Annotated in this window: 54 protein-coding genes (2 of these 54 cut by a window edge); 28 read left to right on the top strand and 26 right to left on the bottom strand. The window is 62.8% G+C overall.

The window, feature by feature from the left end; all coding sequences use genetic code 11:
- From RBB32_RS04320 to RBB32_RS04295, 6 genes are all read right to left on the bottom strand, one after another.
- Nucleotides 1–563, bottom strand: partial view of a lytic murein transglycosylase gene (locus RBB32_RS04320; protein ID WP_306151448.1) — the 5' portion only. 607 nt of this gene lie to the left of the window's left edge; the window shows 563 of its 1,170 coding nt (coding positions 1–563); it begins with the start codon at nt 561–563; the stop codon falls past the left edge of the window.
- Nucleotides 564–640: 77 nt separating this feature from the next.
- Nucleotides 641–1,552, bottom strand: coding sequence for an adenosylcobinamide-phosphate synthase CbiB (gene cbiB, locus RBB32_RS04315; RefSeq protein ID WP_306151447.1), 912 nt, complete (start codon nt 1,550–1,552; stop codon nt 641–643).
- Nucleotides 1,549–2,484 carry a threonine-phosphate decarboxylase CobD gene (gene cobD, locus RBB32_RS04310; RefSeq protein WP_306151446.1) on the bottom strand — a complete coding sequence of 312 codons (936 nt, stop codon included), beginning with the start codon at nt 2,482–2,484 and terminating at the stop codon, nt 1,549–1,551. Before cobD ends, cbiB begins: the two co-directional genes overlap by 4 nt.
- A 4-nt stretch (nt 2,485–2,488) precedes the next feature.
- Entirely contained in the window at nt 2,489–2,863 is a 375-nt protein-coding gene (locus RBB32_RS04305) for a DUF1636 domain-containing protein (RefSeq protein ID WP_306151445.1), read from the bottom strand.
- A gap of 78 nt (nt 2,864–2,941) precedes the next feature.
- Nucleotides 2,942–3,259 carry an ACT domain-containing protein gene (locus RBB32_RS04300; RefSeq protein ID WP_306151444.1) on the bottom strand — a complete coding sequence of 106 codons (318 nt, stop codon included), beginning with the start codon at nt 3,257–3,259 and terminating at the stop codon, nt 2,942–2,944.
- 3 nt (nt 3,260–3,262) lie between these two features.
- Nucleotides 3,263–3,724, bottom strand: coding sequence for a GNAT family N-acetyltransferase (locus RBB32_RS04295; protein ID WP_306151443.1), 462 nt, complete (start codon nt 3,722–3,724; stop codon nt 3,263–3,265).
- A gap of 111 nt (nt 3,725–3,835) precedes the next feature.
- Here RBB32_RS04295 and RBB32_RS04290 point away from each other — a divergent pair, with 111 nt between their 5' ends.
- On the top strand, nt 3,836–4,726 hold the full coding sequence (locus RBB32_RS04290) for a LysR family transcriptional regulator ArgP (RefSeq protein WP_306151442.1): 891 nt from the start codon (nt 3,836–3,838) through the stop codon (nt 4,724–4,726).
- 49 nt (nt 4,727–4,775) lie between these two features.
- Here the strand turns inward: RBB32_RS04290 and RBB32_RS04285 are convergent, their stop codons facing one another.
- The 6 genes from RBB32_RS04285 to rpiA form a co-directional block, all read right to left on the bottom strand.
- The gene (locus RBB32_RS04285) at nt 4,776–6,140 is read right to left on the bottom strand and encodes a DegQ family serine endoprotease (protein ID WP_306151601.1); all 1,365 of its coding nucleotides are present in this window, start codon (nt 6,138–6,140) and stop codon (nt 4,776–4,778) included.
- A 243-nt stretch (nt 6,141–6,383) separates the two neighbouring features.
- Nucleotides 6,384–6,581 (bottom strand): DUF2065 domain-containing protein, encoded by a 198-nt coding sequence (locus tag RBB32_RS04280; RefSeq protein ID WP_306151441.1) that lies wholly within the window; start codon nt 6,579–6,581, stop codon nt 6,384–6,386.
- The gene (gene hflC, locus RBB32_RS04275) at nt 6,578–7,627 is read right to left on the bottom strand and encodes a protease modulator HflC (RefSeq protein ID WP_306151440.1); all 1,050 of its coding nucleotides are present in this window, start codon (nt 7,625–7,627) and stop codon (nt 6,578–6,580) included. Before hflC ends, RBB32_RS04280 begins: the two co-directional genes overlap by 4 nt.
- Nucleotides 7,627–8,805: an FtsH protease activity modulator HflK gene (gene hflK, locus RBB32_RS04270; RefSeq protein ID WP_306151439.1), complete on the bottom strand. Its 1,179-nt coding sequence runs from the start codon at nt 8,803–8,805 to the stop codon at nt 7,627–7,629. The genes hflC and hflK overlap by 1 nt, the downstream gene beginning before the upstream one ends.
- A 69-nt stretch (nt 8,806–8,874) precedes the next feature.
- The gene (gene gor / locus RBB32_RS04265; RefSeq protein ID WP_306151438.1) at nt 8,875–10,230 is read right to left on the bottom strand and encodes a glutathione-disulfide reductase; all 1,356 of its coding nucleotides are present in this window, start codon (nt 10,228–10,230) and stop codon (nt 8,875–8,877) included.
- 21 nt (nt 10,231–10,251) lie between these two features.
- Entirely contained in the window at nt 10,252–11,040 is a 789-nt protein-coding gene (gene rpiA / locus RBB32_RS04260; RefSeq protein WP_306151437.1) for a ribose-5-phosphate isomerase RpiA, read from the bottom strand.
- Nucleotides 11,041–11,187: 147 nt separating this feature from the next.
- Between rpiA and RBB32_RS04255 the strand changes: the two genes are divergently transcribed.
- The 3 genes from RBB32_RS04255 (at nt 11,188) to RBB32_RS04245 (ending at nt 14,321) form a co-directional block, all read left to right on the top strand.
- On the top strand, nt 11,188–11,898 hold the full coding sequence (locus RBB32_RS04255; protein ID WP_306151436.1) for a glutathione S-transferase family protein: 711 nt from the start codon (nt 11,188–11,190) through the stop codon (nt 11,896–11,898).
- Complete coding sequence (locus tag RBB32_RS04250; RefSeq protein WP_306151435.1) at nt 11,898–13,271, top strand: L-serine ammonia-lyase; 1,374 nt, start codon at nt 11,898–11,900, stop codon at nt 13,269–13,271. Before RBB32_RS04255 ends, RBB32_RS04250 begins: the two co-directional genes overlap by 1 nt.
- A 117-nt stretch (nt 13,272–13,388) precedes the next feature.
- Complete coding sequence (locus tag RBB32_RS04245; RefSeq protein ID WP_306151434.1) at nt 13,389–14,321, top strand: DMT family transporter; 933 nt, start codon at nt 13,389–13,391, stop codon at nt 14,319–14,321.
- A gap of 100 nt (nt 14,322–14,421) precedes the next feature.
- Here RBB32_RS04245 and RBB32_RS04240 read toward each other — a convergent pair whose 3' ends face one another.
- The 5 genes from RBB32_RS04240 to RBB32_RS04220 form a co-directional block, all read right to left on the bottom strand.
- Entirely contained in the window at nt 14,422–15,420 is a 999-nt protein-coding gene (locus tag RBB32_RS04240) for a helix-turn-helix domain-containing protein (protein WP_306151433.1), read from the bottom strand.
- A gap of 42 nt (nt 15,421–15,462) precedes the next feature.
- Nucleotides 15,463–16,026, bottom strand: coding sequence for a sarcosine oxidase subunit gamma (locus tag RBB32_RS04235; protein ID WP_306151432.1), 564 nt, complete (start codon nt 16,024–16,026; stop codon nt 15,463–15,465).
- Complete coding sequence (locus tag RBB32_RS04230) at nt 16,019–18,967, bottom strand: sarcosine oxidase subunit alpha family protein (RefSeq protein ID WP_306151431.1); 2,949 nt, start codon at nt 18,965–18,967, stop codon at nt 16,019–16,021. Before RBB32_RS04230 ends, RBB32_RS04235 begins: the two co-directional genes overlap by 8 nt.
- Nucleotides 18,964–19,251, bottom strand: a complete 288-nt coding sequence (locus tag RBB32_RS04225; protein ID WP_306151430.1) for a sarcosine oxidase subunit delta — start codon at nt 19,249–19,251, stop codon at nt 18,964–18,966. Before RBB32_RS04225 ends, RBB32_RS04230 begins: the two co-directional genes overlap by 4 nt.
- Nucleotides 19,252–19,375: 124 nt before the next feature.
- The gene (locus RBB32_RS04220; protein WP_306151429.1) at nt 19,376–20,626 is read right to left on the bottom strand and encodes a sarcosine oxidase subunit beta family protein; all 1,251 of its coding nucleotides are present in this window, start codon (nt 20,624–20,626) and stop codon (nt 19,376–19,378) included.
- Between the two features lie 85 nt (nt 20,627–20,711).
- On the opposite strand from RBB32_RS04220, the gene RBB32_RS04215 reads away from it, so the two are divergent.
- The 6 genes from RBB32_RS04215 (at nt 20,712) to RBB32_RS04190 (ending at nt 29,416) form a co-directional block, all read left to right on the top strand.
- Nucleotides 20,712–21,662, top strand: coding sequence for a GlxA family transcriptional regulator (locus tag RBB32_RS04215; RefSeq protein WP_306151428.1), 951 nt, complete (start codon nt 20,712–20,714; stop codon nt 21,660–21,662).
- Between the two features lie 372 nt (nt 21,663–22,034).
- Nucleotides 22,035–23,189: a phosphoserine transaminase gene (locus tag RBB32_RS04210; protein ID WP_306151427.1), complete on the top strand. Its 1,155-nt coding sequence runs from the start codon at nt 22,035–22,037 to the stop codon at nt 23,187–23,189.
- Nucleotides 23,190–23,287: 98 nt separating this feature from the next.
- The gene (serA, locus tag RBB32_RS04205) at nt 23,288–24,883 is read left to right on the top strand and encodes a phosphoglycerate dehydrogenase (protein WP_306151426.1); all 1,596 of its coding nucleotides are present in this window, start codon (nt 23,288–23,290) and stop codon (nt 24,881–24,883) included.
- Nucleotides 24,884–24,988: 105 nt separating this feature from the next.
- On the top strand, nt 24,989–25,717 hold the full coding sequence (locus RBB32_RS04200) for a metallophosphoesterase family protein (RefSeq protein ID WP_306151425.1): 729 nt from the start codon (nt 24,989–24,991) through the stop codon (nt 25,715–25,717).
- Between the two features lie 178 nt (nt 25,718–25,895).
- Nucleotides 25,896–27,071, top strand: a complete 1,176-nt coding sequence (locus RBB32_RS04195) for an acetyl-CoA C-acyltransferase family protein (RefSeq protein ID WP_306151424.1) — start codon at nt 25,896–25,898, stop codon at nt 27,069–27,071.
- 158 nt (nt 27,072–27,229) lie between these two features.
- On the top strand, nt 27,230–29,416 hold the full coding sequence (locus RBB32_RS04190; RefSeq protein ID WP_306151423.1) for a response regulator: 2,187 nt from the start codon (nt 27,230–27,232) through the stop codon (nt 29,414–29,416).
- On the opposite strand, the gene yaaA is transcribed toward RBB32_RS04190, so the two are convergent.
- The 3 genes from yaaA to RBB32_RS04175 form a co-directional block, all read right to left on the bottom strand.
- Nucleotides 29,417–30,178, bottom strand: coding sequence for a peroxide stress protein YaaA (gene yaaA / locus RBB32_RS04185; RefSeq protein WP_306151422.1), 762 nt, complete (start codon nt 30,176–30,178; stop codon nt 29,417–29,419).
- Between the two features lie 33 nt (nt 30,179–30,211).
- A complete protein-coding gene (gene recQ / locus RBB32_RS04180; RefSeq protein WP_306151421.1) occupies nt 30,212–32,251 on the bottom strand; it encodes a DNA helicase RecQ in 2,040 nt (679 codons plus the stop codon).
- A gap of 78 nt (nt 32,252–32,329) precedes the next feature.
- Nucleotides 32,330–32,617, bottom strand: a complete 288-nt coding sequence (locus RBB32_RS04175) for a YggT family protein (RefSeq protein WP_306151420.1) — start codon at nt 32,615–32,617, stop codon at nt 32,330–32,332.
- 130 nt (nt 32,618–32,747) lie between these two features.
- Here RBB32_RS04175 and RBB32_RS04170 point away from each other — a divergent pair, with 130 nt between their 5' ends.
- The 6 genes from RBB32_RS04170 to RBB32_RS04145 all read left to right on the top strand — a co-directional run bounded on the left by RBB32_RS04170 (nt 32,748) and on the right by RBB32_RS04145 (nt 37,171).
- On the top strand, nt 32,748–33,284 hold the full coding sequence (locus tag RBB32_RS04170; protein WP_306151419.1) for an acyl-CoA thioesterase: 537 nt from the start codon (nt 32,748–32,750) through the stop codon (nt 33,282–33,284).
- Between the two features lie 57 nt (nt 33,285–33,341).
- Nucleotides 33,342–34,736 (top strand): MFS transporter, encoded by a 1,395-nt coding sequence (locus RBB32_RS04165; protein ID WP_306151418.1) that lies wholly within the window; start codon nt 33,342–33,344, stop codon nt 34,734–34,736.
- 89 nt (nt 34,737–34,825) lie between these two features.
- Nucleotides 34,826–35,632, top strand: coding sequence for a penicillin-insensitive murein endopeptidase (gene mepA / locus RBB32_RS04160; RefSeq protein ID WP_371931017.1), 807 nt, complete (start codon nt 34,826–34,828; stop codon nt 35,630–35,632).
- Nucleotides 35,633–36,000: 368 nt separating this feature from the next.
- The gene (arfB, locus tag RBB32_RS04155; protein ID WP_306151416.1) at nt 36,001–36,420 is read left to right on the top strand and encodes an alternative ribosome rescue aminoacyl-tRNA hydrolase ArfB; all 420 of its coding nucleotides are present in this window, start codon (nt 36,001–36,003) and stop codon (nt 36,418–36,420) included.
- A 218-nt stretch (nt 36,421–36,638) separates the two neighbouring features.
- A complete protein-coding gene (locus RBB32_RS04150) occupies nt 36,639–36,884 on the top strand; it encodes a type II toxin-antitoxin system ParD family antitoxin (protein WP_306151415.1) in 246 nt (81 codons plus the stop codon).
- Complete coding sequence (locus RBB32_RS04145; protein WP_306151414.1) at nt 36,881–37,171, top strand: type II toxin-antitoxin system RelE/ParE family toxin; 291 nt, start codon at nt 36,881–36,883, stop codon at nt 37,169–37,171. Before RBB32_RS04150 ends, RBB32_RS04145 begins: the two co-directional genes overlap by 4 nt.
- Nucleotides 37,172–37,214: 43 nt before the next feature.
- On the opposite strand, the gene RBB32_RS04140 is transcribed toward RBB32_RS04145, so the two are convergent.
- The 3 genes from RBB32_RS04140 to deoC are packed head-to-tail and all read right to left on the bottom strand — an operon-like array spanning nt 37,215 to nt 40,237.
- Nucleotides 37,215–37,913, bottom strand: coding sequence for a hypothetical protein (locus RBB32_RS04140; RefSeq protein WP_306151413.1), 699 nt, complete (start codon nt 37,911–37,913; stop codon nt 37,215–37,217).
- Between the two features lie 23 nt (nt 37,914–37,936).
- Entirely contained in the window at nt 37,937–39,229 is a 1,293-nt protein-coding gene (gene pncB / locus RBB32_RS04135; RefSeq protein WP_306151412.1) for a nicotinate phosphoribosyltransferase, read from the bottom strand.
- Nucleotides 39,230–39,289: 60 nt separating this feature from the next.
- Nucleotides 39,290–40,237 (bottom strand): deoxyribose-phosphate aldolase, encoded by a 948-nt coding sequence (gene deoC / locus RBB32_RS04130; RefSeq protein WP_306151411.1) that lies wholly within the window; start codon nt 40,235–40,237, stop codon nt 39,290–39,292.
- Between the two features lie 166 nt (nt 40,238–40,403).
- Here deoC and RBB32_RS04125 point away from each other — a divergent pair, with 166 nt between their 5' ends.
- From RBB32_RS04125 to RBB32_RS04095, 7 genes are all read left to right on the top strand, one after another.
- On the top strand, nt 40,404–41,897 hold the full coding sequence (locus RBB32_RS04125) for a DUF4153 domain-containing protein (protein ID WP_306151410.1): 1,494 nt from the start codon (nt 40,404–40,406) through the stop codon (nt 41,895–41,897).
- A 1-nt stretch (nt 41,898) separates the two neighbouring features.
- Nucleotides 41,899–42,582, top strand: coding sequence for a response regulator transcription factor (locus tag RBB32_RS04120; RefSeq protein ID WP_306151409.1), 684 nt, complete (start codon nt 41,899–41,901; stop codon nt 42,580–42,582).
- Nucleotides 42,567–43,520: a HAMP domain-containing sensor histidine kinase gene (locus tag RBB32_RS04115; RefSeq protein ID WP_306151407.1), complete on the top strand. Its 954-nt coding sequence runs from the start codon at nt 42,567–42,569 to the stop codon at nt 43,518–43,520. Before RBB32_RS04120 ends, RBB32_RS04115 begins: the two co-directional genes overlap by 16 nt.
- A 94-nt stretch (nt 43,521–43,614) precedes the next feature.
- Nucleotides 43,615–44,571 carry a metal ABC transporter solute-binding protein, Zn/Mn family gene (locus tag RBB32_RS04110; protein ID WP_306151406.1) on the top strand — a complete coding sequence of 319 codons (957 nt, stop codon included), beginning with the start codon at nt 43,615–43,617 and terminating at the stop codon, nt 44,569–44,571.
- Nucleotides 44,572–44,574: 3 nt separating this feature from the next.
- Complete coding sequence (locus RBB32_RS04105; RefSeq protein WP_306151405.1) at nt 44,575–45,369, top strand: metal ABC transporter ATP-binding protein; 795 nt, start codon at nt 44,575–44,577, stop codon at nt 45,367–45,369.
- 3 nt (nt 45,370–45,372) lie between these two features.
- Entirely contained in the window at nt 45,373–46,572 is a 1,200-nt protein-coding gene (locus RBB32_RS04100; RefSeq protein ID WP_306151404.1) for a metal ABC transporter permease, read from the top strand.
- Nucleotides 46,569–47,495, top strand: coding sequence for a metal ABC transporter permease (locus RBB32_RS04095; RefSeq protein WP_306151403.1), 927 nt, complete (start codon nt 46,569–46,571; stop codon nt 47,493–47,495). Before RBB32_RS04100 ends, RBB32_RS04095 begins: the two co-directional genes overlap by 4 nt.
- 30 nt (nt 47,496–47,525) lie before the next feature.
- On the opposite strand, the gene RBB32_RS04090 is transcribed toward RBB32_RS04095, so the two are convergent.
- Entirely contained in the window at nt 47,526–48,317 is a 792-nt protein-coding gene (locus RBB32_RS04090) for an alpha/beta hydrolase (RefSeq protein WP_306151600.1), read from the bottom strand.
- 102 nt (nt 48,318–48,419) lie between these two features.
- Here RBB32_RS04090 and RBB32_RS04085 point away from each other — a divergent pair, with 102 nt between their 5' ends.
- Both RBB32_RS04085 and RBB32_RS04080 read left to right on the top strand, forming a co-directional pair.
- Complete coding sequence (locus RBB32_RS04085) at nt 48,420–49,892, top strand: NAD-dependent succinate-semialdehyde dehydrogenase (RefSeq protein WP_306151402.1); 1,473 nt, start codon at nt 48,420–48,422, stop codon at nt 49,890–49,892.
- Between the two features lie 150 nt (nt 49,893–50,042).
- Complete coding sequence (locus RBB32_RS04080; protein WP_306151401.1) at nt 50,043–51,272, top strand: META domain-containing protein; 1,230 nt, start codon at nt 50,043–50,045, stop codon at nt 51,270–51,272.
- A gap of 60 nt (nt 51,273–51,332) precedes the next feature.
- Here the strand turns inward: RBB32_RS04080 and RBB32_RS04075 are convergent, their stop codons facing one another.
- Together RBB32_RS04075 and RBB32_RS04070 are read right to left on the bottom strand one after the other, a co-directional pair.
- Complete coding sequence (locus tag RBB32_RS04075; protein ID WP_306151400.1) at nt 51,333–52,076, bottom strand: hydroxypyruvate isomerase family protein; 744 nt, start codon at nt 52,074–52,076, stop codon at nt 51,333–51,335.
- Nucleotides 52,077–52,082: 6 nt separating this feature from the next.
- Nucleotides 52,083–52,661: a DUF1285 domain-containing protein gene (locus RBB32_RS04070; RefSeq protein ID WP_306151399.1), complete on the bottom strand. Its 579-nt coding sequence runs from the start codon at nt 52,659–52,661 to the stop codon at nt 52,083–52,085.
- 69 nt (nt 52,662–52,730) lie between these two features.
- Between RBB32_RS04070 and RBB32_RS04065 the strand changes: the two genes are divergently transcribed.
- The 3 genes in view from RBB32_RS04065 to RBB32_RS04055 are tightly spaced (each overlapping or abutting the next) and all read left to right on the top strand, a layout consistent with a single transcriptional unit that may run on beyond the window.
- Nucleotides 52,731–53,738 carry a MoxR family ATPase gene (locus RBB32_RS04065; RefSeq protein WP_306151398.1) on the top strand — a complete coding sequence of 336 codons (1,008 nt, stop codon included), beginning with the start codon at nt 52,731–52,733 and terminating at the stop codon, nt 53,736–53,738.
- A complete protein-coding gene (locus RBB32_RS04060) occupies nt 53,735–54,619 on the top strand; it encodes a DUF58 domain-containing protein (protein WP_306151397.1) in 885 nt (294 codons plus the stop codon). The genes RBB32_RS04065 and RBB32_RS04060 overlap by 4 nt, the downstream gene beginning before the upstream one ends.
- Nucleotides 54,616–56,028, top strand: partial view of a DUF4159 domain-containing protein gene (locus RBB32_RS04055; RefSeq protein WP_306151396.1) — the 5' portion only. The gene runs 1,338 nt beyond the window's last position; the window shows 1,413 of its 2,751 coding nt (coding positions 1–1,413); the start codon lies at nt 54,616–54,618; the stop codon falls past the right edge of the window. The genes RBB32_RS04060 and RBB32_RS04055 overlap by 4 nt, the downstream gene beginning before the upstream one ends.

Here is a 56,028-nt window from a genome sequence, read left to right as displayed (position 1 = left end):
TCGGGCAACATTTGCACCATCCCGATCTCCCCGGCCCAGGCACCGGTGGTGCGGGCGGGGTCGAAATCGCCGTGGGTATAAAGCTCAAGCGCGGCAAACACCTGTGGCCGGAACAATTCGGGGCGGCGGCAATCATGCGACAGTGTCACCAACGCGTTTAGCGTGTTGAAATCCCCCTGAAACGCGCCATAGTCGGTTTCAAAAGCCCAAAAAGCCAAAAGAACACCACGGTCAATTCCGTATGTCGCCTCGATCCGGTCAAAGACCGCATCGTACCGCTTGGCCATCTGGCGACCCTTGTTCAGGCGGCCCGAACTGATCAAGCGGCGGGCGAAATCGACGAAGGGCAGTTGGAACACCCCCTGCCGGCGGTCGGCCTTGATCACCGATGCATCGCGGCGCACAGGGGCAAAAAACCGATCCACCGTGCCCCGGTCAAAGCCGCGCGAGACGGCCTCGCCCTTCAGGTCATTCACGAAGCCCTGGAAACTGCCGCCGCAGGTTTGCGCCATGGCCCCGCCTGCCAGCATGATCAGGCCCGCCGTCATCGAAAGAAGTCGCATGGATATCCTCACTTGATCCGTATCGCCCCACCCTAGGGCAGCAGCCCCCCAAGGGAAAGGCAGGGGTTTCCTTGCCCTTACCCCAGAAGCGTCAACAGCAGGACAAGCGCCAACCCCAAACCCCAAGACCGCCAAAGCGTAGTGCAACTGGCCTCAACCTCATGCGGGCCGATATCGCGCTTGCCCATGGCGTTGACGAAGGGAAAATCGCGCATCTGGCCCTCATAGGCGCGCGGGCCGGACAAGGCCACGCCCAGAACCCGCGCCATCGCCGCCTCGGGCCAGCCCGCATTGGGCGAGCGATGCAATCGGGCATCGGCGCGCACCGCCGCAAACCCCGCCCACATCCCGTGGCTCAGCCAGATCAACCCGGCGGTCAGGCGCGCGGGGATCACGTTGAGCAGGTCATCGAACCGCGCCGCCGCCCAGCCGAACGCCTCGTGCCGGGGGGTGCGGTAACCGATCATCGAGTCGGCGGTATTGGTGATCTTGTAAAGCAAAAGACCGGGCAAACCGCCGATCAAGAACCAAAAGGCGGGCGCGATCACCCCGTCGCTTTGGTTTTCAGCCGCCGATTCAATCGCCGCGCGGGCCACGGCGGGGCCATCCATCGCCGCCGTATCGCGGCCCACGATCATCGCCACGCTGCGCCGCGCCTCGCCCACCGACAGTCGCAAGGCTTGGGCCACCGCGCGTACATGGGTCACAAGCGAGCGTTGCGCCAAAAGCACCGTCACCACGATCAGCTCCACCAAGGGGCCGAAGACCTGCAACACCATGCCAAGGATCGCCGCACCGGCGGCCATAACCGCCATCGCCACAAAACCCTTGAGCCGCCGCGCGCCGCCATCGTTCAGCACCCTGTCAAACCACCCCACCACGCGGCCCATCAAAACCGCCGGGTGCGGCACCCGGTCCCAAATCGCGCGCGGCTCTCCGACAAGGGCATCAAGCACCATGGCAAGGGCAAGAACAAGGGCAGTACTCATAAAGCGGCCTCCAAGCGGCTCCAATGCTGCGGCGCGGGCAGGCCCAGCCGCAACCATGTTTTCGAATAAGGGAACACGCGGCTCCAGATTTGGTTCCGGGCAAGGCGTGCCTGCCATGCCTTGGCGTCATCCACCTCGTAAAGCCGGAAAAGCGATGTGCCGCCCTGAACCCGCGCCCCGGCGCGGGTCATCAGCGCATCCAGCCGCGCGGCATCTTCATTGAGGCGCACGCGGGTGTCCACGGCCCACTCGTGATCATTCAGCGCCGCCGCACCGATGGTCAGTGCGGGGCCGGACACCGCCCAAGGGCCAAGCGCAGTAGCCAGCTTTTCGATGGTCTCGGGCGCGGCGATGGCAAAGCCAAGCCGCATGCCCGCCAATCCCCAGAACTTGCCAAAGCTTTTCAGGATCACCACGCCGGGGCGCGTGGCCTCCTGCACCCAGGTGCGATCGGGCCAGACATCGGCAAAACTTTCGTCGATCACAGTCAGCGGAAGGTCAAAGGTTTCTTCGGCGTACCAATGCCCCGTGGGGTTGTTGGGATGCACGATCACCCGCGCTGTCGCCGCGTCTTCGCCCACGTCCCAACCATGCGCCGTAAAGGCGGCGGCATGTTCGTTGTAAGTGGGCGCAGGGATGTCAACACGCGCCACAGGCGCCAGCATCGGCAGCTTGGCAATCAGGCTGGAAGCACCGGGCGCGGCCAGAACCGCCGCCCCCTCCGGCACATGCCAATGCCGCCGCGCGGCCTCAAGCAGGGCGTCCTGCGCAGCACTGTCCGGCAGCGCCGTCCAGACATCGGGGGCAATGGCGGGCACCGGATAAGGCACCGGGTTGATCCCGGTGGACAGGTCAATCCAATCCTTGCGCCGCCCGCCGTATTCGGCCACGGCGGCATCAACCCCCCCGCCGTGATCGCGCGGTGTCTGCACGGCCTTAGTCCTCGGCATCGGGCAGTGGCGGGTGGCGGGTCACGAAATGCCCCTTCACCCCTTGCGGCCATTCGCGGAAGGGCACGCGGCCCGTCTCACTTTCCGCATGCATCTCGGCATAATCGACGATGGCCTGCGCCGCCGCCTCGTCGGGCTCGAACCGGCCAAGGGTATAGGCCAGCTTGCCCTGCGCCTGGATCGCCACGTTGCAGCCATGCGAACAGCCCATCAGGCAAGACACCCGCCGGGTTTTCACATCACGCCCCTCGGCCTGACGTTCCACCAGTTCGGCAAGGTCTTCACCATGCGGGCGGGCGTGTGTTTCAACATCCCAATCATCGCGCTTGCATGTGTCACAGACGGTAATCCATGTGGTCATAACGAGGCAGCCCTTTCGCGTATCAGCACCGCCTTTCAAACCCATATCCGCGCGCCGCGCAAGCGCCCCGGTGCAGGGCTACCCCTCGTCTGGCAAAAACCGGTGCCCGGCCTCTTGTAACAGGGCCACGGCACGCGGCTTGTCCATTTGCCTGATCAACAGATGCTCCCCGTCAAAGGTGCAGATCACGAAAACGCCGATACCGTTGTCGGATAAAGGCGCGATCAGGGCCTGCACGATTCCCGCCGCGTCGCAGATCACCGTCACCTCGTCATCAGCCCAGGACAGCGAAACAAATCCCGGGCCCCTGATCCAAGCAGGCAGGCAGGCGTCAGGCGCCAGGCGGGCCAAACCATAAACCCCCGGCACCCAACGCAGGGTCAATGCCATGGCCATGCCTTAGCTCCGAACGTATTTGATAAACGGCGTCAGTTGCCCGACCCGGTCATAAAGCTGCCGGGCGGTGGCGTTGAAATCCTGTGTCATCCAATAGACCGAAGGGGTGCCACGGCGATCAGCCTCGGCATAGACAGCCTCGATCAAGGCGCGGCCAAGGCCCAGACCACGGTGATCGTCACTAACGAAAAGATCCTGCAAGTAGCAAACAGGCTCAAGCCGCCAGTTATGCGGATGCTCGATACATTGCACCAAGCCACAGGCCTGCCCTTTCACCTCGGCCAACAGCGCGTATTGCGCCGGATGCTCGTCCGAGATCAAACGACGAAACGTTTCTGCCATCACCTCTTCCGACGCCGAAGTTTCGTAGAACCTGAGGTAAGCGGTGAACAATACCTCCCATGCCGGGCGGTCCTGTGGCTGAAGCGGGCGGATATGCGGTGTCTGGTTCCTGATCTTCTGCATGGGTCACCTTTGTGTTCGCGCAGGCTACGGTTGGCCTTCCAATGGTTGGACTAGGCAAATGCAGATGATAAGTAAAACGAAACAAGCTTAATCTTGATTAGGGATTTTTAATTGCAGTTCGACTATGCAGGCTTTGCCGCCCTCGCCGCCGTGTTACGCAGCGGTTCGTTTCATACAGCGGCCGATCGCCTTGGGGTTACCGCCTCGGCGGTGTCGCAACGCATCAAGCAGCTTGAAGAACGGTTCGGCGGTATCCTCGTGATCCGTGGCAAACCCTGCCGCCCCTCCCCCATGGGCAATCGCCTGCTGCGCCATATCGAGGCGCTTGAGGTCATGGAAACACAGCTTACCGCCGATCTGGACCTTGGTGAGGGCAGCGGCAGTTTTGGCACCATCCGCATCGGCGTCAACGCCGATAGCCTTGCCACATGGTTCATCGACGCGATGCAGGGCCTGTCCAATACCCTGTGCGAACTGGTGATCTGCGATCAGGATTTCTCGGATGAACTGCTGCGTGAAGGGCAGGTGGCGGTTGCCATCACCGGCACCGACAAACCGGTTCAGGGATGTGATCTCATGCCACTGGGCCTGTTGCCCTATGCCGCCACGGCCTCACCCGGTTACGTGGAAAAATACTTCCCCGATGGCCCGGATGAAAACAGCCTGCGCGCCGCGCCCTCTTTGCGGTTCAGCGACCGGGACCAGCTTCAGGCACAATGGGTCCGCGAAACGCTTGGCCTGACGTTCCAGGCGCCCAGCCACATGATCCCCACCACGAATGGCTTTGTCGATGCCTGCCTTGCCGGGCTTGGCTGGGGCCTCAACCCCTTGGTCATGGTCGAGGATCACATCGCCACGGGGCGTTTGGTTGAACTTCTGCCCGATTGCCGCCTGTCCGTGCCGCTGTACTGGCAGGTCATGCGCAACCAGAAACAGGCGCTTGCGCCGCTCACCCAAAGCGTCCGCAACAGCGCCGCGCGCCACCTTCTGCCGCTCAAATGAAAAGGGCACCCCGAAGGGTGCCCTTTGATATCGGTCATGTGGGAAAGCTTCAGTCTTCGCTATCCAAGGGCAGGGCCACGAAACGCGGCTCCCCGGCGCGACGCACCAGAAGCAGGATCGACTTGCGCCCGGCCTCCTCGGCATCGGCGATACGATCCTCGAAATCACCGATCGAGTTGACCTTCTGTTGACCGGCCTCGGTAATCAGGTCACCGGCACGCAGGCCCTTTTCATAAGCCTCCGACAGGTTGTCGACATCGGTCACCACAAGGCCCGAGGCCTCATCCCCCAAGTCAAGCTGTTCGCGCAGTTCTTGGGTCAGTGAACTGATCGTCATGCCCAGAATGGCCGATTCCGAAACCTCCGGCTCTCCATTCGGTTGCGCGGCGGGCACAGCCCCCTCAGCGGCCTCGCGACGGCCCAGCGTCACCTTCAGGGTCTGCGTCTTGCCTTCGCGGTAAACTATGACCCGCACGGTTTTACCAACCTCGGTATTGCCCACCTGACGCACCAGGCCACGGGTATCTTCCACCTGCTTGCCGTCGAACGACAGGATAACGTCACCCGATTCCATCCCGGCTTCGGCGGCGGGGCCTTCCGGCACATCGGTGACAAGGGCGCCGCGCACCTCTTCAAGGCCCATGGCCTCGGCCACGTCATCCGTCACGTCCTGAATACGCACGCCCAGCCAACCGCGGCGGGTCTCACCATATTCCTTGAGCTGCGCAACAACACGCGTCACCACGTTCGACGCCATCGAGAACCCGATCCCGATAGAGCCGCCGGTGGGCGACAGGATGGCGGTATTCACGCCGATCACCTGCCCATCCATGTTAAACAGCGGCCCGCCCGAGTTACCCCGGTTAATCGCCGCGTCGGTCTGGATGTAATCGTCATAGGTGCCGCTCAGCGCACGGTTGCGGGCCGAAACGATCCCCGCAGAAACCGAAAAGCCCTGCCCAAGCGGGTTGCCCATGGCCAACACCCAATCGCCCACGCGGGCGGTATCGCTGTCGCCAAAGCTGACATAGGGAAGCGGCCCATCGGCTTCGACCTTGAGAAGCGCGATGTCGGTCTTGGGGTCGGTGCCGATAACTTCGGCCTCCAGCTCCCGGCCCGAGAAGAACTCGATGATGATCTCATCGGCGGATTCGATCACGTGGTTGTTGGTCACCACGTAACCGTCCTCGCTGATCACGAAGCCCGAGCCAAGCGCCGAGGTGCGGCGCGGCCGGTCGCCCTGACCACTGCGGTCGCGGAATTCGCGGAAGAAATCCTCGAAGGGCGATCCCTCGGGCACGATGGGCGAGGGGCCAGCCCCCTGCGCCACGACGGTTGAGGTGGTGATATTCACCACCGCCGGGCTGACCTTGTCGGCCAGATCGGAAAAACTTTCCTGGGCCTGTGCAACCATGGCCTGCGCGATAATAAGCGCAGTGGTCAAAAGCGTCAGGTAAAACGCCCGCACGATCCCGGTTCTGTCCTGAGTTTGTGATACGGATTTGGCTATCACCTTGGGTCTCCTTGCCTTTGTCCGATTGTGCCGCCGGGTTTACAGCCCCAAGCGCACCTCATGTCTTTATGTAAGAAGCCGCATGCGGTTCGCAAAGGTCGCAACACGATGTCACGCCCATGTGAACCCTTTGTGATCCCCAGATCAAGCGCCCAATGTCTTGCCGGCCCAGACCATCACCGTTCCGATCGCCAGACAGGCCAAACCGAAAAAGCGGCGTTGTTCCTCGGTCAGAGCCTGTAAGGCCACAAGCAGTTGCTCAATGATCGAAGGGGCCAGCGCATAGACCAGCCCCTCGACAATCAGCACCAGCCCCAGGGCCAGAAGCGCGGTTTCAATCAATTGGTCGCCTCAGAGTCCGAACCGCCTTCGTTGCCTCCGTTCTCTTCGGTCGCCTGCTCTTCAAGGCGCTGGCGTTCCGTTTCGGGAAGGTCGGGCGACACTTCCATCTCCGGTGCCATCTGCCGCAGGCTGTCGATATCGATGTCCTCGATATCGACCTCGCTCAAGCCACCAGCGCGGATGGCGTCGAACATCTCGGTCAGGAATTCGCTGTCTGGCGAGAAGACCAAGGTGGAATTCTCGCTTTGCATCGATTTTTCCAAGGCCGTCAAAGAACGGTAGAAGGCAAAGAACTCGGGGTTCTTGCCGAAGGATTCGGCATAGATCCGGTTCCGCTCGGCATCGGCCTCACCGCGGGTGATCTCTGCCTCACGTTCGGCTTGCGACACGGTTTCAACCACGGTCCGGTCGGCGGCGGCGCGCACCCGCTGCGCGGCTTCGTTACCGCGCGCGATCTCGTCCGCGGCCTCACGCTCACGCTCGGCCCGCATCCGGGCGAAGGTGGCGTCAAGGTTTTGCTGCGGAAGGTTGGTTTGCTTCAACCGCACGTCCACGATTTGCAGACCAAGGCTTTCGGCGCTGGTGCGGGCCTGTGCACGGATGCGCCGGGCCAGTTCGCCCCGTTCCGGCGACAGGATCGAATCCGACGTGACCTGATCGGCACCCAGAACCTCGCGGATTTGCGCATTCAGGATCGACGAAAGCCGGTCTTCGGCGGCACGAATGCCGCCCACGCCGACCGCTTGCCGGAATTGCACCACATTGGCGATGCGGTAGCGCGCGAAAGCATCGACCACAAGCCGGCGGTCATCCGACGGTGTCACCTCGATCGTGTCTGTGTCGAACGACAGGATCCGGTCGTCATAGCGCACGACCTCTTGGATCACCGGGATCTTGAAGCCAAGGCCCGGTTCCTCGACAACCTGTCGGATTTGGCCGAATTGCAGAACGAGCGCTTTTTCCCGCTCATCCACGATAAAGATCGACGACAGCACCCCGATAAAGGCAACCACGACGACCGGCAGAATAAGTGCGGATTTACGCATCAGTTCGAGCCTCCGGTGTTGGTGTTCGCGTTGGAGGAGGAGCCACCACCCCGGCGAAGTTCATTCAGCGGCAGGTAAGGCACGATGCCTTGGCCGTCTTGCCCCGCGCCACTGGTTTCATCAATCAGAACCTTGTCAAGCTGGCCCAGCGTCCGCTCGATCGTTTCAAGATAAAGGCGGCGTTGGGTCACTTCCGGCGCGCGGTTGAACTCCTGCGCCACGGCGATAAAGCGGCTGGCCTCACCGATGGCTTCGTTGACCACGCGGGCGCGATAGCCCTCCGATTGCTGAACGACCTGCGCGGCTTCACCACGCGCTTCGGCCAGAACCCGGTTGGCATAGGCGTCAGCCTGCCGTTGCAAACGGTCGCGTTCCTGTTCGGCGGCCTGCACGTCGCGGAAGGCGTCGATCACTTCGCGCGGCGGGTCCGCGGTATCAAGGTTCACCCGCACGATAGTGATCCCGCTTTCGTAATCATCCAGCGTCTCCTGGATATTCTCGCGGGCGGTATCGGCGATGATCCCCCGGTCACGGTTCAGAATCGGCGCAAGGTTCGATGCCGCGATGATCTCGCGCATGGCCGATTCCGACACCGCTCGCACGGTCAGTTGCGGATCGCGGATGTTGAACAACAGTTTGGCCGGGTCGTTGATGTTCCAGACCACCTGAAAGTCGATGTCGACGATATTGGCATCTGTCGTCAGCATCAGGCCATCGTTGTTGCTGCCCCGGCCAACGCCGATATCCTCGGTGCGTTCCGACGTGACGTTGACAACATCATAGGTCACAACAGGCCAAGGCGCGAAGTTCAGACCGGGGTTGCCGGTCGATGAATACTCGCCAAGGAACAATTCAACCGATTGCTCCTCTGGCTTGACGGTGTAAAGACTGGCCGCCAGCCACACCCCGACGGCAATCAAACCGCCCAAGATAAAGGTGCCACGGCCAAAGCCGCCACCACCGCCGCCGGGGCCATCGCCCCCGCCGCCGCCGCGCCCGCCCATGAGCACGCGCAGCTGGTCTTGGCCTTTTTTCACAAGCTCGTCGATCTCGGGCATCTGCGGCGGGCCGTCATTCGGGCGGCGCGGGCCACCCCCGTTGTTGCCACGGCGACCATCATCCCCGCCGCCGCCTGAATTTCCGCCGCCGCCCCATGGGCCGCCAGACTGTCCAGCCATGTAATCTCTTCCCTTGTTGTGCCGTCTCAAACGGACGCTATTCATAACCTGTGCAGCACAGGCAAAAAATCAAGCGGTGCGCGCAGGCTCCCGCATGGTGACAATTTCTTCCGACATGGTGGGATGCACGGCCACGGTGCGGTCAAAGTCTTCTTTCGTGGCCCCCATCTTCACCGCGATACCGGCCAGCTGGATCATCTCGCCCGCCCCGGGTGCTACGATGTGACACCCCAAAACCTTGCGGTTTGCCTTGCTGACGATCAGCTTCATCAGCACCCGATCAGGCCGGCCAACAAAGGCCGTCTGCATCGGCCGGAAGGAGGTTGCATAAACCTCGATCTCTTCCTGTTCGCGCGCCTGTTCCTCGTTCAGGCCCACGGTCCCCATCTCGGGCTGGGTGAAAATCGCCGTCGGAATCAAGGCATGGTCTACCGGCGTCGGGTTGCCGTTGAACACGGTTTCCACAAAGGCCATCCCCTCGCGAATCGCCACCGGCGTCAGGTTCACCCGGTCGGTGACATCGCCAATGGCATAGATCGACGGCACGCTGGTCTGGCTGTATTCATCCACCATGATCTCGCCTTTACGGCCCAGCTTCACACCGGCCTCCTCAAGGCCAAGCCCATCGGTATTGGGCGCGCGCCCGGTGGCGAACATCACCTGTTCGAACTCGCGCTCGTCGCCATTGGTGGATTTCACGCGAAAGCCGCCCTCGATCTCCGCCATCTCGATGATATTGGTGCCAAGGTGCAGGTCCACGCCGTTCTGGATCATCTCTTCCGAGATCAAACCGCGCGCCTCTTCATCGAAGCCGCGCAGGATCTGCGCGCCACGGTAATATTGCGTCACCTCGACGCCCAGACCATTCAGGATGCCCGCGAATTCACAGGCGATATAGCCACCGCCGACAATCAGGATCGACTTGGGCAAGTCGTCGAGATGGAAAATCTCGTTGCTGGTAATCGCATGCTCACAGCCCGGCATATCCGGTTTCACGGGCCAACCGCCCGTGGCAACAAGAATATGCTTTGCGGTGATTTTTTCACCCGTGGACAACTCCACCGTATGGGCATCGGCCAGCACGGCGCGGGCGTCATAGGTTTCAACCCCGGCATTGCCAAGGATGTTGCGGTAAACGCCTTCCAGCCTCTGCAACTCGGCCTCCAGCTTGCCCCGGAACCCCGGCCAGTCGAAGCCACCGGCATGCACGGTCCAGCCATATTCCTGCGCGTCTTCGATGGCGCCCGGAAACTCGCTGGCAAACACCATCAGCTTCTTGGGAACACAACCGCGCTGCACACAGGTGCCGCCGTATTTGTCTTCCTCGGCCAAACCCACCTTGGCCCCGCCCTGCGCGGCCACACGCGCGGCCCGCACCCCGCCCGAGCCACCGCCAATCACGAAAAGGTCATAGTCGAACGCCATGCCTGCCCTTCCTTGTCCGCCTTAATCGCCCAGATCGGTAAACAGGTTATCGCTTTCCACGAAATCCAGCCGATCTTCCTCAACCGTGCCCTCGTTGATGTCGCGGGTCTCGACACGCCCGTCGCCATAACCAAGGATCACCACGTCGCAAATATCAATGAACAGCCCATTTTCAACCACACCCGGCATCTGGTTCAGAACCATGGCCATCTGGTTGGCATTGCCGATCCGGCCCAGATGCAGATCAAGGATATAGTTGCCCTCATCGGTCACGAAGGGCCGCTCGCCATTCATCCGCAGGGTCGCGTCACGGCCCAACACGTCCATGGAAATCAGCATTTCCTCGACCAGCGACTTGGTGGTTTGCCAACCAAAGGGGATCACCTCGACCGGCAACGGGAAGGTGCCCAGCGTCTCGACCTCCTTGCCGACATCGGCAATCACGATCATCTGGTCGCTTGCCGTGGCCACAATCTTTTCCTGCAAAAGCGCGCCACCGCCGCCCTTGATCAGGTTCAGGTTCCCGTCAAACTCGTCGGCCCCGTCAATCGTGACATCCAGCCACTTGGCCTCGTCCAGACTGATCACCTCGATCCCGACTTCGCGGGCCAGTTCGGCAGTGCGGGTCGAGGTGGGAACCCCCTTGATCTTCAACCCCTCGTCGCGAACCAACTCGCCCAGGCACCGCACCATCCACGCGGCGGTGCTGCCGGTCCCAAGACCCACGCGCATCCCGTCTTCGACGTAATCGACCGACCGTTTGGCGGCGACGAACTTGGCCTTGTCGATAGGCGACAAATCTCCGGACATGGCAACGACTCCCCAGATGTTTGATGTGCTTATAAGCAAGTTGCCCGCCGGGTGCGAGGGGGCAAAACCCGCCAATTGCCCGTTTCCGTCCATGCAGCCGTCGCTTTCGCGCTGGAATTGCCCGAAACAGGCGATAGGGTCGCGCATATGGAAACACGCTACGTTCTGCACTACGCCCCCGACAACGCCTCGCTGGTGATCCGGCTGGCGCTTGAAGCACTTGATTTGCCCTACGAGACAGTTCTGGTGGATCGTGCAGCCCGGGCCCAGAAATCCGACGCCTACCGCGCGCTGAACCCCAATGGCCTGATCCCGGCATTGAAAACCCCCGACGGCCCGATATTCGAAACCGCCGCGATCCTGCTATGGCTGGCCGACAGGCACGGGCACCTCGCCCCCGCCCCTGACGGCCCCGACCGCGCGCGCTTCCTGTCCTACCTGTTTTTCCTCTCCAACACCCTGCACGCGGCGCTGCGCATTACCTTCTACCCCGATCAATACATCGGCCATGACAGCGCCGCGCAAACCCGGCTAAGGGCACACCTGCAGGGCGAGATCAGCCGCCACCTCGACATGGTCGAAACCGAAGCGGCCAAGGGCCATGGCTGGCTCTGCGGCGCATCCCCCTCGGCGGTGGACCTCTACCTTGCCTGCCTGCTACGCTGGGCACGGCTTTATCCGCAACCACATGGCGGCAATGGCTGGTTCAGCCTGCCCAATTGGCCGCAGTTGCACGCCATGGCGACGCGACTGGACCAATCAAAACCCGCACTTGCCGCCATAAAGGCCGAAGGGCTGGGGCCAACCCCGTTTTCCGCCCCGCAACTTGCCACCCCACCGGAAGGGAGCGCGACCTGATGTTTCTGTCTGTCTTCGAGATGTTCAAAGTGGGCATCGGCCCCTCGTCCTCGCACACCATGGGCCCCATGGTTGCCGCCGCGCGTTTCCTCGACAAGATGCGCGCCGCCCCCTTCGAGGCGCATGGATTGCGCGGCACGCTGCATGGGTCGCTGGCCTTTACCGGCGTCGGCCACGCCACCGACCGCGCCACGATCCTTGGCCTTGCGGGCTTCCTGCCCGATACCTACGACCACGAAAAGGCCGAGGAGGTGCTGGCGCAAATCCGCGAGACCCATACAGTCCGACCCTCCGGCCTGCCGGAATTGCACTTTCACCCCAAGGATGACCTGACTTTCGATTTCGGGCCCAACCTTCCCGGGCACGCCAACGGCATGATCCTGATGGCCACCGACGCCCAGGGCGACGTGATCCTGCAGGAAACCTATTACTCCATCGGCGGCGGCTTCGTGATGACCGAAGGGGAACTCGCCCAAGGCCGCAACACCGACGAGGGCGATCCCGTCCCCTACCCCTTCAAATCCGCGGTCGAAATGCTGGAAATGGCCGAAACCTCGGGCAAAACCATCGCCCAGATGAAAAAAACCAACGAGGTGTCGCGCGGCGGGCCGGAAAACCTGCGCTCAGGCGTGGCGCGCATCTGGCAGGTGATGGACGATTGCATCGAACGCGGCATGCATACCGATGGCGAATTGCCCGGCGGCCTGATGGTGCGCCGCCGCGCCAAGGGCATCCGCGATGCCCTCTTGGCCGAACGCGGCACCAACCTGCAAGCGCCACACAAGATCAACGACTGGATCAGCCTTTATGCCATGGCGGTGAATGAAGAAAACGCCGCTGGCGGGCAGGTGGTGACCGCCCCTACCAACGGCGCGGCGGGCGTGGTGCCCGCGGTGATCAAGTACTGGATGGAACACGTCCCCGGCGCCTCCGAGGCACAGATCGAAGATTTCCTCCTGACCGCCGCCGCCATCGGCGGGCTGGTGAAATACAACGCCTCGATCTCGGGCGCCGAAGCGGGCTGTCAGGCCGAAGTGGGCAGCGCCTCGGCCATGGGTGCCGCAGGGCTTGCCGCCGTCCTCGGCGGCACACCGGAGCAGATCGAAAACGCCGCCGAGATCGCGCTTGAGCATCACCTCGGCATGACCTGCGACCCGGTCAAAGGTCTGGTGCAAGTGCCCTGCATCGAACGTAACGGGCTGGGTGCGATCAAGGCGGTCTCCGCCGCCTCCCTCGCCCTGCGCGGCGACGGCACCCACCTTGTGCCGCTCGATGCCTGTATCGAAACCATGCGCCAGACGGGGGCGGACATGAGCGAGAAATACAAGGAAACCTCGCTCGGCGGGCTGGCGGTCAACGTGCCCAACTGCTGACCGGGCCAAACGCAGCCTGACCCGCAAGGCGTTTCGAAACGCCTTGCCCCGTCCCCCTTTGACAATCCGCCGCTTTTGATGAACGTGGGCCAAGACCCGAATAGAAGGCCCGCCCCCATGTCGCAAAACACCGCCACCGCCTCGCTTGGTATTCTGCTCATGGTGGGGTTTTGCGTGCTGGCCCCGCTGCAAGACAGCTTTGCCAAGCTGACCAGCCACGACATCGCCATCGGCCAAGTCGCCGCCATTCGGTTCATTTTCCAAGTGGCGCTTTTGCTGCCCTTGGCCGCCGTGTTCGGCTGGCTGCACCGCCCGCGCGGGGGCGAGGTTGCCCTGCACCTCGTTCGCGGCGTGCTTCTGCTTGTCGCCACGGCCTGTTTCTTCACCGCCCTGCGCTTCATGCCCATCGCCGATGCCATCGCGATCTTCTTCGTGGAGCCCTTCATCCTGACGCTCATGGGCGGGGTTCTCTTGGGTGAGCCGATCGGCCCGCGCCGCTATATCGCCTGCGCCGTCGGCTTCGCGGGCGCGCTTCTCATCATCCAGCCCAGTTTTCAGAAGGTCGGCCCGGTGGCCCTTCTGCCGCTGGTCACCGCCCTTTGCTTTGCCTTCTACATGATCCTGACGCGGCGCATGGCGACCCGCATGCACCCGATCACCCTTCAGGTCTATACCGGCACCGCCGCGCTGATCCTCGCCCTGCCGATCCTTGCCATGGCCGATGGCTCCGGCATCGGCCCGCTTGATCCAAGCTGGCCCTCCGGGGGCGATATCTGGTTCCTCGTGGGCCTCGGCATCATCGCCACGATCAGCCACGTCTGTATCAGCTTCGCACTCTCGCTTGCGCCCGCCTCGCTTCTGGCGCCGCTGCAATATCTCGAAATCGTCGCCGCCACGGCCCTTGGCTACTGGATTTTCAACGATCTGCCCAACGCGCTCAGCTTCGGGGGCATTGCCCTGATCGTCGCCTCTGGCCTCTACGTCTTCTTCCGCGAACGCCAGCTTGAGCGACAGCTTGAGCGCAAGAACCGCCCCGTCACACCACCCTAAAGCCTATCCAGTTTACATTGAACCAAGGTGCATCACCAATGTCCCGAGAAGGCCGTAGGCATGACAGGGTATTGGTGATGCAACAATAACTGGAAACGCTTTAAGCCGCGCACCCGCCGGCAAAGGCATGACGGCGCACCGCCTCGGGCGGTGCGCCGTATTTTCGATGAAACCACGTCTTCATCAGGGTCACGTTGGAAAACCCACAGGCCACCGCGATTTCGCCCAAGGGCATCGGCGTCTGCTCCAAAAGGCGATGCGCCCGTTCCAGCCGCATGTCGCGATACACCTTCAGCGGCGATTGCTTGAGCAAATCGCGAAATCCCCGCTCCAGTTTCCGGGGCGAGACACCCAACAAATCGGCAATCTGCCCCACCGTCAGGGTATCCTCCAGATGGTCCAACATGATCTGCAAGGCGTCAACGATCACCGGATCGCCCTGCGCCATCCGCTTGTAACGCCAATGCTCGCCCGCATCCGTGCCGCAATCGGGTTCGCTGATGCCGATATATTTCGACAGGGCCGCACGGGTGAACGCACCATCGCGCGCCCCCACCAGCTCCACGATCATCCGCAGTGCCGCCACCGGGCTGATCGCGCTCGACAAGGCCTTGTGATGACAAGTCGCCGCATCCTCCAGTTCAAGACCACGGCCCAGTTCCTCGACCCCGGGGCGAAAGTTCGGGTGCACCGCCAGGCGCTTGGGGCCAAGCACCCCCGCCGTCAGCGGCACGAAAACCGCCGCCCCCACAACGCAAACCCGCGCGGCGCTACGCATCGCTGCGCGCAAGGCCTTCAGGCGCGCCTCACCGGGCCGCCATGCGCGCTCCATCCCGCCGACCAAGACCAGAACCTGATCGGGGCCACAAAGCGGGCCATCCTGACCATCAAGCACCTCCTCGCTGCGCAGATGCCGCCACCCATAGGCCTCGCGCCCGATCAACCGATTGGCCGAACGTAGCACGTCGATACAGGCCTCAGCGGCAAAACCAAGGCTCGCGTCCTGACTGATGAAAACAAACTCGCCCGCAAGGCTTCGCTTGGCCAGCGACGGGCCGGGAATCGCAGGCCGGTCTGTCTCAAGGTTTTCATGATACATCGCGAAATTCCTTTCCCTGACAGGCCCCGTGCCCGCGCGCCCTTAGCTGACGTTCTTCATGGATTGGTGCAGCGCATGCTGGAACGTCCCCGCCGAGGACGAGGCCGACAGCAACAGGTATGCCGCCTCGCCGGTGCGGATGATCAACACGCCCAGATGCTCCATCACCGTCCGCGCCGCTTGGTTGACCGCAAAGGCATCGGGGTGCAGGTCCAGCGGGCAAATCCGCTCAAGCGCCTCGCGACAGCCCGCGCCGGAAATCTCAAGCCCCACCCAAACATCCGTCTGATCTGTGGTATAGGCTTTGTCCTTCAGCTTTCCGGCCACCACGCCTTCGGCATTCGGTTCCGTATGGTCAAAAATGACAAAAGCCTGATCCACGCCCAAGCGCACCAGCCGCGCGTCACCGGCCAACACCGATTGCCCCATCTCGGGAAGTGCCGCGCCATAGGCGGATTTCACCGCCTTTTCCGCTGCCGCCTCGCCCCCCAAGGGCAAGGCAATTGAAACGATGGCCAAGCCCTCGGGCGCCCGCAACCGGATGCCGCCAAGGGTTTCGTCATAGCCCGCCAACGGCGGGGCCGATATCAAGCTGAACTCAGGCACGAAGACGCTCTCCTTCCGGGTCGATGAAATGGGCTGAAACCACCTCGACAAGAACCTCGCGCCCATGCACGGGGCTAACGGCGCGCAGGATCTCGCCCTTGCGGGTATCGCCGCTTTTGACAAAGCCAAGCCCGATGGAATGCCCAAGGCTGGGCGAATAGGCAACCGAGGTCATCCAGCCCTGATCGTTGTCCATATTGGCCACGGCGTTGCGGTTGATGAAATGCATCCCCGCGATCAGTGGCTCGGCCGGGTTCACCGGTTTGAACCCCATCAGTTTCACCGCATCCTCGCGGACCATCTCGGGCCGCTGGCTCAACACGTTACCGATGCACTCTTTCTTCTGGCTCACCATCCGGCCCATGCCAAGGTTATGCGCAGTGGTTTGACCGTTCAGCTCATTGCCCGCCGCATGGCCCTTCTCGATCCGCATAACGCCAAGGGCCTCCGTACCATACGGCACCGCATCGAATTCACGCCCGGCCTCCATCAGCACATCCATCATGGAATTTCCATAGCGTGCCGGAACCGCGATTTCATAGGCCATCTCGCCCGAGAACGAGATCCGGAACAACCTTGCCGGCATCCCGCCGCACACCATCACCTCGCCACAGGCCATGAAGGGGAAGGCTTCGTTCGACAGGTCGTGTTCCTTGTCCACCACCTTTTGCAACAGCTTGCGGGAATTGGGACCAGCCACGGCAAACTGCGCCCAGCCATCGGTGGTGGAAATCAAATGCACGTCCAGATTGGGCCACAGGCATTGCCGTGCAAACTCCAACCGGCGGAAAACGACAACCGCGTTTGCCGTGGTCGTGGTCATCACGAAATGGTTCTCGCCCATCCGCGCGGTCGTGCCATCGTCATAGGCAATCCCATCCTCGCGCAGCATCAGGCCATAGCGCACCTTGCCTACCGGCAGCTTGGCAAAGCCATTGGCATAGACCTTGTTCAGGAATTCCGCGGCATCGCGCCCCTGAATGTCGATCTTGCCCAGCGTCGTGACATCGCAAATACCAACCGAGTTGCGGGTCATCTCGACCTCGCGATCGACCGAGTCGCGCCAGCCTTTCTCGCCGTCCCGCACAAACCACTGCGCCCGAAGCCAATTGCCGACCTCAACGAAGGTCGCGCCGTTTTCCTCGGCCCATTTGTGGCTTGGCGTCAAACGGTAAGGGCGAAACTCCTTGCCCCGCGCCCGACCGCCCAGCGCACCCATCGGCACCGGCGTATAGGGCGGGCGGAAAATCGTTGTGCCCACCTCGGGGATGGTCTTGCCCGCTTCCTCGGCCAGAATGGCCAGACCCGCGATGTTCGAGGTCTTGCCCTGATCTGTCGCCATGCCCAGCGTCGTGTACCGTTTCAACAACTCGACCGAGCGGAAGCCCTCGCGGTTGGCCAGCTTCACGTCCTTGACGGTCACATCGTTCTGCTGATCGACCCAGGCGCGTTTCTTGCTGTCCTTCACATGCCAGAAGGCCGCGGCCTCGCGGGGTTCATCCTCGGCCTGTAGAAGCTCCACATTCGCAACCGTATGGTCCAAGGCCTCCAATTGCGCCTTGGCCTGCGCTTGACCCTCGGCCAATGCGGCGGCCAGCGTCATTTGCCCATTCGCCGCGCCTGCCACGGCCATGCCGGGCGGCAGCGCGCCACCGGGCACGAAGGCCTGCAAATCGTCGCGCCATTCGGGGCGGCCCCGTTGGTGGCAGGTCAAATGCACATTCGGGTTCCAGCCGCCCGACACCGCCAGACAATCCACCGGGATCACCTGCCCATCGGTCAGGGTGATCGACTTGATGCCCTTGCGGCCCACGGTATCCATCACCGCAGCACCTCGCACGTGCCGCGCGCCGGGCACCTCGCAAACCGCCGGTTTGTCGCGACTGTCGATCACCGCGACCACCTCGACACCCTTGTCGGTCAAATCCTTGGCCGTGCGCCAGCCGTCGTCGTTATTGGTAAACACCGCCACGTGATGCCCCGGCGTCACGCCAAAGCGGTTCACATAGGCCCGCACAGCCCCCGCCATCATCACGCCGGGCCGGTCGTTGTTGCCAAAGGCGATGGGCCGCTCGGTTGCCCCCGCCGCCAGCACCGCCCGCTTGGAATAAATCCGCCACAGGATCTGCCGGGGCTTACCGCCGCTCTCGGCCAAGTGATCGGTGCAGCGCTCCAAGGCGCCGTAAATCCCGTGGTCATAAGCGCCGTAAACCGTGGTGCGCGTCATGAGGCGGACATTCGGCATATCAACCAATTCCGCCACAACCTGCGCCGCCCAATCGGCCCCGGCCATACCGCCCAGTTCCAGCGTTTCCGCATTAAGCCGCCCACCGGGCGCGAAATCCTCATCGGCCAAGATGACCCGTGCACCGCTGCGCGCCGCCGTCAGCGCCGCCATCAACCCCGACGGTCCGGCCCCGACGACCAACAGGTCACAGTGCAAGAACCCCTTGTCGTATTGATCGGGGTCATTCTGCATCGACAGCCGGCCCAAACCCGCCGAGGACCGGATCACCGGCTCATAAAACTTCTCCCAAAAGGCGCGCGGCCACATGAATGTCTTGTAATAGAACCCGGCACTCAGGAAGGGCGACATCAGGTCGGTCACCGCCATCAGGTCCCATTCCAAGGGGCCACGATGGTTCTGGCTCGTGGCGCTCAAGCCCTCGAACAGTTCCACCGTTGTCGCCCGTGTATTCGGCTCCTGATGCGCGCCGCTGCGCAATTGCACCAAGGCGTTGGGTTCTTCACTCCCAGAAGTGAACACCCCGCGCGGACGGTGATACTTGAACGACCGCCCCACCAGCTTTTGACCATTCGCCAACAGCGCCGAGGCCAGCGTATCGCCCGGATGCCCCTGCATCGCCTTGCCGTTAAAGCGGAAAGTGATCTCGCGGGTCCGGTCCACCTGACCGCCGCCAATCCGATAATCCTGGCTCATTTGTCACGCCCCCGCACCCGGGCCACATCCCGGGCCAGTTCCACCTGTGTAATCTCATGCGTCGTGGTGTCCCGTGTCACCACAAGCCACGAACGGTCGCCCTGTTCGTGATACCAAAGCTCCTGATGCGCGCCTGCCGGGTTATCCCGCAGATAGCCATAGGCGTGGAACGCTTGCGCCGCATCCTCGGCCTGCCAATCGGGCCGGTCGATCAGGCTCGCATCGCCAAGGTAAACGAATTCCGCGGCATCGCGCGGGCCCAACAATGGGTGATGAATAATCATGGCAGAACGCTCCGCTTCGCGCCCCGGGCTTGACCCGGGGCCTCTTGGTTGGCCGCAAGGTTCCGGGTCAAGCCCGGGACAGACAAGGCAAAGATCAAAAGGCAGAAAAGATACATCGCGAACCTCAATGCAGGTTGGGCTGATTGCCCACGCCTTTTTCGTCGATCAGGTTGCCGCTCATGAACCGATCCAACCGCATTTGCGCTGCCACCGGATGCGGCTCATCGCGGGCCAGCAAATGCGCGTAGCAAAATCCGCTCGCCGGGGTCGCCTTGAACCCGCCATAGCACCAGCCGCCATTGAAATAGAGGCCGTCCACATGGGTCTTGTCGATGAAGGGCGACCCATCCATCGACATATCCATGATCCCGCCCCATGACCGCAGCAACCGCGCGCGCCCGATCATCGGCATGATCGCCATACCGCCCTCGGCCACGTCCTCGACCACCGGCAGGTTGCCGCGCTGCGCATAGGAATTGTATCCGTCGATATCGCCACCAAAGACCAACCCGCCCTTGTCCGACTGGCTGACATAAAAATGCCCCGCGCCAAAGGTGATGACCCCGGGGATCACCGGCTTCAGACCCTCGGTCACGAAGGCCTGCAAGACATGGCTCTCGATGGGCAGGCGCATCCCCGCCTTTTCCATCACCCGGCCCGAGGACCCGGCCACGCAAACCGCCACCTTCTTGGCCCGGATCGCCCCGCGCGAGGTTTGCATGCCGGTGCAATGGCCGTTCTCAATGTCAAACCCCGTGACCTCGCAGTTCTGAATAATGTCCACGCCCCGCGCATCCGCGCCGCGGGCATAGCCCCAAGCCACCGCGTCATGCCGCACCGTGCCGCCGCGCCGCTGGAACAAGCCGCCCTTGATCGGAAAGCGCGCATTGTCAAAATCCAGAAACGGCAATTCGGCGCGCAACTGATCGGCATCGGCAATCTCGGCATCGGCACCGGCCAGCATCATCGCATTGGCCCGCCGCACGAAGGCATCCCGCTGCGCGTCACTGTGATAAAGGTTCAGGATCGACCGCTGGCTCACCATGGCGTTATAGTTGAAGTCCTGCTCCAACCCTTCCCACAGCTTCAGCGACATCTCGTAAAACGGCTCGTTGCCGGGCAGCATATAGTTCGAGCGGATGATCGTCGTATTCCGCCCGATGTTGCCCGAGCCCAGCCAGCCCTTTTCCAACACCGCTATATTCTTGTGCCCGAATTCCTTGGCCAGGTAATACGCCGTGGCAAGGCCATGCCCCCCGCCACCAACAATCACGATGTCATATTCGGCCTTGGGTTCCGGTTCCCGCCAAACGGGTTTCCAGCCCTTGTTGCCGGTCAGGCCCTCGCGGAGAATTCGTAAAGCACTATAGCGCATGGTCGGAAACCTCGTGTCTGCTCAGGTCAAAATGCCCTGATATGACTCCATAGACTTTTCCAAAATGGCCTTGTACTTGCCCATTATGGCCAAATCACCCGAAACATCCCGCCGCATAGGCCTCCTGCCCCTCGATGGCTTCGCGCTCATGTCCTACGCATCGCTGACCGAACCGATGCGCGCCGCGAACCTGCTCGCCGGGCATACCCTTTACGAGATGATCAACATCACCGACGGGGGCAGCCCCATCCACAGCTCCGGCACCGCCAGCGTGACACCACAGGCGCAGGTGGGCGATGATCTTGACCTTGATTACCTCTTCGTCATCGCGGGCGGCGACCCTACCCGCTTCGACACCCCGCGCGTCACCAACTGGCTGGCCCGCATGGCCCGGCAAGGCGCGCGCCTTGGTGGCGTTTCCGGCGGCCCGGTGATCCTCGCCCGCGCCGGGCTGATGGACGGGCGGCGCATGACCGTCCACTGGGAACACGCCACCGCCCTCGCGGAAATCTCGCCGCACCTCGCCATCGAACGCACGCTCTACGTGATCGACCGCGACCGTATCACTTGCGCGGGCGGCACCGCGCCGATGGACCTGATGCATGCCCTGATCACCCGCCATCACGGCGCGCCCTTCGCCCGCAGCGTCAGCGACTGGTTCATGCATACCGAGGTCCGTCCCTCCATGGGCCCGCAACGCGCCGGCCTCGTTGAACGCCTCGGCACCACCGACCCCGCCCTTCTCGATGCCGTGGCCGCCATGGAAACCCATATCGCCGATCCGGTCACGCTCAAGGACCTCGCCCAAATGGCCGGGGTTTCCCCACGCCACCTCAACCGGCTGTTCCAGGATAAACTCGGACGCTCCACCATGAGTTTCTACCGCGCCTTGCGCCTCGATACCGCCCGAAGCCTGCTGCGCAACTCCTCGCTCCCGCTCACGCAAATCGCGCTGGCCGCTGGCTTCGCCTCCTCGTCACACTTTTCGCGCGTCTACGCCCAACACTTCGGCCAGCCCCCGTCGCACTACCGATAAGGCACGCGGTCTTCTTCTTTTCGAAAGGCCCGGTCGTTGCGCTGAACGCCGGTGAACTCCATGGAAATGTCGAAAAGAAGTTCTCAGGCAGATCGTTCTAACGCCCCGGACAATCGTAATACGTCTTGTTGGCGTCCTTGACGCCGTAAGCCGACAAACCCGGCCCATCCTGCATTAGATCATCAAGGATGTCGCGCTTTGTGTCGGATATGTGCCAATCGGAAACTTGCGTTCCTGCAATGTTCCTCATTGACCCGCATTTTCCTGCCTCCTTGGCCCATGTATCTATTGCTGTTCTTTCAGGGGAGGCGTATCTCCATCGGTGGGACACCCCTCCCCAACGAGGGGCGCTTATCTGGAAGGGTAGCAAAAATGGCTATTGAACAACCGGCAACGCGGCCGGGTAATCCGCGTTTTTCCTCTGGCCCCTGTGCCAAACCCCCCGCATTTTCGCTGGACAAACTAAGTGACGCGCCCCTGGGCCGCAGTCACCGTGCCGCCGTGGGCAAGGCCAAGTTGAAGGCCGCCATCGAAGGCACCCGCGAGGTGCTGGGCATCCCCGCCGACTATAAAATCGGCATCGTCCCCGCCTCCGACACCGGCGCCGTGGAAATGGCGATGTGGAACCTGCTGGGCGAACGCAAGGTCGAAATGCTGGCTTGGGAAAGCTTTGGCGCGGGTTGGGTCACCGACGCGGTCAAGCAACTCAAGCTGGATGCCGAGATCAAGGAAGCCCCCTATGGCGAGATCGTGGACCTCGCGACCGTCGATACCGACAATGACGTGGTCTTTACATGGAACGGCACTACCTCGGGCGCGCGCGTGCCGAACGGTGACTGGATCAAATCCGACCGCCAAGGCCTGACCATCTGCGATGCCACCTCCGCTGCTTTTGCCCAACGCCTGCCGTGGGACAAACTGGATGTCACCACCTTTAGCTGGCAGAAGGTTCTGGGCGGCGAGGCCGCGCATGGCATGATCATCCTCAGCCCCCGCGCGGTGGAACGCCTTGAAAACTACACGCCCGCATGGCCCCTGCCCAAGATCTTCCGCCTGACCAAGGGCGGCAAACTGATCGACGGGATTTTCGAAGGCGCGACGATCAACACCCCCTCCATGCTGGCGGTGGAAGATTACCTGCTGGCGCTTGACTGGGCGCGCTCGGTCGGTGGGATGGAAGGCCTGCGCGAACGCGCCTATGCCAACCTTGCTGCCGTGCAAAGCTTCGTGGCCGAGAACAGTTGGCTGGCCTTCCTGGTCGACGATCCGGCGATCCGCTCGAACACCTCGGTCTGCCTGAAGTTCACCGATGACCGCATCACCGATGGCGCGGCTTTCGCCAAGGCCATCGTCAAGCGGCTGGATGCCGAAGGCGTGGCCTATGATATCGGCGCCTATCGCGATGCCCCGGCGGGCCTGCGCATCTGGTGTGGCGGGACGGTCGAAACGACGGATGTTGCGGCCCTCATGCCCTGGATCAAATGGGCCTTCGAGGCCGAGATCGAGGCGCAGACCGAAGCCGCCTGATCATCCCGTCCCGGGACCGCCCCGGGACCTCAAGCACAGCGAAGCCCCGGGTCATGCCCGGGGCGTGTATCCCCAGAATTCTCATAAGGACCAGAACCATGGCTCCCAAAGTACTCGTCTCCGACAAACTCTCGGAAACCGCCGTTCAAATCTTCCGCGACCGTGGCATTGACGTGGATTTCATGCCCGACCTCGGGAAAGACAAGGAAAAGCTGGCCGAGGTGATCGGCCAATACGATGGCCTTGCCATCCGCTCGGCCACCAAGGTCACCCCGACCATCCTTGAGGCCGCCACCAACCTCAAGGTCGTGGGCCGCGCCGGTATCGGCACCGACAACGTCGATAAAGAGGCCGCGTCGAAAAAGGGTGTGATCGTCATGAACACCCCCTTCGGCAACATGATCACCACCGCCGAACACGCCATCGCCATGATGTTTTCCGTGGCCCGTCAAATCCCCGAGGCCTCGGCCTCGACCCACGCGGGCAAATGGGAAAAATCCAAGTTCATGGGCACCGAACTCACCGGCAAAACCCTTGGCGTCATCGGCGCGGGCAACATCGGCGGTATCGTCTGCGACCGTGCCCGTGGCCTGAAGATGAAGGTCATCGCCTTTGATCCCTTCCTTGGTCAGGAAAAGGCCGACAAGATGGGCGTCGAAAAGGTGGAACTGGACGAGCTTCTGACCCGCGCCGATTTCATCACCCTGCACGTGCCGCTGACCGATCAGACGCGCAACATCCTGTCCAAGGAAAACCTTGAGAAAACCAAGAAGGGCGTGCGCATCATCAACTGTGCGCGTGGTGGCCTTGTGGACGAGGCGGCACTGGCCGAACTGCTGAAATCCGGCCATGTGGCGGGCGCGGGCTTTGACGTCTTCGCCGAAGAACCGGCCAAGGATAACCCGCTTTTCAACCTGCCCAACGTGGTCTGCACCCCGCACCTCGGGGCCGCCACCACCGAGGCACAGGAAAACGTGGCCCTTCAGGTGGCCGAGCAGATGTCGGATTACCTGCTGACCGGGGCCGTGACCAACGCGCTGAACATGCCGTCGGTGACCGCCGAAGAGGCCAAGGTCATGGGCCCGTGGATCAAGCTTTCGGATCACCTCGGCAGCTTTATCGGCCAGATGACCGACGAGCCGATCAAGGCCATCAACATCCTTTACGATGGTGTTGTCTCGGACATGAACCTTGAGGCGCTGACATGCTCGGCTGTGGCCGGCATCATGAAATCGGTGAACCCCGAGGTGAACATGGTCTCCGCCCCGGTGGTGGCCAAGGAACGCGGCATCAAGATCTCGACCACCAAGCAGGACAAGTCGGGCGCGTTCGAGGGCTACATCAAACTGACCGTGGTCACGGACAAGCGTGAACGCTCCATCGGCGGTACGGTCTTCTCGGATGGCAAGCCACGCTTCATCCAGATCAAGGGCATCAACATCGACGCCGAGATCGGCGCGCATATGCTTTACACCACCAACAACGACGAGCCGGGCATCATCGGCACCCTGGGTCAGACCATGGGCGAACACGGCGTCAACATCGCCAACTTCACCCTTGGCCGCTCGGCCGCCGGGGCGGAAGCCATCGCGCTTCTTTACATCGATGCACAGGTCTCGCCCGAGGTGATCAAGAAACTTGAGGCGACGGATAAATTCCAGCAAATCCGCGCCCTGCAATTCGACGTGGCTTAACAGCCTGAATTCTGATCGGGGCGCTTACCACGGCGCCCCGATTTCTTTTCACAAAAATCGGTCCGAAGTCTTTTCAAGACGTCGATGCAGCGTCACACTTCGACCATGCAACCGATTTACGCGATCCCCGACATTCACGGACAAAAGGATTTTCTTGATCAAGCGCTCTCGCTGATCGAGGCGGATGGCGGGCGCGATGCGCCTGTGGTCTTTCTGGGGGATTATATCGACCGCGGCCCCGATAGCCGCGGGGTGATCGACACCTTGATCGACGGTCAGGCACAGGGCCGCGATTGGATCACCCTGCGCGGCAATCACGATACCTACCTGCCGCGTTTCTTCGACGCTGGTGAGGTCTATACCAGCAAGGGCCACCCGGACCTGCCATGGTGGGCCAAGCGGCTTGGCGGCGATGCCACGCTTGCCAGCTACGGAATTTCGATCGACGGCAAAGACGATGCGCAAATCCTGGCCGAGACCCACGACAAGGTGCCAACCGCGCACCGGGATTTTCTGCTGGCTTGCCCTCTTTTTCATCAAGAACCCGGCCTGATCTTCATGCATGCGGGCCTGCGCCCCGGAGTTCCCCTGCCGGACCAAACCGCCGAAGACCTGATGTGGATTCGCGAACCCTTCTTGTCCGACCCCCGCGATCACGGGGCCTTGGTGATCCACGGCCATACCGCGCTTGAGGCCCCGCGTCATCATGGCAACCGCGTCAATCTGGATGGCGGGACAGGCTGGGGCCGTCCGCTTCGTCCGGCAGTGATCGAAGAAGGCAGCGTTTGGCTGCTGACGACCAGCGGGCGAGACCCACTTTTGCCCGATGCCTGACCCATCTTTCGCCCGGTTTTCGTACGACTCGTACGACGAGGGCGGTAAAGCGGCTGGGTTTCGTACGAAACACCCCTCTTTGTCGTACGACTCGTACGAATGACGAGGCGTTCCATTTGCCTTCCCGTCCGGCCTGCGGATAGGCTTTGGTCAAACCACGGAAAACAGGAAAGCACCCATGACCGATATCGTGATTCTGGACGGCGCGCGCACTGCCATCGGCACCTTCGGCGGAAGCCTCGCCGGGACCCCGCCAAGCCAGTTGGGCGCCCATGTCACCAAGGCCGCGATGGAGCGGTCGGGCATTGAACCGGCACAGGTTGGTCACGTGGTCTTCGGCCATGTCATCAACACCGAGCCGCGCGATATGTACCTTTCGCGCGTGGCCGCGATGGATGCGGGTATCCCGGATACCGTTCCGGCGATGAACGTCAATCGCCTTTGCGGATCGGGCGCGCAAGCCATTGTTTCTGCAGCACAATCCCTGATGCTGGACGATGCGGATTTCGCCGTGGCAGGCGGTGCCGAGTCGATGAGCCGTTCACCCTTCATCATCCCCGATCAACGCTGGGGCGCGAAGATGGGCGATGTCAAAACGCTCGACATGATGCTGGGGGCCTTGAACTGTCCCTTCGGCACCGGCCACATGGGCATCACCGCCGAGAACGTGGCATCCGAGCATAAGGTGACCCGCGAAGAGCAAGACGCCTTCGCCGCCGAAAGTCAGGCGCGCGCGGCCAAGGCGATCGAGGCGGGGTATTTCAAGGATCAGATCGCGCCCATCGATGTCCGCGTCAAACGCGACATGGTGCCCTTCGACACCGATGAACACCCCAAGCCCACCACCCCCGAAACCCTTGCCGGGTTGCGACCCGCCTTCCAGAAGGACGGCAGCGTAACCGCCGGAAATGCCAGCGGAATCAACGACGGTGCGGCGGCCATGGTACTGGCCCGTGCCGAGGCCGCAAAGGCCGCAGGCCTCAAGCCCAAGGCACGCATCCTTGGCTATGCCCACGCCGGTGTGCGCCCCGAGGTCATGGGCATCGGCCCGGTGCCGGCGGTACAGAACCTGCTGGCCAAGACAGGGCTATCGGCAAGCGATTTCGATGTGATCGAAAGCAACGAGGCCTTCGCCGCCCAAGCCCTTGCCGTGAACAAGGAACTGGGCCTTGACCCCGCCCGCGTAAATCCCAACGGCGGGGCCATCGCGCTTGGTCACCCTGTGGGGGCTACCGGCGCCATCATCACCCTCAAAGCCCTTTATGAGCTTGAGCGCATTGGCGGCAAACGCGGCCTTGTGACTATGTGCATCGGTGGCGGACAAGGTATTGCCATCGCGCTAGAGCGCCTCTGATCATCAGGATCGCTCAGAGCGTTGAAAATCGCCATGGCGCATCACCGCGCTGCGCCATGGCCCTCTGCCGCCCAAATCGCCCAAGTTTAAGCGGTTGTTCACCATAATGCCGGAATGTCCTTCCAGACGACCCAAGTGGGCACGGCGGAGGACGGGGCATGAGCCTTGCCAACAAACTATCGCAAGAACGGCGCGCGCGCCTCGCCGCCGAACGGCTGTTGGAACAAAAACAGGCCGAGCTTCAGGCCGCGAACCGCAAACTGGGCCATCACGCGCGCAAACTCTCGGATGAAATCGTCGAAACCCGGGCCGAGGTGGAAAACGTCCGCGATGAAAACCGCCGCGTGAAATCCGACCTGACTGAAGCCAATCAAAAGATCGAAGTCGCCGAACGCCGCCTTTGGCATTCCATCGAGGCCATTCAGGATGGCTTTGCCTTCTTTGACGCCGATAGCCGGATGATCGCCGCCAACCATGCGTGGCTATCGGTTTTCGACGGGCTTGAGGCGCTTCAACCCGGTATTTCCTATATCGAAATCCTGCAGTTCGCGACCGAGGAGGGGGTCATCGACATAGGCGAGATGCCCCCGGCGGCTTGGCGCGAAGAGATGCTGGACAGATGGCAAAGCCCAAACCCCGAACCGCATGTCATTCGCCTTTGGTCCGGCGAATATATCAAGCTGATCGATCAGCGCGGCCATGGCGGCGACGTGGTCAACCTTGCGCTCAATATCACCGATACCATCAGGTATGAACAACGCCTCAAGGACGCACGCCGCACCGCCGAGGCAGCCAGCCGTGCCAAATCCACCTTTCTTGCCAATATGAGCCATGAAATCCGCACTCCGATGAACGGGGTGGTGGGCATGGCCGACCTCCTCAAGGAAACCGACCTGAACAAGGAACAACTGTTATACACCAACACGATCCGCAACTCGGCAGAGGCGTTGCTGGTCATCATCAACGACGTTTTGGATTACTCAAAGATCGAGGCGGAAAAGCTGACGCTGCATGCCGATACCTTCGATTTGGAACGCTCCATTCATGAGCTTGTCTTGCTGTTGCAGGCCAATGCCCGCGACAAGGGGCTGGATCTGCTGGTGGATTACGACATGTTCCTGCCCACCAAGCTGATCGGTGATCCGGGGCGAATACGGCAAGTTCTGACGAACCTTGTGGGCAACGCGGTGAAGTTCACCGAAACCGGGCATGTCATCGTTCGGGTCACCGGGATTGCCGAAAATGGCACCTGCCGTTTGCACATATCGGTCGAGGATACGGGTATCGGCATTCCGGCGAACAAGGTTGATCATGTATTCGGGGAATTCAATCAGGTTGACGGTGAACGCGACCGCAAGTTTGAAGGCACCGGCCTTGGACTGGCCATTTCCAAGAAACTGATCGGGCTCATGGGCGGCGATATCTGGGTTGAATCGGACGAGGGGACAGGCAGTTGTTTTGGCTTCACGGTCACGTTGCCCTTGGCCGAAGATGCCGATGCCATTGATCCGATTGTCCCCGAGGGCCTACGCCATGCCCTGCTGGTTGAGCCGCACGACCTGAGCCGGGGAATCCTTGAAAAGCAACTCTCTGCGCTTGGCCTGACAGTAAGAAGTTGCGCCAGCGGCAAAGACGCGCTTACTGCCTTGGAGGATGGGACAGACCTTGTCGTGACCGATCATCACATGGCCGATTTGGATGGTATGGAAATGGCCGAGGTCCTGCGCGCCAAGGGGGATGACACACCGGTGATCGTGCTGACCCCGAACACTGGCAGCGCCATGAACGATCCCATGCGGCGGCATCTTGCGGCGGTGCTTCAAAAACCGGTGGCGCGGCGGGAATTGCTCGATGCTCTGCGTACGATAGAAACAAACGCGCCCGGACCACCCGCCCACGCCGAGGGCAAGGCCCCCCCGCCCCAAGACAAGACCCCGTTACAAGGCACCGCACGCGCCGTCCGGGTCTTGGCCGCCGAGGATAACAAGACCAACAGGCTGGTCTTTTCCAAGATGGTTCAGGCACTCGATATCGAATTACAATTTGCCGAGAACGGCAAAGAGGCCGTGAACCTGTTCCAAAGCTTCGCGCCGGACGTGATCTTCATGGATATCTCCATGCCGGGTATGGACGGCAAGCAAGCAACCGGTGCCATCCGTGCGCTTGAAGGTGGCAATGATCATGTACCGATTGTCGCCATGACGGCCCATGCCATGGATGGTGACGATGCCGATATTCTTGCGGCAGGGTTGGATCACTACCTGACCAAACCCCTGCGCAAGGCCCAGTTGATTGATCACATTTCACGCGCGCGGCCCGAGGGTGCGCGCGACCCGGCGCCGTGATCAGGCGTCGGCGGCGCGCACGAAAACGGGCTTGTCGGCTTCGGACAATTCTGGACGGTATTGATAGCCGCCGGTATCGAACTCGGTCAGGGCCTGCGCATTGGTCAGGCGCTGTTGAATGATATAACGCGCCATGGCCCCGCGCGCCTTTTTGGCATAGAAGCTGACGATCTTGGGGCCGCCGGGTTTGTCTTCCATGAAGACCGGGGTAATCACCCGCAAACCAAGGGCCTTCAGGTCGACAGCGCCGAAATATTCCTGACTGGCGCAATTGACGAGGATATCGGTTTTCACCTCGTCCGCCTGCGCCCTGAGGGCCTTGGCAATCTTGTCACCCCAATAGTCATAAAGCGTCTTGCCCTTCTCGGTCTTCAACCGGCTGCCCATTTCAAGGCGATAGGGCTGGATCGCGTCCAGCGGGCGCAGCACGCCGTAAAGGCCCGACAGGATGCGGAAATGATCCTGCGCCCAAGCCATTTCATCTGCGTCGAGCGAGGCCGCCTCAAGCCCTTGATAGGTATCCCCGGCAAAGGCGAGTGCCGCCGGTTTCTCCTCCATCTCGCCGAAATCGCTGAACCGGTCGCGGTTCAGCTTGGCAAGGCTTTCGCTGATCTTCATCAGCTTTTGCAGGTCATCCACCGACAGCCCGCGCGCCACCTTCGCCAGATCATCGGCCTCGGTTTGAAACGCGGGGCGCGTGGGGCTGATCCCCTCAACCGGGTCCATGTTCATTTTCTTGGCGGGCGAGACAACAACAAGCATTCCGAATTCCCTATATTCAGCGTTGCGACTGATTTAGTCCGCCGCTTGCAAAACGTCCAGAAACGCCGGGCCAAAGCGTTCGGCGCGGCGTTCGCCAAGGATGCGCGTCAGGCTGTCCAGATCGCCGGGGCGGCTACTGGCCACCTTGGCCAAAAGCGTGGCGGAGCAGCTAAGCGGTTTGTCGATGCCACCTTCACCACGCGCCAGATCGGCCTGCACCTCAAGCAGTTGATCGTAAAGAGAGCCCGCCGCGCGCCCCGCCAGCTTGCGGCGGGTTGGATGCATGGCCTCGGCCTCGCCATTGATGACCGACAGGAAATCATCGCCGTATTTTTCAAGCTTCTTGGCCCCCACCCCGCCGATACGGGCCATGTCATCAAGGCTGTTGGGGCGTTTCTCGGCCATTTCGATCAGGGTACGGTCATTGAAGACCACATAGGCCGGCACCTTGGCGGCCTCGGCCAAGGCGCGGCGCTTGGCCTTGAGGGCGGAAAGCAGCGGCGCATCTTCGTCCGAAACAAGCGCCTTGGCGGCGGGACGGCGGGTTTTGGGAACAAGCGTGTCACGCCGCAGGGTGATCGCCTCTTGATCGCGCAAAAGCGGCAGGGCCTTGTCGGTCATCCGCAGGGCGCCGTGGCGTTCAGGGTCAGGGCGGATAAGGTCATGGCCCATCATCTGCCGGAACACGCCTTGCCAGTTGCGCCGCTCCAACTCACGGCCCACGCCGAAAGTGGGCAGTTGATCGTGCCCGCGCGCCTGCACCTTCTCGGTGGCGTTGCCGATGAGAATATCAATCAGATGCCCCGCGCCAAAGCGTTCCTCGGTCCGCAGGATCGCCGACAGCGCCTTGCGCACCGCTTGAGTGCCGTCGAAGGTTTCCGGCGGGGTATCGCAAAGGTCGCAATTGCCGCACGGCGTCGCCTCTTCCCCGAAATAGCGCAGCAAGGTCGCGCGGCGGCATTCAAGGGCTTCGGCCAGACCAAGAAGCGCGTTCAACCGCCCATGATCGGCCATGCGGCGTTCGGGCGGGGCAAGCCCCTCGTCAATCTGGCTGCGGCGCAGGCGGATGTCGTCGGGGCCGAAAAGGGTCAGGGTTTCGGCAGGCGCGCCATCCCGCCCCGCGCGGCCGATCTCCTGGTAATAGGCCTCGATCGACTTGGGCAGGTCGGCATGCGCCACCCAGCGGATATCGGGTTTGTCCACGCCCATGCCAAAGGCCACCGTGGCCACCACGATCAAGCCATCCTCGGTGCTGAAACGCCCTTCGACATGGCGACGCTCATCGGCCTCCATCCCGCCGTGGTAATGGCAGGCGTTGTGCCCCGCCTCGCGCAGGGCGGCAGCCAGGCTTTCTGTCTTGGCCCGCGTGCCGCAATAAACAATGCCCGATTGCCCCTTGCGCGCGGCCGAGAACTCAAGGATCTGCCGCCGGGGGCTGTCCTTGGGCGCAAAGCCAAGATGGATGTTGGGCCGGTCAAAGCCTTCAAGGAAGGTTTGCGGCGCGGTACCATCGAACAGCTTTTCGACAATCTCATCGCGGGTTTCGGCATCCGCCGTGGCCGTGAACGCGGCCAAGGGAACGTTCAGCGCGCGCCGCAACTCCCCGATGCGCAGGTAATCGGGCCGGAAATCATGGCCCCATTGGCTCACGCAGTGGGCCTCGTCCACGGCGATCAAGGAAACACCGATCCGGCGCAGCATCCCCATGGCCGATCCTGCCGCCAAACGCTCGGGTGCGATGTAAAGCAGCTTCAACTGCCCCTGATCAAGCGCGCCCCAGACAGCGGCGGTTTCTTCCTCGGTATTGCCCGAGGTCAGCGCGCCGGCCTCAACCCCCGCCTCGCGCAGGGCGCGCACCTGATCGCGCATTAGGGCAATCAAGGGCGAGATGACCACGGTCACCCCGTCACGCATCAGCGCCGGAAGTTGAAAACAAAGGGATTTCCCGCCACCCGTCGGCATGATGGCCAGCGTGTTGCACCCTTGATGGATGGTATGCACGATCTCCTCCTGCCCGGGGCGGAAGGATTCATAGCCGAAAACGTCGCGCAATAGCGTGGCAGCGCTCTGCATGAGAAAGCCCGTAAGATTTTAATTGTCTGCTCTTACAGGTGACTTTTTCACACTAAGATTCGGTAAACAAGGCCCGGATCAGTAAAAGGCCTGCATGTTGTTCATCAGGATGATCCGCAGGGCATAAACCGCGATCAGCGCCACCAGTGGGGCAAGGTCGATCCCCGACATTGGCGGCAGGATACGCCGGATCGGCGCATAGATCGGCTCGAGTATCCGGTTCAGGCCGTACCAGATTTGCGCGACAAACTGCTGGTGCAGGTTGAGCACCTGAAAGTTGATCAGCCAACTCATGATCACATGGGCGATGATGAAGAACCACAGCACATCAAGCAGCAGCATGAGAATCTGAAACAACGACAGCATGGGTAACGTCCTTTGGTGGTCAGTGCGCCCAAGACCTAAGCGCGTGATCTGCAAAGCGCAAGTCTGACGCGGGGTTGTGGTTGACCTTCGCGGCCTGTCCAATGACAAACCGCGCAAAGGAGATGTGCCCATGTACCCTGTGATCCGCCTGATCTGGCAAATGTTCAAACACCGCAAGGACGCCCCCCTTGGCGTGACCGATACCCACGTTTCGCGGCACATGTGCCTGCCTTGGGATATCGACCTTTGGATGGAACTGAACAACGGTCGCACCCTGACCCTGTTCGACATGGGGCGCATTCCGCTGGCGCAACGGGTGGGCCTGATTGCCGCTTTGAAACGGCGCAAATGGGGGCTGACCGTGGCCGGGGTCTCGGTGCGCTATCGCCGCCGCATCCGGATGTTTGAAACCGTTGAGATGCAATCACGCGCGGTCTGGTGGGACGACAGGTTCGTCTATATCGAACAATCCATGTGGAAGGCCTCGGGCGAATGCGCAAACCATATCCTGTTGCGCACCGCCGTGACGGGCAAATCGGGGATCGTTCCCCCCAATGAGGTAATGGCCGAAGTGGGCCAGAACCTGACGCGCCCCGATGCGCCCGAATGGGTCAACGCATGGATCGACGCCGACACCAAACGCCCTTGGCCGCCAATGCAGGAATGACTTGCCAGTTCTGGCCATAGCCTGTCTTATCGCCCCAAATGCAGAAGGGGCATGAGCATGGCCGAGATTTCCGCAAAGAAACGCATCTGGGGCTGGTATGCCTTCGACTGGGCCAGTCAACCCTATCATACCCTGCTGGTTACATTCGTTTTCGGCCCCTTCTTCGCCTTGGTCGCGAAGGAACATTACCTGTCGCTTGGCCAAGATGCCGAAGCCGCCAAGGCCAGTGCGCAAAGCCTGTGGTCCTTTGGCCTGACCATCACCGGGTTGATCATCGGGTTCGGTGCGCCGTTTTTCGGGGCACTGGCCGATACAGCGGGCAAACGCCTGCCTTGGATCGTTGGGTTTTCGGTGCTCTACGTCATCGGGGCATCCGGGATTTGGTTCATGTCGCCCGATGGCTCCAACCTGATGTGGGGCCTTGTGACGTTCGGCATTGGGTTTATCGGCGCCGAATACGCCCTGATCTTCATCAACTCGCAACTTCCCTCGCTTGGCAAAAGCGACGACGTGGGGCAACTTTCCGGCTCGGGCTTTGCCATCGGGTATATCGGCGGGTTGGTCGCGCTTGCCATCATGCTGCTTCTGTTTACCGAACAGCCCAACGGCAAAACCCTGATCGGGCTGGACCCCGCCTTTGGCCTTGATGCCGAACAGAACGAGGGCACACGCTTTGTCGGGCCCTTCGTGGCGCTATGGTATGCGGTCTTCATGGTGCCCTATTTCCTCTGGGTCCGTGATATTGGCCCGCCCGCCCAAGGGCGCGGTGTGGGCGATGCCCTGCGTCTTTTGGGGCGGTCGGTGAAAGGGTTGAAGCGCCGGGTCAGCCTGACGTCCTACCTTGTATCGTCGATGCTCTATCGCGACGCGCTGAACGGGCTTTATACCTTCGGCGGATTTTACGCGAACCTCGTGCTGGGGTGGAGCATCGTGTCGATCGGGATTTTCGGGATCATCGGCGGAATTTCCGCTGCCCTGTTCAGTTGGCTGGGGGGCAAGGCCGACAAACGCTTTGGCCCCAAACCCGTGATCCTCGTGGCGATCTGGGGTTTGATGCTGGTTTGCGTGACGGTTGTCGGCATGGACCGCGAGCAACTCTGGGGCATCGCCCTGCCTGAAGGGTCAAGCCTTCCCGATGCGATTTTCTTTGGATGCGGGGTACTTATCGGCGGCTTCGGTGGCACGCTTCAGGCGGCCAGCCGCTCGCTCATGGTGCGCCATACCGACCCCAAGGCCCCGACCGAAAGCTTCGGCCTCTATGGCCTGTCGGGGCGGGCCACGGCCTTTATCGCACCGGCGCTGATCGGGGTTGCCACGACGATAAGCGGCAGTGCGCGAATTGGCGTGTCGCCCTTGATAATCCTTTTCCTGATTGGTCTTCTGCTGCTACGCTGGGTCAAGGCGGAAGGAGATCGGGACACATGGGCCGCACCCTCACAATCATCGCGTTAACCCTTGGTTTGTCGGCCTGCGGCGGATCGGCGCCAGAGGTTAACAGCCCCGCGAAGAAAGTCGTTTCAACGCAGAATATCCCGGCATCAATGCGCGGCGTGCATGCCAAGCAATTGTTTGGGCAAAAGAAAAACGCATCGCCACAACGGGATGAACCGTTTGGCAGCTACTCCAAGGGCTGTATGGCCGGGGGCGCGCAATTGGCCGAAACCGGCCCCACATGGCAGGCCATGCGCCTAAGCCGGAATCGCAACTGGGGTCACCCGGAAACGATTGATTATATTCAGAAACTTTCGCGCGCGGCCGCGCGTCAACCGGGGTGGAACGGCCTTTACATCGGCGACATCAGCCAACCGCGCGGGGGGCCGATGCTTTCGGGGCACCGCAGCCATCAGATCGGCATGGATGTCGACATCTGGATGCGCCCTGCGGACCGGTTGAACCTGAGCCGATCCGAGCGCGAGGGCATATCCTCGATCTCGATGCGGCGTGCTAAGGGTGCCTATACAAACGATAAATGGACGCGGGCACATCACGAGATCATCAAGGCCGCCGCCAAGGATTCGCGCACGGCGCGGATTTTCGTGTTTCCGGGGGCCAAGGTGCAGATGTGCAATGATGAAAAGGGCGACCGCGCGTGGCTCAGGAAGATCCGGCCGTGGTGGGGGCACCATTATCATTTCCATGTGCGCCTGAAATGTCCTGATAATGCAAGGGGTTGCGTGAATCAAAGCCCGCCGCCGCCCGGCGATGGCTGTGCCGATGCGCAGGAGTGGGTGAACAACATCCTCAACCCGCCGCCGCCCGACCCCGACGCGCCCAAGCCGAAACCCCGGCGCGAGTTGACCATGGCCGACCTGCCGGGCCAGTGCGTTTCGGTGCTTCAATCAGAGTAACGCCATATCTGGAGGAAAAAATTACACCCGCCACTGTATTTTGTTTTGACAACTACGAAATCTGTGGCAGGCTGTGGATAAGTTCAACAACTGAAAGGAGGTGGTCCAGTGTCTATAAAGGGATTGGAGAGAGGTGTCGGAACAGTCAGGGGAGGCACCGTCTGAGGCAGCCCTCGGGCGTATGACCACCCGGATTGGCATGGCCTAACCGCCCCGCCTCCGTTAACCTTTAGAGGGCCGTTTCGTTAACCGAAACGGCCCTTTGAATTTTGTACGTTTTGTACAGAGACCCCCGGAGTTTTGTACAGACCTCCACCCCGCCACGAAGACCTCTGTACAGTTTGTCCAGACGACGCCGTTGAGAGCCCATGAAAGTTAACGACCAGATCACAATCGAAGACTGGGAACTGACCGAACAGTTCATCCGCGCCTCGGGCCCCGGCGGGCAGAACGTCAACAAGGTGGCGACGGCGGTGGAACTGCGCTTCGAGGCGGACCGCTCGCCCAACCTGCCCGATGCGGTGAAACGCCGGTTGCGCCGGGTGGCGGGGCGACGCTGGACCAAGGACGGCGCGCTGGTGATCCAGGTGGAAGAAACCCGTTCACAGGCCCGCAACCGCGAGATCGCGCGGGAGCGCCTGGCCGAGTTGATCCGCAAAGCCTGCGAAAAACCCAAACGGCGGATCCCGACGCGCCCCACCCTGGGGTCAAAGAAACGCCGGTTGAAGGCCAAGAAGGTGCGCGGTGAGAAGAAGGCGTTGAGGGGCAAAGTTGATGGGGAGGAGTGAAGCGCCCCGGGCTTGACCTGGGGCCTCGGGTCAGACCGTGAGGTCCCGGGTCAAGCCCGGGAAGGGTGACTGCGGGTACCGTGATACCGATGTTCCACCGTCATGGCCCCCACCCTGTGGGGGTGGGGGGGCCGCGCGGCAAAGCCGCGCCAGACAGAGAGCCGGTGGATTGAAGCGAGTACCAAGAATTGGTATATTGCGGACGAAGGAGACAGCCCATGCCGCGCAACACCTCGGTCGTCCTGAGCGATCACTTTAACGATTTCATAACCAAAGCCGTGGAATCTGGCCGCTATAACTCGGCCAGTGACGTGGTGCGCGCGGGATTGCGGATGTTGGAAGCGGAAGAAGAAAAACTGCAACGCCTGAGGGCGGAATTGCAAAAGGGCATCGACAGCGGTTTCATCGAAGATTTCGATTTCGATGAATTCTTGGCTGATATGAACGCCAAGCATCGCGCATGATGCACTTGCGCCTTTCGCATGAGGCCCGGCAGGACCTGCGTGGTATCTGGGAATATTCTGCGGAGAAATGGGGCCCACAACAGGCCAACAGATACTTGGATGCAATCCGCGCCGCGATTACGGGGTTAGCGGATGGCACCACAGTCTCCCGCAGCGCCGAGGATGTCTTGCCCGGATGCCACAGGGCGACCAGCGGACGGCATGTTGTTTATTTCCGAGAAGATGCCGATGCCGTTGAGGTGATCCGAGTCCTGCATCAGCGGATGGATGCGGGACGGTGGGTTTGAGACTTATTGAGCCAGAGCTAAAGATAAATACAAGTCTCATTGCTTACAGATATGGATTGCGCGGCGGTAAGCCCTCTAACATTGCATGGTCTTCACAATATCGAATGTGTTCCATTGCCTTGAAGGCCAGCTCTGGGTGCCTGTCAACTGCGGTATTCCACCAATCTTGAGGACAGTCGGGATTGGTTGTGTCTACATCTACGAGGATATTCTCGTCCCAAATACGTAAGAGCCTGAGAAGTACGTTCAAAGGATATTTCCTGTCGTCAAAACTAACCTCACATTCATAAGAGTCGCCACCACGCCCGATGTGGATCAAGCCGTATTTGTCAATTGCTGTTCGGTCGTTGCTGAAATCTTGCCCCAAGAGCGTTTTCTGGCGTTCCATCACCGAGGGTGCGCCCAAGGCCGGCCTGAAGGGATATCCAGCATCGCCACCATCGCCACCAATTGCGAGGCCATTGCCTACCACTTCGGCGCTCCCTCCATCACCACCAATACCTAATGCACCACCTTTCCCGCCTATACCGCCGACTGCCGTACCTTGCCCAACAACCTTGGCATTTCCGCCACGGCCACCTAAGCCAAAAAACTTCTGCTCGCGTCCACCTTTCTTGCGCACATGGGTCCAAACCCAAAAAATAAACCCACAAATGGCAGCGAGAAGGCCTCCCAACCAGGATAGCAAATCTCGATTGTCTGAATTCAGAATATATTCCCAAACGTCCTGTAAGTATTCCATTGGCGGTTTATCTTCCTAAATCCCTAAACAACAACCTCCATCTCCTCCTGCTCACCCACGCCAAACACCCGTTTATACCGGGTGATCTCCTCCTCCGGTCCCATGGCTTTTTTCGGGTTGTCCGAGAGTTTCACCGTGGGGCGCCCGTTGGCCGCCACGGCCTTGCAGACCAGGGAGAAGGGGGCGAGGGCGTCGTTTTCGGTGAGCCCTCGGAAATCGTTGGTCAGGAGTGTCCCCCAGCCGAAGCTGAATTTCACGCGGCCGTAGAATTGTTTGTGCAACTCGATGATCTTGTCCTCGTCCAGCCCGTCGGAAAAGATGATCAGCTTCTCGCGCGGGTCTTCGCCGCGGGTTTGCCACCAGCGGATGGCGGTTTCGGCCCCGGTGGCGGGATCGCCTGAATCGATGCGGATGCCTGTCCAGCCGGCCAGCCAATCGGGCGCGTGATCGAGGAAGCCTTGGGTGCCGTAGGTGTCGGGCAGGATGATGCGCAGGTTGCCCTCGTGCTCCTCGTGCCAGTCGGCCAGCACCTTGTAGGGGGCCTGGCGCAGGGCCTCGTCATCCTTGGCCAGCGCGGCATAGACCATGGGCAGTTCGTGGGCGTTGGTGCCGATCGCCTCAAGATCGCGGTTCTTGGCGATGAGACAGTTGGAGGTGCCGACGAATTTCTCGCCCAGACCTTCGCCCATGGCCCGCACGCACCAATCCTGCCACATGAAGGAATGGCGGCGGCGGGTGCCGAAATCGGCGATGCGCAGGCCCGGCAGGCCCCGCAGGCGTTCGATCTTGCCCCAAAGCTTGGTCATGGCGCGGGCGTAGAGAACCTGCAGTTCGAATTTCTTCATGTCGTGCAGGACAGCGCGCGAGCGCAGTTCCATCAGCACCGCAAGCGCCGGGATTTCCCAGAGCATGACCTCGGGCCATTTGCCCTCGAAGGTCAGTTCGTACTGCCCGTCGCGTTTTTCGAGGTGGTAGGGGGGCAGGCGCAGGTTTTCGAACCACTCCATGAAGGCGGGGGTGAACATCTGGCGTTTGCCATAGAAGGTGTTGCCGCGCAGCCATGTGCTTTCCCCGCGCGACAGCGAGAGGGAGCGGATATGATCAAGCTGTTCGCGCAGCTCGCCTTCGTCGATGAAGTCGGCAAGGCGGATGGATGTGCTGCGGTTGATGAGCGAGAAAGTCACATCGGTGTCGGGCTTGTTGCGAAAGACCGATTGGCACATCAGCAGCTTGTAGAAATCCGTGTCGATGAGGGACCGCACGATGGGGTCCATCTTCCAGCGGTGGTTGTAGACGCGGGTGGCGATATCGACCATGGCGGGCCTCCGGGGAATAATCCCGCCCGGTTAAAGCAAAGCGGGCGGGGGGTGGCAAGGTCAGGACGCGGCAAGCGTGGCGCGAATGTCCTTGAGAAGGGAAGAGGCCCCGAAGCGGAACAGGGTGGGCTGGAGCCATTCGGGGCCAAGGCGGGCATGGGTGGCGGCCATGTAAGGCAGGGCCGCGCGGGCGGTGGAAATGCCGCCGGCGGGTTTGAAGCCGATGCGAAGGCCCGTCGCCTGATGGTAGGCCTGGATCGTGTCGAGCATGGCAAGGGCTGTGGGCAGGGTGGCGTTGGTGGCTTCCTTGCCGGTCGAGGTTTTCACCACATCGGCCCCGGCCATCATCGCGGTCAGGGCGGCGCGGGCGACGGTGGTAAGATCGCCCAATTCCCCCACCGAGAGGATGCATTTCAGGTGCGCGTCCCCACAGGCCATGCGCAGGGCGCGGATATCATCGTAAAGCGCCCCCCAATCGCCTGACAGGGCGAGGTAGCGGGGCACGACGATGTCAATCTCCTTTGCCCCGGCGGCAACGCTGTCTTCAACTTCGATGACGCGGGCGCGAGGGGAGGAAAGGCCCGCCGGGAACCCGGCCGAGACCACGGCGACGGGGATGTCCGAACCTTCGAGCGCGGCAAGGGCCGCGGGGATCATCGCGTGATAGACACAGACCGCGCCAACGGTCAGGCCCCCTGCCCCGTACTTCTCCGCCAGATCGGCAGGCAGGGGCGCGCGGGCGGTTTCGCACAAGGCCTGCACCCGCGCGGGCGTGTCATCGCCCGAAAGCGTGGTCAGGTCCATGCACTGGATCGCACGGATCAGCCATGCGGCGTGATGGGGGCCCGCATCCGCACAGCTTGCCTCGATCTCGGCGGCCTCTGCCGCGATCGCGGGCTCGTCCACCTGCACACCGTTCAGCCACTGCGGATCAAGCGCCTGCCCCGGGTTGCGGGGCGGATAGGTGGCGGCAAGCGGTGGCGGGGCAATATCGGTAAAGCGGCGCATGGCAGATCCCTGGTAAGACGTGGCCCAAGCTGTTGCATGCGCCCTGCCCCGTGGCAACCCAAGGCCCACCCCGCAAATGCGCAAAAACTGCACAACTGCTGCGGCGCCCGTGCAAAGCCGCGCTTTAGGCAAGGCCCCGAACCATATGCAAATGAGGGGCAAGACCATGAAAAGCTTTCTCGTGCGGGGCGTTCCCGCGTCGATCCAGACAGACAGTTGGTGGATGGACGGGATCACCCGCCACCTGCCGCCCCCCCGCGCAGACGGGGCGCGCGGGCCGGGGCGGTTGGAACGCATCGGCGCGCTTGCGGCGCTGATCCTGCTGGCCGATATGCTGCTTTGGGGGGTGGATGCGGGCCTGTCGCTGGCCCTGTTCGGCGCGATGCTGTTGTTTGCCGGGCTGGCGATGCGCGATGGCAAGGGGTGGGGCGGTTTCATCCTTGGGGCTTTCCTGATGCTGCCCTTGGTAGAGCAGGTGCAGGTGCTTTCCATCCTGTTTTGGTGGATCGGCCTGTTGATGGGCGCGGCGTGGATCGGATTGGGCGGCTGGCCCGGCCTGGCCGGGGCGATACGCGGCGCGCTGCGCCTGATCTGGCTTGGCCCTTGGCAGACGGCGAATGACCTGTGGAACGGGTTGAGCATGACCGGGGGGCCAAGCACAGGCACATTGTCCAAGGCCGTTTTGGGATGGGCCTTGCCACTGGGAATGAGCCTGATTTTCCTGAGCCTGTTGATCGAGGCGAACCCGGTGTTCGAAGACTGGGCCGTGGGCCTGTCGAACGTGGAATTGCCCGATCTGTCGCGCGTCAGCTTTTGGGCCGGGATCGCGGTGCTGATCTGGCCAGTGCTCAATCTGGCGGAGTTTCAGGAACGCTTGCGCCCGCCCGGGCGCGTGGATCGCCACGGCCCGCGCCGCCTGCCCCGGTGGTTGAACCCCGAGGCGGTGCGCCGGTCGGTCATCCTGTTCAACCTGATCTTCGCGGTGCAAACGGTGATGGACCTGACCTACCTTTGGGGCGGTGTGGCCCTGCCCGAGGGGGTGGGCCATGCGCAATATGCCCATAGGGGGGCTTATTCGCTGTTGGTGACCGCGCTTTTGGCAGGCGGTTTTGCCATCGTCGCACGCCCCTTTGCCGAGGCGGATCGGTGGTTGCGTGCCGCCTTGCTGTTCTGGGTGGCGCAGACGGTGTGGCTGGTCATCTCGTCCATGCTGCGGCTGGAGCTTTACGTGGGTGTTTACGGGCTGACCCGGTTGCGCCTGTCGGCGGCCATCTGGATGGGGCTTGTCGCGGTCTTGCTGGCGTTGGTCTTGTGGCAGATCGTGGCGCGCAAGCCCGCCGGGTGGCTGGTGCTGCGGGGCATGGCGCTAAGTGCCGGGGTTTTGTACCTGTCCCTCTTCCTGAGTTTCGATCGCGCGATCGCGCATTACAACCTGACCCACGAGGTCCGAAAGGACGCCTATTATGTCTGTCGGCTTGGCCCCGCGGCCCTGCCGGAAATCCGCGCCTATGGGCGGCGGACCGGGCATAATTTGTGCAAGCAGTTCAATTTCCCGGAACCGCGACAGATCGGCAGCGGTGACTGGCGTGAATGGGGGTTTCGGGACTGGCGCGTGTTGCGTAGGCTTGAAAAGTTGGAAACCAGTGCGCCGGGTGCCTGAAATGAGTAAGGTTCTGATTGTCGATGACGACCCTGAAATTCGATCTGTTCTTCGGATCACGTTGAAGCAGGCCGGCTACGAGGTATCCGAGGCGGGCGACGGGCCGGAGGGCTTGGCCAAGGCCCGCAACGGACAGGCGAATTTGATCGTGCTGGATATCGGCCTGCCGGGGATGGATGGCCTTGACCTGTGCCGCCGCTTGCGGGCCGAACGCGAGACCCCGGTGCTGTTCCTGACCGCGCGGGACGACGAGATCGACCGCGTGCTCGGCTTCGAACTGGGCGGCGACGATTACGTGACCAAGCCGTTTTCACCGCGCGAATTGCTGGCCCGGATCAAGGCGATCCTGAAGCGCAGCGGCGGCGCGTCCGAGGCGGCGGCCCTGCGGCGTGGGGTTCTGATGCTGGACCCGGCGCGGCACCTTTGCGAAGTGGCCGGTGACGCGGTGGCCCTTACTTCGCGCGAGATGGGGCTTTTGGCGCATCTCATGGCGCGGCCCGATCACGTGGCGACCAAGGCGCAATTGATCGACGCGGTTTATGGCGCAGGGATTCATGTGTCTGACAGGACGCTGGACAGCCATTTGCGCAACCTGCGCGGCAAGCTGGACGAGGCGGGCTGTACCGGGGCGATCGAGACCGTGCATGGCGTGGGTATCAGGATGGGGCCATGCCAGACCGCGTAAGGCAGAAATGGCGCCCGCCCCTTGCGTTGGTGCTGGGCGGGACATTGGCGGCGGTGCTGTGCCTGCCACTGGTCGGGATCGCCTATTTCAAGCTGGCGGGAAATATCCTTGGCTGGGCCGAGACCGCCTGGATGATCTTCTGGATGGCGGTGGTGGCAACCTGCGTTCTGGGCTTTCTGGTCTGGCGGTTGGTGTTGCGGCCGGTCTATGCGCTGACCGAACACGCCAAGGCGGTGAAGGCCGGGGCGCGCGATGCGCCGGTGCCGCGCCACTACGGGACGCCGGAACTGTCGGAACTGGGGCAGGCGGTGATCGACATGGGCAGCACCTTGCAGGACCGCGAGGCGGGGCTGAGGGCCTATACCAATCATGTGACCCATGAATTGAAATCGCCTTTGACCAGTTTGATCGGCGCGGCGGAATTGCTGGAGGCCGATGCCGCGCCCGAGGATCGCGCGGCGCTGATCGGCACGGTGCAGCGCGCGGCACTGGCCATGGAAGACAAGCTTGAGGCGCTGCGGCACCTCTCGGCCGCGCGGGAGCCGGTGGGCCGGGGGCCTGCGGCGCTGTCCGAGGTGGTGGAGGAGATACGGCAGCAGGCCGGGATCGAGGTGACGCTGGAGGGCGAAGCCAAGGTGCCGATGGATGCGGCGGCCCTGGGCGCCATCCTTGGGCACCTGGCGCAGAACGCCGAGGCGCATGGCGCGACACGGCTGACCATCACGGCGCGCGAGGGGCAGATCACCGTGGCCGACAATGGCCCCGGCATCGAGGCGGGCAACCGCGCCCGCGTCTTCACGCCGTTCTTTACCACGCGGCGGGCCGAGGGCGGCACCGGCATGGGCCTGACCATCGTGCAGACCATGCTGGAGGCCGTGGGATGGAAGATCGAACTGTTGCCCTCGGACGGTGGGGCGGTGTTCGAACTGCGCTTTTAAAATTTGTTTTTGCAAATCATTCGCAATTTAGTTGACTTAGTTGCAAGTGACTCTCATATTCGCGGCAATGCAGAATATACGAGAAAGCGATTCCATGTCCCTGACCCGCCGTGACCTTCTGGCCCTTGCCGCCGCCAGTCTTGTTGCCCGCCCTGCCACGGCGCAGGCCCGCCTTTCGGTCGTGGCCTCGACGGGTATGATCGCCGATGCCGCGCGGCGCGTGGGGGGCGATGAGATCGAGGTGCGCGCCCTGATGGGGCCGGGGGTTGACCCGCATTCCTACCGCCAGACGCGCAGCGATATCGCCGCCATGACGCGCGCCGACCTGACGCTTTGGCATGGTCTGTACCTTGAGGCGCAGATGGAAGAGTTTCTTCTCAAGCTGGGCCGCCGCCGCAACGTGGTCGCCGTGGGCGAGGCGGTGCCGCAGGCCGAATTGATCGGCCACGAGGATTACAGCGGCAAGTTTGACCCCCACGTCTGGATGGTGCCGGAATTATGGGTGCCCGTGGTGCGCGCGGTACGCGATGCGCTGGCCGATGTGGCCCCGGACCGGGCCGAGATCTTCGCCGCCAATGCCGAAACCTATATCCAAGAGGTGACCCGGCTTGGCAGCTATGCGCGCGGTGTTTTGCAAACCGTGCCAGAGCCCGCCCGCGTGCTGCTGACCGCGCATGACGCCTTTGGCTATTTCGGGCGCGCCTATGGCTACGAGGTTCTGGGCATCCAGGGGATTTCCACGGAATCCGAGGCCGGCCTCAACCGCATCCGCACCCTTGTCGATATGCTGGTAAAGCGCGATATCGGCGCGGTTTTCGTTGAAACCTCGGTCTCGGATCGCAACATTCGCGCGCTTGTCGAAGGGGCCGCCGCCAAAGGGCACGAGGTGCGCATCGGCGGTGAGCTGTTCTCGGACGCGATGGGCGAGCCGGGCACCTATGAAGGCACCTATCTTGGCATGATCGACCATAACGCCACGGTCATCGCCGCCGCCCTTGGCGGGCAGGTGCCCGAGCGCGGGATGGATGGCAAACTGCGGATTGGGATGTAATAGATGGCCTTGCGATTGGCCCGCGAAGGCGGGCACCCGAAACCGAAAGCCGACCACAGCCACAGCCCGCTAGCCATTCGCGGCCTCACGGTCAGCTATGGCGAGAAACCGGCGATATTCTCGGTCGACATGACGGTGGAACCCGGCGCGATGACGGCGATCATCGGCCCCAATGGCGCCGGGAAATCGACGCTTCTCAAGGCCGCCCTGGGCGTGGTGAAGCCGCTTTCGGGCAGCGTGAGCTGCTGGGGCGCGCCCTTGGCCAAGATGCGGGCGCGCATCGCCTATATGCCGCAGCGCGCCAGCGTCGACTGGGACTTCCCGACGCGGGTGATCGACGTGGTCTTGATGGGCATGCAGCGCGAGTTGGGCCTTTTGCGCCGGGTGCGCACCACGCATCTTGAGCGGGCGATGTCCTGCCTGTCGCGGGTCGGCATGGAGGGCTTTGCCGACCGTCAGATCGGCCAGCTTTCCGGTGGACAGCAGCAACGGGTCTTCCTGGCCCGCGCCCTGGCGCAAGAGGCGGACCTGTACCTGTTGGACGAGCCCTTCGCGGGCGTCGATGCCGCCACGGAAAAGACGATTATCGCCGTGCTGAAAGACCTCAAGGCCAAGGGCATGACCGTGGTCGCGGTGCATCACGACCTGTCCACCGTGGGCGATTATTTCGACCGGGTTTTCCTGATCAATACCCACAAGGTGGCCGAGGGGCCGGTGGGCACGAGTTTCACCGAAGAAACCCTGCAGGCCGCTTATGGCGGGCGGTTGGCCAATCTGCCCAAGGGCGCGGTGGGCTAGACCATGCTGTGGGAGGCACTGTTTCTGCAACTGGGCTATAACGCCACGCTAGTCACCATCGGCGCGGCTTTGCTGGGCATGGCCGCCGGGGCGACGGGGGTTTTCCTGTTTCTGGGCAAACGGGCGCTGGTCAGCGATGCGATCAGTCACGCCACCCTGCCCGGTGTCGGGCTGGCCTTTATCGTCATGGTGGCGCTGGGCGGCGATGGCCGGGCGCTGTTGGGGCTTTTGCTGGGCTCGGCCCTGTCGGCGGGCCTGGGCCTTTTGTGTGTCAGTTGGCTGACCCGCGCGACGCGGCTGGGTGAAGACGCGGCGATTGGCGCGGTGCTGTCGGTATTCTTTGGCTTCGGCATTGTCCTTTTGACGGTGATCCAGTCGATGACAGCCGGACGGCAGGCGGGGCTTGAAAGCTTCCTGTTGGGATCGACCGCCGGGATGCTTTGGAACGACGCGGTGATTATCGCGCTGGGCGGTGCCGTGGTTCTGGCGCTGGTGGTGCTATTGCGCAGGCCGATGGCGGCGGTGGCCTTCGACCCTGAATATGTCGCGGCCAGCGGCGGTGATGTGCGGCGGATCGAGCTTGCAATGATGGGGCTGGCCATGGCGATCACGGTCGTGGGGCTGAAGGTTGTGGGCCTCATTCTGATCGTGGCGCTGCTTATTATTCCCGCCGTGGCCGCGCGCTTTTGGTCCGAGCGTGTCGGGCACGTGGTTTTGATCGCCGGGGCCATCGGCGGGGCCTCGGGATGGGTCGGGGCGGCGGTGTCCGCGACCGCGCCGAACCTGCCCACCGGGCCGATTATCGTGCTGGTCGGCTTTGGGTTGTTCCTTGGCTCTTTGCTGTTGGCGCCCGGGCGCGGGATTTTGGCCGCGGCCCTGCGGCACCGCCGGTTTCAACGCCGGGTGCATTTGCGGCAGGGGTTGCTGGCGCTGGCGCAGGGCCAACCGATTTACGAGCGTCTGACCCTGCGCCTGATGCGGGCCGCGGGCCATGTGCGCGCCGATGGCGTGGCGACCGAGGCGGGCCGCGCGCAGGCCGCCCGCGCGCTGCAGGACGAACGCCGCTGGCACCTGTTGCGCAGCGACCCGCGGCACGAGGCGGCGGCGGCGCGCTATGACGGGTTGACCCCGCTGGAGCGGGTCTTGACCCCCGACCAGATCGCCGAGTTGGACCGTGAACTAAAGCCGGAAGGGATCGCATGATGGGTGAGGAATTCGTGGCGCTTTCATTGCCGCCGATGGTGATCGGAACCTGTGCCGCCGTGGCCTGTGCCCTGCCCGGCAATTTCCTGTTGCTCAGGCGGCAGGCCCTGATCGGCGATGCGATTTCGCACGTGGTGTTGCCGGGGATCGTGGCGGCGTTCCTGGTGACCGGGGTGATCGCCGCCCTGCCCATGATGCTGGGCGCGGGGGTGGCGGCGCTGGTGGCCGTGGGTTTGATCGAAGTGATCCGGCGGCTGGGCCGGATCGAGCCGGGGGCGGCGATGGGCGTGGTCTTTACCGCGATGTTTGCCGGTGGCGTGCTGCTGTTGGAACAATCGGATACATCCAGCGTGCATCTGGACGTGCAGCACGCGCTTTACGGCAATCTGGAAAGCCTGATCTGGCTGGATGCCTTTGGCTGGTCCTCGCTGTTCGAATGGGAGGCCTTGAAGGGCCTGCCGCCCGAATTGCCGCGCATGGTGGCGACATTGGGTTTTGTCAGTGCCTTTACATGGGTCTTCTGGCGGCCCCTGAAAATCAGCAGCTTTGACGAGGGGTTCGCCCGTACCGTGGGCCTGCCCACCGGGGTCCTGGGCCTGTCATTGGTGGTGGTGGCCGCGATCGCGGCGGTGGCGGCCTTTGACGCGGTGGGGTCGATCATCGTGATCGCGATGTTCATCTGCCCCCCCGCCGCCGCAAGGTTGATGACCAACCGGCTTGAGGTGCAGGTGGGCTGGAGCGTCGGCTTTGCCGTGATCTCGGCGGTTCTGGGCTATGTTCTGGCGGGCTACGGGCCGCTGTGGCTGGGCTTTGACGACGCGGTGAGCGCGGCGGGGATGATCGCCACGGTCTCGGGCGTGATCCTTGCACTGGCCGCGCTTTTCGGGCCGGAGCGGGCGTCGGGATCAGAGGCTGCCGCTTGACCCAACCGTCCCGGGCTTTCCCGGCTGCACTTAACCGCAGATGTGTTTGACCATGGCGCTGTCGGGGTCTTTCAGCGCATCGATGACATCGAAATGATGCGTTCCGGGGGCGATGTGCATGGGGGCGCCCCATGCCTCGGAAAGCCATTTGGCCTGATCCAGAAACACCGGCCGCTCCTCGGCGCCGACCCAGATGTTCACCGGCAACTGCATCGGCGTCATCAACACCGGGCTTTCCGCCTCGGCCGCCGCGAGGTCCAGCCCGAACTGATCGTTCATCGAGGTTTCCAGAAGCGGGCGCAGGTCGGCCACGGGCGAGATCGGCACCACCGAGGACAGCCGCGCGACCAGGTCGTCGGGCAAGACCCCCGGCACCGCCATGCGCGACACAAGGTGCCCCCCGGCGGAATGGCCTGTCAGGGCGATGGGGCCATCGGTGTGCGTTGCAGCAACCCCCACGGCCTGCGCGATCTGCCCGGTGATCCGGGCGATGGTCACATCGGGGCAAAGGTCATAAGACGGCATCGCCACGGCCCAGCCCCGCGCCAAGGGGCCAGCGGCAAAATGCGACCAATAGGAATGATCGAACCGCAGCCAATACCCGCCATGCACGAAGATGCACAGCCCCGTGGCGGGGCCTTCGGGCAGGAAGATATCCATCACCTGGCGGTCGCTGTCGCCATAGGTCAGCCCAAGGCGCGCACGGCCCGCGCCCTCAAGCCCCTTGCGAAATTCTGCCGCTAATCGCGCCCAGCGCGGCGGATAATTGTCCGCGCCGGGGATATGGGCGGCATTGGCATAGGCATCGTCCAGCGGTTTCATGGTCATCCCTTCCATTCCCTTGTGCAATATCCTAGGTCTCTTGCCAAGACAGGTGCAAGGCGCCTTGCCATTGCACACCCAGGACAAAGGAAGAGAAACGCCATGACCAAGACCGATCTGAAATCGCTTTTGAAAGACCCCAGCCTTCTGGCCGAACAGGCCTACCTGGCGGGCGATTGGGTGGATGGCGATGAAGGCACTTTCGAGGTGACCAACCCGGCGCGCGGCGATGTGATTGCCCATGTTGCCGACCTGAGCCGCGCACAGGTCTCCAATGCCATTGCCAAGGCCGAAACGGCCCAGAAGGACTGGGCCAAGTGGACGGGCAAGGAACGCGCCGCCGTGCTGCGCAAGTGGTTCGACCTGTTGATGGAAAACCAGGACGATCTTGGCACCATCCTGACCGCCGAACAGGGCAAGCCACTGGCCGAGGCCAAGGGCGAGATCGCCTATGGTGCCAGTTTCGTTGAATTTTTCGCCGAAGAGGCCAAGCGCATCTACGGCGAGACCATCCCCGGCCACCAGCGCGACAAGCGCATCACCGTGATGAAACAGCCCATCGGCGTGGCCGCCTCGATCACGCCGTGGAACTTTCCCAACGCGATGATCACCCGCAAGGCCGCACCGGCGCTGGCGGCGGGCTGTGCCTTCGTGGCGCGGCCTGCGGAACTGACGCCGCTGTCGGCCACGGCCATGGGCGTTCTGGCCGAGCGGGCGGGTATCCCCAAGGGCGTCTTCTCGGTGGTGACATCCTCGAATGCCTCGGAGACCGGCAAGGAGTTCTGCGAAAACCCCATCGTGCGGAAACTGACCTTTACCGGCTCGACCAACGTGGGGCGTATCCTGCTGCGGCAAGCCGCCGACCAGGTGATGAAATGCTCGATGGAACTGGGCGGCAATGCGCCCTTCATCGTGTTCGACGACGCCGATCTGGACGCCGCCGTGGAAGGCGCCATCATGTGCAAGTTCCGCAATAACGGGCAAACCTGCGTTTGTGCCAACCGGATTTATGTGCAGGCGGGCGTCTACGATGCCTTCGCCGAGAAACTGAAGGCCGCCGTTGAAAAGCTGAAGATGGGCGATGGTATGGACGACGGTGTGGCGCTTGGCCCGCTGATCAACGCGCAGGCCGTGGAAAAGGTTCAGAACCATATCGCCGATGCCAAGGCCAAGGGCGCGAACGTGATCCTTGGCGATCGTGACGCGCCGCAGGGGCCGGGGTATTTCCTGCCGCCGACCATCGTGACCGGGGCGACCAAGGAAATGGAGTTTTCGACCGAGGAAACCTTTGGCCCGCTGGCACCCTTGTTCAAGTTCAAGGACGAGGACGAGGTGATCGACCTTGCCAATGACACGATCTTTGGCTTGGCCAGCTATTTCTATGCCAAGGACCTGAGCCGCGTTTACAAGGTGGCCGAGGCCCTGGAATACGGGATCGTGGGGGTGAACACCGGCATCATCTCGACCGAGGTGGCCCCGTTTGGCGGGATCAAGCAATCGGGCCTTGGCCGCGAGGGCAGCCACCACGGGATCGAGGACTTCATGGAGATGAAATACGTCTGCATGAGTGTCTGAGGCCACAGGCCGACAGCCCCGCGCATTGGCACCGCGCGCCCCGCAATCCGGGGCGCGCGGTTTTTTGCAGGCATGCGCCGCTTGCGATTCAAATTGCGGGGAGACCTGCCTATATTCACCCCAGCACATCCCGTATCGAAAGGTGGTTTCATGTTGCGTTTTGTTCTTTCTGCGGCCTTGGGCCTTGCCACGGCATTTCCGGCCCTTGCCAATGACGGCACGCGCCAGATCAGCGGTGCCTTGACCTATAAGGCCAGGATCGCCCTACCGCCGGGGGCCGAGGTGACGGTCGAGGCGAAGGGCCTTTTTGATACGGTTCTGGACAGGGCGCAGTTTGCAACCGAAGGCAAGCAGGTGCCGTTTGATTTTGCCCTGACGGTGCCCAAGGGGATTGGCGGCCAGATCAACGCGATAATCCGTAGCGAGGGGTCGGGCGGTTGGCTCGTGCAAGACGTTTCTTTTGCCGCCGGTACGGATAACGCGGATCTGGGGCCACTTTGGATGGAACAGATGACCCCCCTCGCCTTTGCCACGCGGTTCGACTGTGGGGGCAAGGCCGTTTCTTTCGGCGTTCTGGACGACCGGGCCACCCTGCGGATCGACGGGCAGGATCATGCGATGACGCAAAAGGTTTCCGCCTCGGGCGCGCGATATGTCGGGGGGCCGGACGATCAGATCGAGTTCTGGTCGAAAGGCGATACCGCGATGATGACGGTATCGGGGGAAGATTATCCCGAATGCACGCCTTTTGACGACAACGCCGCGCCCTACCGCGCCCGCGGGAACGAGCCGGGCTGGCATGTGGACATTGGCAAAGACGAGGTCGAGGTCGTCGCGCAATATGGCGAGGTGACCAAGCGTGCGCCCCGCCCCGAGGTGGCGATCGAGGCTGGCGGGTATGTCTTTGACATGCCGCAGATTGCCACCCGCCTGCGGATCGAGGATGGCCTGTGCCACGACGACATGAGCGGCATGCCCTATCCGCAGCGGGCAGTTCTGACGCTTGAGGGGGCCGAGTATCGCGGCTGTGCCGGTGAGGCGCGGGATCTTTTGACCGGCACGGCATGGCACATCGAGGATGTCATGGGCGGCGGCGTGATTGACGGGGCCGAGGTCACGATCGGTTTCGATGCCGAGGGACGTACCTTTGGCCGGGCGGCCTGCAACCGGTTTTCGGGTGGCTATGACTTGACGGGCGAGGGGATTTCCTTTGGCCCGATGGCCGCGACCAAGATGGCCTGCCCACCCGCCTTGATGGATCTTGAAACCAAGGTTTTCGAGGCCCTGTCGCAGGTTTGGCGCTTTGATTTCGATGAGACCGGGGCGCTTTTGCTGATCGGCGGGCCCGAGGGCGAGGCGCTTTTGACCGCACGGCGGTAGGCGCGCTTCTCAGGCCTCGCGGCCTTCTTTGCGAAGTCCGGCAGGGGCGGGCGCATTGGGTCAGGCGATCCAGCCAAGCCCGTCTTCGGTGCGGGCCTTGGGGGTATATTCGCCGCTGACCCAGCCGTCGTAGCCCTCGGCGTCCAGTCTCGCGAAAAACGCCGGGGTGTCGATTTCACCCTCATCGGGTTCGTGCCTGCCGGGCTGGCCTGCCACCTGCACATGCGCGGCGCGGGCCCCGTGCCTGGCCCATGTGCCCATGACGTCGCCGGTGATGCGATGCGCGTGGTAGGCATCGAATTGCAGGGCAAGGCCGGGGGCGTTCAGGCTGTCCAGTATCCCGGCGGCCTGATCGAAATCGTTCAGGAAATAACCGGGGATATCGTGGGGGTTGATCGGTTCGATGGTCAGGGGTTGGCCCCCGGCCTGCCCCGCCGCCCATGCAAGGTTTTCAAGGAAGGTGTCATGCGCCTTTGGCCCATGGGCCAGCCCGGCCATGATATGGATGCGGGCGGCTTGCAGGTGGTGGGCCATCTCAAGCGCCTGGGCAAACTCGGCCCGAAACCGCGCCTCCTGCCCGGGGATAGCCGCCACACCGCGCCCGCCGGTACCCCAATCCGGCGCGGGGGTGTTGATCAGCACCACGGGCAGGCCCGCCTTGCCCAGCGCCCTGGGCCAATCGGGCAGGGCATAGGGAAACAGCACCTCGACACCTTCAAAGCCCGCATCCCGCGCGGCCATGGCCCGCCCCGCCACGGGCCGCTCGGTAAAAAGCAGTGTCAGGTTGGCGGCAAAGCGTGGCACCGGGGGTCAGTCGGGCAGCTCGGACGAGGGGATGATGCGAAAGAACTCGCCCCCCGACCACAGGCCGAACCAGCCCTCCACATGCGCGCCGATTTCAACCAGCCGGTAAAAGCTTTTGCGGTCGATCAACGCCTCAAGGTTGTCGCGGACGAGGACATAGGGCGACGGCTCGCCGGTTTCCGCGTCGCGTTCCACCCGGATGGGGTTGTCCGGCCCGGCGACCATGCGGTCACCGACGTTGGTTTCAAACACCAACTCTTGTGCCTGCCCCTCGCCCTCGGCTTCGAAATCCACGGCGACGAAGGGCGCGTCATCGACGGTGATTCCCACCTTTTCAACGGGGGTGACGAGGAAATACCTGTCATCGTCTTTCCGCAGAATGGTGGAAAACAGCCGAACAAGCTCGGGCCGCCCAATCGGTGTGCCAAGGTAAAACCACGTGCCATCGCGGGCGATGCGCATGTCCAAATCCCCGCAAAACGGCGGATTCCACTGGTGCACAGGCGGCAGGCCCTTGCCTTGGGCGGCGCGGGCGGCCTCGGCTATGCTTTCGGCTGACGGGGTCGTGATCGTGTCTTTGCTCATTGCTTTTGCCATTTCCATCTCGCGCGATACACTCGTGGGGAAGGATATAGATCACAGGAGGGTTTTGCCATGTCCGATGACGCCGATCTTTTGGCCGGGCTTGAGGCGCTTGAAGGAAAGCTGGCGCAGGCGCGCGCCTCGATCACCCGCCGGTTCATCGGGCAGGAACGGGTGGTGGACCTGTCGCTTTCGGCGCTCTTGTCGGGGGGTCATGGGTTGTTGATCGGCTTGCCGGGCTTGGGCAAGACGCGGTTGGTGGAAACCCTTTCAACGGTCATGGGCCTTGATGCCAACCGGGTGCAATTCACCCCCGATCTGATGCCCGCCGATATCCTCGGCTCGGAAGTTCTGGAATCCGGGGCCGATGGCACGCGGGAGTTCAAGTTCATCCCCGGCCCGATTTTCTGCCAGCTTCTGATGGCCGATGAGATCAACCGCGCATCGCCCCGGACGCAATCGGCGCTGTTGCAGGCGATGCAGGAACGGCAGGTGACGGTCGCCGGGCAAGACCGCCCGCTGACCCCGCCCTTCCACGTGCTGGCCACGCAAAACCCGATTGAGCAGGAGGGCACCTATCCCTTGCCCGAGGCACAGCTTGACCGTTTCCTGGTGCAGATTGACGTGCCCTATCCCGACCGCGACACCGAACGCGATATCCTGCTGGCCACCACCGGGGCCGAGGAAGACGAGGCGCATCAGGTTTTCACGCCGGAAGAATTGATCGCGGCGCAGGGGATGTTGCGCCGGATGCCCGTGGGCGAAGGCGTGATGGAGGCGATTCTGGATCTGGTCCGCGCCTTCCGCCCTGAAGACCCGACCGCGCCCGAGGCGGTGCGCGCCTCGGTGGCATGGGGGCCGGGGCCGCGCGCCGCGCAGGCGCTTATGCTGACCTGCCGGGCGCGGGCCATGTTGCAGGGGCGTTTGGCGCCTGACATTGATGACGTGGCCGCCATGGCGCAGCCGGTGCTGGTGCACCGCATGGCGCTAAGCTTCGCGGCGCGGGCGCGGGGCGAAAGCCTTGATTCGCTGATTGCCGATACGGTGGCGCAGATCGCCCGCACCGAGGCCGCCGCGTGACCCAAACCGCCCCCCTACGCCCAAGGGCCGAGGCCGAGGCCGCCGCCCTTCCCCCGCTGCTGGCCCGGGCCGAGCATTTGGCCGGGGCTGTTCTGCTGGGCGAACATGGCCGCAGGCGGGCAGGCGTTGGCGATGATTTCTGGCAATACCGCCCGATGCAGCCGGGCGATTCGCGCCGGATGATTGATTGGCGGCGCTCGGCCAAGTCCGACACGCAGTTCATCAAGCAACGCGAATGGCAGATTGCCCAAAGCGTGATGCTTTGGGTGGATCACGCCGCCTCGATGCGGTTTGCCTCGGACGACGGGGTGCCGCAAAAAGCCGACCGCGCGCGGCTTCTGGCCCTTGCCACCGCGATTTTGCTGAACCGCGCGGGCGAACGCGTGGGTCTTTCCGGCAGTGACCTGCCGCCGCGCCGGGGGCAGGTGCAGATCACCCGCCTGACCGAGGCCCTGACGCAAGAGGATGAGGATGCCCCGGATTACGGCGCGCCGGAGTTGCGGGGGATGTTGCCCCATTCCCGCGCGCTTTTCCTGTCGGATTTCATGGGGCCAATGGAGGGCGTGCGCGCCGCGCTGACCAAGGCCGCCGATAGGGGTATTCGCGGCGTTGTCCTGCAGGTTCTGGACCCTGCCGAGGAATCCTTTCCCTATCGCGGGCGGACGATTTTCGAATCCATCGGCGGAAGTTTAAGCCATGAAACGCTGAAGGCGTCAGAGTTGCGCGACCGGTATCTTGAACGGCTGGCCGAACGGAAGGCCGAGTTGCAGGAACTTTGCGCCGCGACGGGCTGGCACTATGGGGTGCACCACACCTCGGAGTCGGCGCAATCGGCATTGTTGTGGCTCTATTCCGCCTTTGAACGGGGGGCCGCGCGATGATGCTTGGACCCATCGGATTTACCGTGCCTTGGCTTTTGGTGGCGCTGGCGGCGCTGCCGATCCTGTGGCTGATCCTGCGCGCGGTGCCGCCCGCGCCCATCCGCCGCCGGTTTCCCGGCGTGGCGCTTTTGCTGGGCCTGCGCGACGACGACAGCGTCACCGACCGGACGCCGTGGTGGCTGTTGCTTTTGCGGATGCTGGCGGTGGCGGCGATTATCATCGGGCTGGCAGGCCCCGTTCTGAACCCCCGCGCCGAGGGTGACGAGGCCCGCACCGGGCCGCTTTTGATCGTGCTGGATGCCTCATGGGCCAGCGGGCGGGATTGGCCCGCGCAGTCGGATTTGCTGGACTCGATGCTGGCCGAAGCGGGGCGCGCGGCGCGGCCCGTGGTCCTGTTGCGCCTGTCCGCGCCCGAGCCTGCGGCCTTTCAGGCCGCAGAGGCATGGCGCACACGGTTGACCGGGCTGGCCCCCAACCCCTGGGCGCCCGATATGGAAGGCGCGGTCGCGCTTTTGCCCGATGGTGATTTTGAAACCCGCTGGTTCTCGGACGGGTTGGCGCGTGAGGGGCGCGAAGATTTGCTTGCGGCGCTGGAGGCGCGCGGTGCGGTGACAGTGCATGAAAGCCCCGCGCCCACCTTCGCGCTGCGCCCTGCCGTGATGGCCGACGGGATCGTCGAACTGACCGCCCTGCGCGCCCGCCCCGGTGCGGCGCGCGAGGTGACGGTCGAGGCGCATGGCCGCGATCCGCAGGGCATCAGCCGCCTTTTGGCCACCCTGCCGCTTACCTTTGCCGAGGGCGAGGTGCAGGCCACGGGCGACCTTTCCCTGCCCGCCGAATTGCGCGCCCGCCTGACCCGGTTCGAGATCGCGGGTCAAGCGCAGGCCGGGGCCGTAAGCCTGACCGACGACAGCCTGAAACGGCGCGAGGTGGCCCTGATTGCCGGGCGCGAGGACCGCGAGGGGTTAGAGCTTCTGTCGCCCCTGCATTACCTTGAACAGGCGCTTGCGCCCTCGGCGGACATGCTGGACGGGGCGCTATTGGATATCCTGCCCGCCAACCCGGATGTGATCGCGCTGGCCGATGTGGCCACGCTGGCCCCGGCCGAGCAAGAGGCGCTGTTGGAGTGGACGGAAAGCGGCGGGATGCTGTTGCGCTTTGCCGGGCCGCGATTGGCGGCCTCGGATGTTTCCCGCGATGCGGAGGCCCCGTTGATGCCCGTGCGCCTGCGCGCGGGCGGGCGCAGCGTGGGCGGCGCGATGTCCTGGGGCGAACCCAAGGCGCTTGCCCCCTTCACCGAGGACAGCCCGTTTTTCGGCCTGTCGATCCCCGACGACGTGAGCGTGACCGCGCAGGTCATGGCACAGCCCGACCCGACGCTGGCCGCCCGCGTGATCGCGCAGCTTAGC

It is taken from the genome of Roseovarius sp. MMSF_3281 (genome assembly GCF_030733685.1).
GTDB lineage: Bacteria > Pseudomonadota > Alphaproteobacteria > Rhodobacterales > Rhodobacteraceae > Roseovarius.
This window is presented reverse-complemented; position numbering and strand designations above follow the sequence as displayed.

What these genes read in the sequence shown, in the direction of transcription:
- cbiB (WP_306151447.1), bottom strand. Translation starts at nt 1,552, where the DNA reads ATGAGTACTGCCCTTGTTCTTGCCCTTGCCATGGTGCTTGATGCCCTT.
- RBB32_RS04305 (WP_306151445.1), bottom strand. Translation starts at nt 2,863, where the DNA reads ATGACCACATGGATTACCGTCTGTGACACATGCAAGCGCGATGATTGG.
- RBB32_RS04300 (WP_306151444.1), bottom strand. Translation starts at nt 3,259, where the DNA reads ATGGCCATGGCATTGACCCTGCGTTGGGTGCCGGGGGTTTATGGTTTG.
- RBB32_RS04295 (WP_306151443.1), bottom strand. Translation starts at nt 3,724, where the DNA reads ATGCAGAAGATCAGGAACCAGACACCGCATATCCGCCCGCTTCAGCCA.
- RBB32_RS04285 (WP_306151601.1), bottom strand. Translation starts at nt 6,140, where the DNA reads ATGGTTGCACAGGCCCAGGAAAGTTTTTCCGATCTGGCCGACAAGGTC.
- hflC (WP_306151440.1), bottom strand. Translation starts at nt 7,627, where the DNA reads ATGCGTAAATCCGCACTTATTCTGCCGGTCGTCGTGGTTGCCTTTATC.
- hflK (WP_306151439.1), bottom strand. Translation starts at nt 8,805, where the DNA reads ATGGCTGGACAGTCTGGCGGCCCATGGGGCGGCGGCGGAAATTCAGGC.
- gor (WP_306151438.1), bottom strand. Translation starts at nt 10,230, where the DNA reads ATGGCGTTCGACTATGACCTTTTCGTGATTGGCGGTGGCTCGGGCGGG.
- rpiA (WP_306151437.1), bottom strand. Translation starts at nt 11,040, where the DNA reads ATGTCCGGAGATTTGTCGCCTATCGACAAGGCCAAGTTCGTCGCCGCC.
- RBB32_RS04255 (WP_306151436.1), top strand. Translation starts at nt 11,188, where the DNA reads ATGGAAACACGCTACGTTCTGCACTACGCCCCCGACAACGCCTCGCTG.
- RBB32_RS04250 (WP_306151435.1), top strand. Translation starts at nt 11,898, where the DNA reads ATGTTTCTGTCTGTCTTCGAGATGTTCAAAGTGGGCATCGGCCCCTCG.
- RBB32_RS04245 (WP_306151434.1), top strand. Translation starts at nt 13,389, where the DNA reads ATGTCGCAAAACACCGCCACCGCCTCGCTTGGTATTCTGCTCATGGTG.
- RBB32_RS04240 (WP_306151433.1), bottom strand. Translation starts at nt 15,420, where the DNA reads ATGTATCATGAAAACCTTGAGACAGACCGGCCTGCGATTCCCGGCCCG.
- RBB32_RS04230 (WP_306151431.1), bottom strand. Translation starts at nt 18,967, where the DNA reads ATGAGCCAGGATTATCGGATTGGCGGCGGTCAGGTGGACCGGACCCGC.
- RBB32_RS04225 (WP_306151430.1), bottom strand. Translation starts at nt 19,251, where the DNA reads ATGATTATTCATCACCCATTGTTGGGCCCGCGCGATGCCGCGGAATTC.
- RBB32_RS04220 (WP_306151429.1), bottom strand. Translation starts at nt 20,626, where the DNA reads ATGCGCTATAGTGCTTTACGAATTCTCCGCGAGGGCCTGACCGGCAAC.
- RBB32_RS04215 (WP_306151428.1), top strand. Translation starts at nt 20,712, where the DNA reads ATGGCCAAATCACCCGAAACATCCCGCCGCATAGGCCTCCTGCCCCTC.
- RBB32_RS04210 (WP_306151427.1), top strand. Translation starts at nt 22,035, where the DNA reads ATGGCTATTGAACAACCGGCAACGCGGCCGGGTAATCCGCGTTTTTCC.
- serA (WP_306151426.1), top strand. Translation starts at nt 23,288, where the DNA reads ATGGCTCCCAAAGTACTCGTCTCCGACAAACTCTCGGAAACCGCCGTT.
- RBB32_RS04200 (WP_306151425.1), top strand. Translation starts at nt 24,989, where the DNA reads ATGCAACCGATTTACGCGATCCCCGACATTCACGGACAAAAGGATTTT.
- RBB32_RS04195 (WP_306151424.1), top strand. Translation starts at nt 25,896, where the DNA reads ATGACCGATATCGTGATTCTGGACGGCGCGCGCACTGCCATCGGCACC.
- RBB32_RS04190 (WP_306151423.1), top strand. Translation starts at nt 27,230, where the DNA reads ATGAGCCTTGCCAACAAACTATCGCAAGAACGGCGCGCGCGCCTCGCC.
- yaaA (WP_306151422.1), bottom strand. Translation starts at nt 30,178, where the DNA reads ATGCTTGTTGTTGTCTCGCCCGCCAAGAAAATGAACATGGACCCGGTT.
- recQ (WP_306151421.1), bottom strand. Translation starts at nt 32,251, where the DNA reads ATGCAGAGCGCTGCCACGCTATTGCGCGACGTTTTCGGCTATGAATCC.
- RBB32_RS04175 (WP_306151420.1), bottom strand. Translation starts at nt 32,617, where the DNA reads ATGCTGTCGTTGTTTCAGATTCTCATGCTGCTGCTTGATGTGCTGTGG.
- RBB32_RS04170 (WP_306151419.1), top strand. Translation starts at nt 32,748, where the DNA reads ATGTACCCTGTGATCCGCCTGATCTGGCAAATGTTCAAACACCGCAAG.
- RBB32_RS04165 (WP_306151418.1), top strand. Translation starts at nt 33,342, where the DNA reads ATGGCCGAGATTTCCGCAAAGAAACGCATCTGGGGCTGGTATGCCTTC.
- mepA (WP_371931017.1), top strand. Translation starts at nt 34,826, where the DNA reads ATGCGCGGCGTGCATGCCAAGCAATTGTTTGGGCAAAAGAAAAACGCA.
- arfB (WP_306151416.1), top strand. Translation starts at nt 36,001, where the DNA reads ATGAAAGTTAACGACCAGATCACAATCGAAGACTGGGAACTGACCGAA.
- RBB32_RS04150 (WP_306151415.1), top strand. Translation starts at nt 36,639, where the DNA reads ATGCCGCGCAACACCTCGGTCGTCCTGAGCGATCACTTTAACGATTTC.
- RBB32_RS04145 (WP_306151414.1), top strand. Translation starts at nt 36,881, where the DNA reads ATGATGCACTTGCGCCTTTCGCATGAGGCCCGGCAGGACCTGCGTGGT.
- RBB32_RS04140 (WP_306151413.1), bottom strand. Translation starts at nt 37,913, where the DNA reads ATGGAATACTTACAGGACGTTTGGGAATATATTCTGAATTCAGACAAT.
- pncB (WP_306151412.1), bottom strand. Translation starts at nt 39,229, where the DNA reads ATGGTCGATATCGCCACCCGCGTCTACAACCACCGCTGGAAGATGGAC.
- deoC (WP_306151411.1), bottom strand. Translation starts at nt 40,237, where the DNA reads ATGCGCCGCTTTACCGATATTGCCCCGCCACCGCTTGCCGCCACCTAT.
- RBB32_RS04125 (WP_306151410.1), top strand. Translation starts at nt 40,404, where the DNA reads ATGAAAAGCTTTCTCGTGCGGGGCGTTCCCGCGTCGATCCAGACAGAC.
- RBB32_RS04120 (WP_306151409.1), top strand. Translation starts at nt 41,899, where the DNA reads ATGAGTAAGGTTCTGATTGTCGATGACGACCCTGAAATTCGATCTGTT.
- RBB32_RS04115 (WP_306151407.1), top strand. Translation starts at nt 42,567, where the DNA reads ATGCCAGACCGCGTAAGGCAGAAATGGCGCCCGCCCCTTGCGTTGGTG.
- RBB32_RS04110 (WP_306151406.1), top strand. Translation starts at nt 43,615, where the DNA reads ATGTCCCTGACCCGCCGTGACCTTCTGGCCCTTGCCGCCGCCAGTCTT.
- RBB32_RS04105 (WP_306151405.1), top strand. Translation starts at nt 44,575, where the DNA reads ATGGCCTTGCGATTGGCCCGCGAAGGCGGGCACCCGAAACCGAAAGCC.
- RBB32_RS04100 (WP_306151404.1), top strand. Translation starts at nt 45,373, where the DNA reads ATGCTGTGGGAGGCACTGTTTCTGCAACTGGGCTATAACGCCACGCTA.
- RBB32_RS04095 (WP_306151403.1), top strand. Translation starts at nt 46,569, where the DNA reads ATGATGGGTGAGGAATTCGTGGCGCTTTCATTGCCGCCGATGGTGATC.
- RBB32_RS04090 (WP_306151600.1), bottom strand. Translation starts at nt 48,317, where the DNA reads ATGAAACCGCTGGACGATGCCTATGCCAATGCCGCCCATATCCCCGGC.
- RBB32_RS04085 (WP_306151402.1), top strand. Translation starts at nt 48,420, where the DNA reads ATGACCAAGACCGATCTGAAATCGCTTTTGAAAGACCCCAGCCTTCTG.
- RBB32_RS04080 (WP_306151401.1), top strand. Translation starts at nt 50,043, where the DNA reads ATGTTGCGTTTTGTTCTTTCTGCGGCCTTGGGCCTTGCCACGGCATTT.
- RBB32_RS04070 (WP_306151399.1), bottom strand. Translation starts at nt 52,661, where the DNA reads ATGAGCAAAGACACGATCACGACCCCGTCAGCCGAAAGCATAGCCGAG.
- RBB32_RS04065 (WP_306151398.1), top strand. Translation starts at nt 52,731, where the DNA reads ATGTCCGATGACGCCGATCTTTTGGCCGGGCTTGAGGCGCTTGAAGGA.